Annotated in this window: 45 protein-coding genes, 1 tRNA gene and 2 pseudogenes (1 of these 48 running past the window's edge); 17 read left to right on the top strand and 31 right to left on the bottom strand. The window is 39.4% G+C overall.

The genetic code is table 11. The annotated features are described in order from the left end of the window. Positions 1-96 precede the first annotated feature (96 nt). The 3 genes from argB to IQ226_RS09920 all read left to right on the top strand — a co-directional run bounded on the left by argB (position 97) and on the right by IQ226_RS09920 (position 2,591). Positions 97-993 carry an acetylglutamate kinase gene (gene argB / locus IQ226_RS09910; protein ID WP_193894990.1) on the top strand — a complete coding sequence of 299 codons (897 nt, stop codon included), beginning with the start codon at positions 97-99 and terminating at the stop codon, positions 991-993. A 239-nt stretch (positions 994-1,232) separates the two neighbouring features. Continuing rightward, positions 1,233-1,754, top strand: coding sequence for a tetratricopeptide repeat protein (locus IQ226_RS09915; protein ID WP_193894992.1), 522 nt, complete (start codon positions 1,233-1,235; stop codon positions 1,752-1,754). Between the two features lie 21 nt (positions 1,755-1,775). Continuing rightward, positions 1,776-2,591, top strand: coding sequence for a DUF3153 domain-containing protein (locus IQ226_RS09920; protein ID WP_193894994.1), 816 nt, complete (start codon positions 1,776-1,778; stop codon positions 2,589-2,591). A 372-nt stretch (positions 2,592-2,963) separates the two neighbouring features. Here the strand turns inward: IQ226_RS09920 and IQ226_RS25075 are convergent, their stop codons facing one another. The 3 genes from IQ226_RS25075 to IQ226_RS09935 all read right to left on the bottom strand — a co-directional run bounded on the left by IQ226_RS25075 (position 2,964) and on the right by IQ226_RS09935 (position 4,044). Next, the gene (locus IQ226_RS25075) at positions 2,964-3,113 is read right to left on the bottom strand and encodes a type II toxin-antitoxin system RelE/ParE family toxin (RefSeq protein ID WP_228039354.1); all 150 of its coding nucleotides are present in this window, start codon (positions 3,111-3,113) and stop codon (positions 2,964-2,966) included. After that, positions 3,100-3,312, bottom strand: coding sequence for a hypothetical protein (locus IQ226_RS09930; RefSeq protein ID WP_193894996.1), 213 nt, complete (start codon positions 3,310-3,312; stop codon positions 3,100-3,102). Before IQ226_RS09930 ends, IQ226_RS25075 begins: the two co-directional genes overlap by 14 nt. Positions 3,313-3,735: 423 nt before the next feature. After that, on the bottom strand, positions 3,736-4,044 hold the full coding sequence (locus tag IQ226_RS09935) for a CRISPR-associated protein Csx3 (RefSeq protein ID WP_193894998.1): 309 nt from the start codon (positions 4,042-4,044) through the stop codon (positions 3,736-3,738). 223 nt (positions 4,045-4,267) lie between these two features. Between IQ226_RS09935 and IQ226_RS09940 the strand changes: the two genes are divergently transcribed. Next, positions 4,268-5,263 (top strand): protochlorophyllide reductase, encoded by a 996-nt coding sequence (locus IQ226_RS09940; RefSeq protein WP_193895000.1) that lies wholly within the window; start codon positions 4,268-4,270, stop codon positions 5,261-5,263. A 21-nt stretch (positions 5,264-5,284) separates the two neighbouring features. Here the strand turns inward: IQ226_RS09940 and IQ226_RS25915 are convergent, their stop codons facing one another. Together IQ226_RS25915 and IQ226_RS09945 are read right to left on the bottom strand one after the other, a co-directional pair. Then, entirely contained in the window at positions 5,285-5,527 is a 243-nt protein-coding gene (locus tag IQ226_RS25915) for a hypothetical protein (protein WP_370567116.1), read from the bottom strand. A 42-nt stretch (positions 5,528-5,569) separates the two neighbouring features. Beyond that, positions 5,570-6,586: a TOBE-like domain-containing protein gene (locus tag IQ226_RS09945; RefSeq protein WP_193895002.1), complete on the bottom strand. Its 1,017-nt coding sequence runs from the start codon at positions 6,584-6,586 to the stop codon at positions 5,570-5,572. Between the two features lie 423 nt (positions 6,587-7,009). On the opposite strand from IQ226_RS09945, the gene ilvA reads away from it, so the two are divergent. After that, the gene (gene ilvA / locus IQ226_RS09950) at positions 7,010-8,581 is read left to right on the top strand and encodes a threonine ammonia-lyase, biosynthetic (RefSeq protein ID WP_370567117.1); all 1,572 of its coding nucleotides are present in this window, start codon (positions 7,010-7,012) and stop codon (positions 8,579-8,581) included. A 64-nt stretch (positions 8,582-8,645) separates the two neighbouring features. Here the strand turns inward: ilvA and IQ226_RS09955 are convergent, their stop codons facing one another. Beyond that, positions 8,646-9,107: a pyridoxamine 5'-phosphate oxidase family protein gene (locus IQ226_RS09955; protein WP_193895004.1), complete on the bottom strand. Its 462-nt coding sequence runs from the start codon at positions 9,105-9,107 to the stop codon at positions 8,646-8,648. A gap of 833 nt (positions 9,108-9,940) precedes the next feature. Here IQ226_RS09955 and IQ226_RS09960 point away from each other — a divergent pair. Further along, positions 9,941-12,664 (top strand): cation-transporting P-type ATPase, encoded by a 2,724-nt coding sequence (locus IQ226_RS09960; RefSeq protein WP_193895006.1) that lies wholly within the window; start codon positions 9,941-9,943, stop codon positions 12,662-12,664. A gap of 126 nt (positions 12,665-12,790) precedes the next feature. Here IQ226_RS09960 and IQ226_RS09965 read toward each other — a convergent pair whose 3' ends face one another. Further along, complete coding sequence (locus tag IQ226_RS09965; RefSeq protein ID WP_193895008.1) at positions 12,791-13,693, bottom strand: alpha/beta fold hydrolase; 903 nt, start codon at positions 13,691-13,693, stop codon at positions 12,791-12,793. A 98-nt stretch (positions 13,694-13,791) separates the two neighbouring features. Between IQ226_RS09965 and IQ226_RS09970 the strand changes: the two genes are divergently transcribed. Next, a complete protein-coding gene (locus IQ226_RS09970; protein ID WP_193895010.1) occupies positions 13,792-14,658 on the top strand; it encodes a shikimate dehydrogenase in 867 nt (288 codons plus the stop codon). 185 nt (positions 14,659-14,843) lie between these two features. On the opposite strand, the gene ilvC is transcribed toward IQ226_RS09970, so the two are convergent. After that, positions 14,844-15,839, bottom strand: a complete 996-nt coding sequence (ilvC, locus tag IQ226_RS09975; protein ID WP_193895012.1) for a ketol-acid reductoisomerase — start codon at positions 15,837-15,839, stop codon at positions 14,844-14,846. 322 nt (positions 15,840-16,161) lie between these two features. On the opposite strand from ilvC, the gene IQ226_RS09980 reads away from it, so the two are divergent. Beyond that, the gene (locus IQ226_RS09980; protein ID WP_193895014.1) at positions 16,162-17,520 is read left to right on the top strand and encodes an NAD(P)/FAD-dependent oxidoreductase; all 1,359 of its coding nucleotides are present in this window, start codon (positions 16,162-16,164) and stop codon (positions 17,518-17,520) included. Positions 17,521-17,632: 112 nt separating this feature from the next. Here the strand turns inward: IQ226_RS09980 and IQ226_RS09985 are convergent. The 3 genes and pseudogenes from IQ226_RS09985 to IQ226_RS09995 form a co-directional block, all read right to left on the bottom strand. Further along, positions 17,633-17,755, bottom strand: a pseudogene (locus tag IQ226_RS09985) (hypothetical protein); the annotation flags it as partial. Positions 17,756-17,868: 113 nt separating this feature from the next. Next, positions 17,869-19,704 (bottom strand): glycosyltransferase family 39 protein, encoded by a 1,836-nt coding sequence (locus tag IQ226_RS09990; protein ID WP_193895016.1) that lies wholly within the window; start codon positions 19,702-19,704, stop codon positions 17,869-17,871. Between the two features lie 107 nt (positions 19,705-19,811). Then, complete coding sequence (locus IQ226_RS09995) at positions 19,812-20,405, bottom strand: hypothetical protein (RefSeq protein ID WP_193895018.1); 594 nt, start codon at positions 20,403-20,405, stop codon at positions 19,812-19,814. Between the two features lie 119 nt (positions 20,406-20,524). On the opposite strand from IQ226_RS09995, the gene IQ226_RS10000 reads away from it, so the two are divergent. Next, positions 20,525-20,857 (top strand): DUF565 domain-containing protein, encoded by a 333-nt coding sequence (locus tag IQ226_RS10000; RefSeq protein ID WP_193895020.1) that lies wholly within the window; start codon positions 20,525-20,527, stop codon positions 20,855-20,857. Positions 20,858-20,861: 4 nt separating this feature from the next. Next, positions 20,862-21,908 carry a glycerate kinase gene (locus IQ226_RS10005; protein WP_193895021.1) on the top strand — a complete coding sequence of 349 codons (1,047 nt, stop codon included), beginning with the start codon at positions 20,862-20,864 and terminating at the stop codon, positions 21,906-21,908. 159 nt (positions 21,909-22,067) lie between these two features. On the opposite strand, the gene IQ226_RS10010 is transcribed toward IQ226_RS10005, so the two are convergent. From IQ226_RS10010 to IQ226_RS10065, 12 genes and pseudogenes are all read right to left on the bottom strand, one after another. Further along, the gene (locus tag IQ226_RS10010) at positions 22,068-23,525 is read right to left on the bottom strand and encodes a YdiU family protein (RefSeq protein ID WP_193895023.1); all 1,458 of its coding nucleotides are present in this window, start codon (positions 23,523-23,525) and stop codon (positions 22,068-22,070) included. Positions 23,526-23,565: 40 nt separating this feature from the next. After that, positions 23,566-24,234, bottom strand: a complete 669-nt coding sequence (locus IQ226_RS10015) for a dienelactone hydrolase family protein (protein WP_193895025.1) — start codon at positions 24,232-24,234, stop codon at positions 23,566-23,568. Positions 24,235-24,249: 15 nt separating this feature from the next. Continuing rightward, positions 24,250-24,912, bottom strand: coding sequence for a phosphoribosyltransferase (locus IQ226_RS10020; RefSeq protein WP_193895026.1), 663 nt, complete (start codon positions 24,910-24,912; stop codon positions 24,250-24,252). Between the two features lie 45 nt (positions 24,913-24,957). Continuing rightward, positions 24,958-25,704 (bottom strand): photosystem reaction center subunit H, encoded by a 747-nt coding sequence (locus IQ226_RS10025; RefSeq protein ID WP_193895027.1) that lies wholly within the window; start codon positions 25,702-25,704, stop codon positions 24,958-24,960. 546 nt (positions 25,705-26,250) lie between these two features. Next, entirely contained in the window at positions 26,251-28,419 is a 2,169-nt protein-coding gene (locus tag IQ226_RS10030; RefSeq protein ID WP_193895028.1) for a tetratricopeptide repeat protein, read from the bottom strand. Next, a complete protein-coding gene (locus IQ226_RS10035) occupies positions 28,419-29,717 on the bottom strand; it encodes a P-loop NTPase fold protein (protein WP_193895029.1) in 1,299 nt (432 codons plus the stop codon). The genes IQ226_RS10030 and IQ226_RS10035 overlap by 1 nt, the downstream gene beginning before the upstream one ends. A gap of 231 nt (positions 29,718-29,948) precedes the next feature. Further along, positions 29,949-31,631 (bottom strand): NAD+ synthase, encoded by a 1,683-nt coding sequence (locus IQ226_RS10040; RefSeq protein ID WP_193895030.1) that lies wholly within the window; start codon positions 31,629-31,631, stop codon positions 29,949-29,951. Between the two features lie 47 nt (positions 31,632-31,678). Then, positions 31,679-32,425 (bottom strand): NUDIX domain-containing protein, encoded by a 747-nt coding sequence (locus IQ226_RS10045; protein WP_027404132.1) that lies wholly within the window; start codon positions 32,423-32,425, stop codon positions 31,679-31,681. Beyond that, positions 32,395-32,985, bottom strand: a complete 591-nt coding sequence (locus IQ226_RS10050; protein ID WP_027404133.1) for a nicotinate-nucleotide adenylyltransferase — start codon at positions 32,983-32,985, stop codon at positions 32,395-32,397. Before IQ226_RS10050 ends, IQ226_RS10045 begins: the two co-directional genes overlap by 31 nt. 126 nt (positions 32,986-33,111) lie before the next feature. Next, positions 33,112-34,182 (bottom strand): annotated as a pseudogene (locus IQ226_RS10055) (nicotinate phosphoribosyltransferase); the annotation flags it as partial. A gap of 282 nt (positions 34,183-34,464) precedes the next feature. Next, positions 34,465-34,902 (bottom strand): DUF29 domain-containing protein, encoded by a 438-nt coding sequence (locus IQ226_RS10060; RefSeq protein WP_193895031.1) that lies wholly within the window; start codon positions 34,900-34,902, stop codon positions 34,465-34,467. Positions 34,903-34,973: 71 nt separating this feature from the next. Further along, on the bottom strand, positions 34,974-36,383 hold the full coding sequence (locus IQ226_RS10065) for an aspartate ammonia-lyase (protein ID WP_193895033.1): 1,410 nt from the start codon (positions 36,381-36,383) through the stop codon (positions 34,974-34,976). 251 nt (positions 36,384-36,634) lie between these two features. On the opposite strand from IQ226_RS10065, the gene IQ226_RS10070 reads away from it, so the two are divergent. Together IQ226_RS10070 and IQ226_RS10075 are read left to right on the top strand one after the other, a co-directional pair. Further along, entirely contained in the window at positions 36,635-38,020 is a 1,386-nt protein-coding gene (locus IQ226_RS10070) for a HAMP domain-containing sensor histidine kinase (protein WP_193895035.1), read from the top strand. A gap of 62 nt (positions 38,021-38,082) precedes the next feature. Continuing rightward, positions 38,083-38,154 (top strand) — tRNA-Lys (locus tag IQ226_RS10075). Positions 38,155-38,269: 115 nt separating this feature from the next. Here the strand turns inward: IQ226_RS10075 and mfd are convergent. Continuing rightward, entirely contained in the window at positions 38,270-41,818 is a 3,549-nt protein-coding gene (mfd, locus tag IQ226_RS10080; RefSeq protein WP_193895037.1) for a transcription-repair coupling factor, read from the bottom strand. Positions 41,819-42,098: 280 nt separating this feature from the next. On the opposite strand from mfd, the gene IQ226_RS10085 reads away from it, so the two are divergent. Beyond that, entirely contained in the window at positions 42,099-43,409 is a 1,311-nt protein-coding gene (locus IQ226_RS10085; RefSeq protein WP_193895039.1) for a hemolysin family protein, read from the top strand. A gap of 505 nt (positions 43,410-43,914) precedes the next feature. Here the strand turns inward: IQ226_RS10085 and cruF are convergent. After that, entirely contained in the window at positions 43,915-44,823 is a 909-nt protein-coding gene (gene cruF / locus IQ226_RS10090; RefSeq protein WP_193895041.1) for a gamma-carotene 1'-hydroxylase CruF, read from the bottom strand. 344 nt (positions 44,824-45,167) lie between these two features. On the opposite strand from cruF, the gene IQ226_RS10095 reads away from it, so the two are divergent. Continuing rightward, positions 45,168-45,593, top strand: coding sequence for a hypothetical protein (locus IQ226_RS10095; protein ID WP_193895043.1), 426 nt, complete (start codon positions 45,168-45,170; stop codon positions 45,591-45,593). A gap of 145 nt (positions 45,594-45,738) precedes the next feature. On the opposite strand, the gene rpmA is transcribed toward IQ226_RS10095, so the two are convergent. Both rpmA and rplU read right to left on the bottom strand, forming a co-directional pair. After that, positions 45,739-46,023 carry a 50S ribosomal protein L27 gene (gene rpmA, locus IQ226_RS10100; RefSeq protein ID WP_193895045.1) on the bottom strand — a complete coding sequence of 95 codons (285 nt, stop codon included), beginning with the start codon at positions 46,021-46,023 and terminating at the stop codon, positions 45,739-45,741. A 137-nt stretch (positions 46,024-46,160) separates the two neighbouring features. Continuing rightward, positions 46,161-46,568: a 50S ribosomal protein L21 gene (gene rplU, locus IQ226_RS10105; RefSeq protein WP_193895047.1), complete on the bottom strand. Its 408-nt coding sequence runs from the start codon at positions 46,566-46,568 to the stop codon at positions 46,161-46,163. 598 nt (positions 46,569-47,166) lie between these two features. Here rplU and IQ226_RS10110 point away from each other — a divergent pair. Further along, positions 47,167-48,255: a DNA polymerase beta superfamily protein gene (locus IQ226_RS10110; RefSeq protein WP_193895048.1), complete on the top strand. Its 1,089-nt coding sequence runs from the start codon at positions 47,167-47,169 to the stop codon at positions 48,253-48,255. A gap of 690 nt (positions 48,256-48,945) precedes the next feature. On the opposite strand, the gene IQ226_RS10115 is transcribed toward IQ226_RS10110, so the two are convergent. After that, the gene (locus IQ226_RS10115; RefSeq protein ID WP_193895049.1) at positions 48,946-49,407 is read right to left on the bottom strand and encodes an anti-sigma factor; all 462 of its coding nucleotides are present in this window, start codon (positions 49,405-49,407) and stop codon (positions 48,946-48,948) included. A gap of 116 nt (positions 49,408-49,523) precedes the next feature. After that, the gene (locus tag IQ226_RS10120) at positions 49,524-50,180 is read right to left on the bottom strand and encodes a sigma-70 family RNA polymerase sigma factor (RefSeq protein WP_193895050.1); all 657 of its coding nucleotides are present in this window, start codon (positions 50,178-50,180) and stop codon (positions 49,524-49,526) included. Between the two features lie 311 nt (positions 50,181-50,491). On the opposite strand from IQ226_RS10120, the gene IQ226_RS10125 reads away from it, so the two are divergent. Both IQ226_RS10125 and polA read left to right on the top strand, forming a co-directional pair. Continuing rightward, positions 50,492-51,175 carry a L,D-transpeptidase gene (locus tag IQ226_RS10125; protein ID WP_193895051.1) on the top strand — a complete coding sequence of 228 codons (684 nt, stop codon included), beginning with the start codon at positions 50,492-50,494 and terminating at the stop codon, positions 51,173-51,175. Positions 51,176-51,375: 200 nt separating this feature from the next. Continuing rightward, positions 51,376-54,279 (top strand): DNA polymerase I, encoded by a 2,904-nt coding sequence (gene polA, locus IQ226_RS10130; RefSeq protein ID WP_193895052.1) that lies wholly within the window; start codon positions 51,376-51,378, stop codon positions 54,277-54,279. Positions 54,280-54,426: 147 nt separating this feature from the next. Here the strand turns inward: polA and psaB are convergent, their stop codons facing one another. Both psaB and psaA read right to left on the bottom strand, forming a co-directional pair. Further along, the gene (psaB, locus tag IQ226_RS10135; RefSeq protein ID WP_193895053.1) at positions 54,427-56,658 is read right to left on the bottom strand and encodes a photosystem I core protein PsaB; all 2,232 of its coding nucleotides are present in this window, start codon (positions 56,656-56,658) and stop codon (positions 54,427-54,429) included. A gap of 120 nt (positions 56,659-56,778) precedes the next feature. Beyond that, positions 56,779-57,671, bottom strand: the final stretch of a protein-coding gene (gene psaA / locus IQ226_RS10140) for a photosystem I core protein PsaA (protein WP_096671000.1). 1,366 nt of this gene lie beyond the right edge of the window; only the last 893 of its 2,259 coding nucleotides appear in the window; its start codon lies beyond the right edge, outside the window; it ends in the stop codon at positions 56,779-56,781.

The following is a 57,671-nucleotide window of genomic DNA, read 5'->3' on the forward strand; positions in this document are numbered from 1 at the left end:
GCCCCTGCCCCCTGCCCCTGCTATGATCACAACAGGTTATTAACTCTTGTTGCTAGTTATCCCATAAACTATATAACTAGCAACTTGGGTAATAACATGATTAATGATACAGAATATATCAGGCAAGCTGAAGCTAATCGCGTAGAAATTCTCAGCGAAGCCCTACCTTACATTCAACAATTCGCCGGTCGTACCGTTGTGGTTAAATACGGTGGCGCAGCGATGAAGGATAGCTCCCTCAAAGATAAAGTTATTCGTGATGTGGTGTTCTTATCTTGTGTGGGCTTACGACCGATTTTAGTGCATGGTGGTGGACCAGAAATTAATAGTTGGTTAGGTAAATTAGGAATTGAAGCGCAGTTTAAAAATGGTTTGCGCGTAACTGATGCACCAACAATGGATGTAGTGGAAATGGTGTTGGTTGGGCGGGTGAATAAGGAAATTGTGGCTTTGATTAATCAAGCTGGGGGAATGGCTGTAGGGCTTTGTGGTAAGGATGGTAACTTAATTAAGGCTCGTCCTCAAGGTGATGAAGGGATTGGTTTTGTGGGGGAAGTGAGTAATGTCAATATCAAGATTTTAGAAACACTTGCGAGTAATGGCTATATTCCGGTGGTTTCCAGCGTGGCGGCAGATGAAACTGGACAGGCTTATAATATTAATGCGGATACGGTAGCGGGGGAAATAGCCGCTGCTTTGGGGGCGGAAAAGTTAATTTTGCTGACTGATACGAGAGGAATTTTAAGAGATTATAAAGACCCTTCTACCTTAGTTCCCAAAGTGGATATTCGGGAGGCGCGACAATTAATTGCTGATGGTATAGTTAGTGGGGGGATGATTCCGAAAGTGAATTGTTGTGTGCGATCGCTTGCCCAAGGAGTTAAAGCTTCACATATAATTGATGGACGCATTCCTCATGCCTTATTGTTAGAAGTATTTACAGATGTGGGAATTGGAACAATGATTCTGGGTTCTCATCAGTCGAAACAATAATCGGAATGGGGGACAAATTACAGCAAAATTAATTCAGCCAGCCAGGGAATCAATTCCCTGTCTAATAGCTCAAGTCATCTAAAGATGACTAAATATAGCTCAAAAATTTTAAAATCGTTTAGTAAACTGCTGAACTCCTACAGAAATCATCAGTAAGACTTCATTTATCTACAATCTGCTGTAAGTTAAAATTCAAGCTATTTAAGAACAATTAACAACTGACAAATGACCAATGACCAATGACTACAGAAAATTTAGAACTCGCTAAATCGTATTTCCAAATTGGGACAACTGCTTTTGAAAATGGTCAATATCGGGAAGCTGTAGAAAATTTAGAAAAAGCCAGTACCCTATTAGGAAAAAATACCCAGTTTGCTGGTGAAATAGAAATTTGGTTGGTGAATGCTTATGAAGCTGCGGGACGTTCCGAAGAAGCGATCGCTCTTTGTCAACAACTCAGCCGTCATCCCCATTATGAAATTCGTCAGCAAGCAAAACGCCTAGTTTATATTTTAAAAGCACCCAAACTGAACAGACCAAAAGAATGGATGACAGAAATTCCTGATTTTGGTATAGTTTCTGATAATAAATCCAAAATAATTGTCACTTCCCAACCGCAAAAATCTACATCTAAACCAAAACCTGTAGAACGGGAATACATTGACTTGAGTACGGTCAATACTAAAGACAATAATTTCGTTTGGGTAGGTTTAATCTCTGTTGGTTTGATAATTTTCTATTTAGTTTGGTTAAGTTTTTAGCAAATAAGGAGAGATTTAGTTATGAATGTATTCTCTGTCATTAAGATGATATCAAATTTCAGAAAATCTGTATTTTTTTCTATTAGCAAAACCCGAAAGATTACTAAAATCAAACCAATTGTCTTGATGGTGATACTTTCTTCATTACTATTATCTGGTTGTGTCAAGTATGATTTAGGAGTGAACTTTAACAGCACAAATAATGGTGAATTAATACAGCATATTCAGTTATCGGAAAAAATCACTCTTTTTGGCAGTAATTATCTCTCTGAATGGTTAAAAAATTTAGAAAATCGAGCGCGAACATTAGCAGGTTCAATAGAGAGAGTTTCAGCATCAGAAATTATTGTTAAAATTCCCTTTACCAGTGCGCAGGAATTACAAGAAAAATTTACTGGTTTTTTCAATACTCGCACTGCTGAAGATAGTGATGGTTCGGAACTGGCAAATCTTAGCTCAACTTTAGTTGCAGAAGATAGGAATTTTTTCCTATTTTCTAGAAATCATTTAGTTTATGATTTAGACTTGCATTCTTTAGCTATGCTGACGACAAAAGGTGATAGTTCTCTTGTCAATTTAGACTTTAGCTTACAGACACCTTGGGGAATGAAGAATATTCAAAATGATGAAAATCCTATCCAACCAGAAAAGCATGGTAATCAACTAGTATGGAGACTTAAAGTAGGGGATATGAATCATGTAGAAGTAGTGTTTTGGTTGCCGAATTTTCTGGGAATTGGGACTTTGTTGATTATCGGTTTTGTGTGGTTGGGATTATATCTGAGATATAGGTTATTACCAAGTCCGAGTATTCAGTTAACGGTGAAAGAGTTGTAAAATATTGGAATCACCTGAGTTCGACATAAGATAATTTTTGGAAAACTGCCCCAAATATGAGTCTCAAACCCTTATGATCTCGTTGAAAAAATCATAACTCCTAACTCCTAACACCGAACTCAGGTGAACTCAGGTGGAATCAGGATGTAATTACTTCCTGAAAATGGAAAATGTTGGGTTTTATCAACCCAATTTCCAGAATTTAGTAGAATCAAAAGAGCGATCGCACTATTGCAAATCAAGGAAAAATTTTATAGATTTCGCTACGATGTGCAACTCTTTGACATAAAATAGTTTGAGTTTCTTGATTAAGAGTTAAACCAATTCTATAATCTCCTATTCTAATTTTATATTTATCTTTGTAACCTTTCATTAACCTTTCATTTTTCCAAGATAGCCTAACTCAAAAGGATTTTCTATTTCTAATTCAGTAAAAACAATTGCTTCTATCCGAGATTGAATCTCTTTAGGTAAGGATGCTAATTCTTTTAAAAATTTCTTTGTATATTCAACTTTCCACATTGTTATTTTTAAGTAATTCTAAATATTTTAAAGCTTCATTTTTAGATAAAATTTCATCAGTTTCTACTTCTTCCATCAGTTTTGCTAATCCATAATTTTCTAAAATTTCCTCTATTTGTTCAAATTCACTAATAGGAATTTGTACAGCAATTGGTTTTTGATTTTGATCCAAAACATAATTCTTATTGATTTGTAGCATTAATTTAACTCCTAAATCATTAGGTAGATTATAGCATATTGTCTTTCCTGTTCCCTGTTACCAGGTGAGTTCGACATAACGATAATTTGTGGAAAACTCACCCCACGTAGGAGTCTCAAGCCCTTATGATCTCGTTGAAAAAATCATAACTCCGTTCGGGTAGCGTCTCCGAAGGAGAAACTCCTAACTCACGTGTTACCAGTTAAGAGTTCCCTGATCACACAAGTAAATTCACAGAATCAAACCGGATTCCTATATAATGATTTATGGTTTATTGATCTCGTTTATTAATTGACTTGAGTACGGTCAAGAGTATTCAGTTAACATTTTAAACCTTCTCGCAGACAAGATTTACCCGACTGTGGCGGACTACATAAGACAACTTTCACCATTTCAGCCATTTTGATTTCCTCTCTCTAGGCTTCAATCAATCAAATCTCCCAGGTTATATGCTGGGTTGTGTGTGATGCAAATCACGTATTTACCTAGTTTCGGATCAAAACAACCAATTGCTCCGTAAATATGTGCTAACTTATGTGCCAACACAAAAGCCACAGGAATAGAAATCGGTCCATTAATCCTCAATAATTGACCTCCTGCTAACTTCCCCGACCGTGCCATTTCCTCCAACTGTGTAGCAGCATCTTTGACAATCTGGTCATTTTGAGCAATACTGTAACCAAAACCCACCTGCAAAATATCGTCTTTTAAATCAATCTTATAAGTAGTCATTACCTTTACTGATTCATTAATAATCACATCATACATGGCATTGGAAGTAGCCTATTCCAGATTAGTCTATGCTGAAATTACAAACTGAAATTAACCCAGGTGGGTTTTGCCGCCCCGCTTCCAAGAAAAAAGCCCAAGAAGTCAGGGATCTCGAAAAACATGAGATTATGAGATCATAGTAGACTGTTTTGTCATAAACCTATCATCAAAGGAGTCTGAACAAATGGAACAAAATCGTAAGTCAACAGCAATCATTACAGGCGCTTCTTCGGGAGTTGGTTTGCAAGCAGCGAAAGCTCTCGTAGACAAAGGAAACTGGCACGTTATTATGGCTTGTCGTGATTTAATCAAAGCCGAAAAAGCTGCTCAAAGTGTGGGAATCCCAGCAAATAGCTACACACTCATGCAAATTGATTTAGGCTCTTTAGAAAGCGTTCGACAATTTGTAAATAATTTCCGAGCTACTGGCAGAACCGTAGAAGCTTTGGTTTGCAACGCTGCCATTTATATGCCTTTAATTAAAGAACCTTTATTTTCTCCTGAAGGATATGAATTAACCGTTACCACAAATCACTTGGGACATTTTCTCCTCTGTAATTTGATGTTGGCAGATTTGCAAAAGTCACCTGCAACTGATAAACGATTGGTAATTTTGGGAACTGTTACCCACAACCCAGATGAATTGGGTGGAAAAATTCCTCCTCGTCCAGATTTGGGTAATTTTGAAGGTTTTGCCGCAGGTTTCCAAAATCCCATTTGCATGATTAACGGTAAGGAATTTGAACCGGTTAAAGCTTACAAAGATAGTAAGGTGTGTAATGTTCTGACTATGCGCGAACTACATAACCGTTTTCATGAATCTACTGGCATTACTTTCAGTTCTCTCTATCCTGGTTGTGTGGCAACTACGGCTTTATTCCGCAATCACTATCCTCTGTTCCAGAAAATTTTCCCTCTTTTCCAAAAGTATATCACTGGAGGATTTGTGACTGAAGAATTATCAGGAGAGCGGGTGGCAATGGTGGTTGCTGATTCTGAATACAAACAATCTGGTATTTATTGGAGTTGGGGAAATCGTCAAAAAGAAGGCAGAACATCTTTTGTGCAAAAAGTTTCCCCCCAAGCAAGAGATGACGAAAAAGGTAAACGGATGTGGGATCTTAGCTATCAGTTGGTAGGATTAGGGAAAGAATCTGAAAAGGCAAAATCTCTAATTTAGTCAGTTGTCAGTTGTCAGTTGTCAGTTGTCAGTTGTCATTGGTAAAACTCTTACCTGTAACCTGTAACCTGTAACCTGTAACCTGTAACCTGTAACCTGTAACCTGTAACCTGTAACCTGTAACCTGTAACCTGTAACCTGTTCCCTGTAACCTGTAACCTGTTCCCTGTAACCTGTAACCTGTTCCCTGTTCCCTGTAACCTGTTCCCTGTAACCTGTAACCTGTTCCCTGTTCCCTGTCACCTGTAACCTGTCACCTGTCACCTGTCACCTGTCACCTGTTCCCTATTCCCTGTTCCCTCTTGCCTAAATTGAATAATAAAGGGGAAAAGATTTTGCATCTTTTGGTTTAACATAAACCTTTGCTTGTGGTTCTAATTTTAATTCATCGAACCGTTCCCGTGTTAAGTGGGCTGTCATCATTTGTCCATCATCTAAGGTTAATTCAACTTGAATTTCCCAGCCTAAATGAATGATTCTGCTGACTGTGGCTTGTGCTGTTGTGCCATTACCAACTGTTTCAATGATGATATCTTGGGGACGCAAAAATGTTTCTGGGTTTGTTGATTCAAAACCACTACTTTGGAAGATTTTGGCAGAACTGGGTAATACGTTCACCGGACCAATAAAACTCATCACAAATGCAGATGCGGGATGATCATAAATTTGTGCGGGTGTTCCTACCTGTTCGACTTTGCCTTTATTCATGACGACAATTTCATCGGCAACTTCCATGGCTTCTTCTTGGTCATGGGTGACGAAAACTGTGGTAACATGAACCTCGTCATGGAGACGACGTAACCAGGCTCGTAAGTCTTTCCGAACTTTGGCATCCAGCGCTCCAAATGGTTCATCTAATAAGAGGACGTTGGGTTCTACAGCCAAAGCTCTAGCTAAGGCTACCCGTTGTCTTTGTCCGCCGGAAAGTTGGGAAGGATAGCGATCGCCTAATCCACCTAATTGTACCAGTTCTAGTAACTGTTCTACTTTTCCCGCAATTTTCTTTTTAGAAGCTTTGCGAATTTCTAAGCCAAAGGCGATATTTTTACGGACTGTTAAATGTTTAAATAGGGCATAGTGCTGAAACACAAAGCCAATATTTCTTTCTTGGACGCTTTGAAAAGTGGCATCTTTGCCTGTTAAAATGATTTTACCTGTATCTGGTATTTCTAAACCAGCGATTAACCGCAACAAGGTAGACTTACCAGATCCCGATGGACCAAGTAAAGCCACCAGCGAACCACTCTGAATTTCCAGGTTTACCTGTTCAACCGCTTGGAAACTACCAAATTGTTTAGAGACGTTTTCAACTACTATGCCCACTGGTGCTACACCTCTGCGAATAATCTACGGTTTTTAAGTAGGAATACCGTACTTTATATTTATATCACAAATATTGGCAGTTGTATAGCAGAAGTCAGGAGTTAGGAGAAAACCCCAGCAATTCTCATTTTGAAAAAAATAAAATGAGGTTAGAATCACGGATTAGACAGATTGCACTGATTTCACGGATTTTAGTAACTCTTATCATAGCAAACAACCTAACCCGCGCCATCTTTTAATCCGTATAATCCGTGATTCTGACTTTTGAGCGATGAAACCTTAAAATGAGAATTGCTGGAAAACCCTTTTGGTTGCAAGATTTTGACCGTCAATTGGTATTTTAACCGACTTGGCTCTTGTTGTATCATTAAAATTCATGAATTAAGTTCACATTTAACCAAACAGTATTTCATCCCGAAAACCATTACTCGAAAGACCCAACAAGCGGTAGAATTAACAACCAACCCCAATTCCCTCCTTGATATGTATTGCGACTACTTGGTACAAATCCTCACCGCCCGGGTCTATGATGTAGCCCAAGAAACGCCATTGGAATATGCCCCCAATCTTTCCAACCGCATTCATAACAAACTCCTCCTCAAACGGGAAGATATGCAATCGGTGTTCTCCTTCAAACTGCGGGGTGCATATAACAAAATGGTCAATCTCACACCAGACCTACTTAAACAGGGTGTCATTGCGGCTTCTGCGGGGAATCATGCCCAAGGTGTGGCTTTAGCTGCCAGTCGTTTAGGAACAAAGTCCATCATTGTTATGCCCGTAATTACGCCCCAGGTGAAAATCAATGCAGTCAAAGCCAGGGGTGGAGAGGTGGTTCTACATGGCAATAATTATGATGATGCTTATGCCCATGCGCGACAATTGGCAGCGGAAAAGGGGTTGACTTTTATACATCCCTTTGATGATCCTGATGTTATCGCTGGTCAGGGAACAATTGGCATGGAAATACTGCGCCAATATCAGCAACCTATTCACGCTATTTTTGTGGCTATTGGTGGTGGTGGCTTAATTTCCGGGATTGCAGCTTATGTTAAACGGTTACGTCCTGATATTAAAATTATTGGTGTTGAACCTGTAGATGCTAACGCTATGTATCAATCATTGCAAGCTGGCGAACGGGTACGATTGTCTCAGGTGGGTTTATTTGCGGACGGGGTAGCGGTGCGGGAAGTGGGAGAGGAAACCTTCCGGCTATGTCAACAATATGTGGATGAAATTATTTTAGTGGATACAGATGCTACCTGTGCGGCAATTAAAGATGTGTTTGAGGATACTCGCTCTATTTTAGAACCTGCGGGGGCGTTAGCGATCGCTGGTGCAAAACTTTATGCAGAACGAGAACAAATTCAAAATCAAACCCTCATCGCCGTTGCTTGTGGTGCTAACATGAATTTTGACCGTTTACGTTTTGTGGCAGAACGGGCAGAATTTGGCGAACGTCGAGAAGCTATTTTTGCAGTCAGAATTCCCGAAGAAAGGGGTAGTTTAAGAAAGTTTTGTGACTGTATTGGTAAACGCAACCTGACAGAATTTAACTATCGCATTGCCGATGAAAAAGAAGCGCATATTTTCGTAGGTGTGCAAATAGAAAATCGTGCTGACGCTGCGAAAATGGTCGAAAACTTTGAATCTCACGGTTTAAAAACCATAGATTTAACAGATGATGAATTAACCAAACTGCATTTACGTCACATGGTAGGAGGACATTCTCCTCTTGCAGAAAATGAACTCCTTTATCGGTTTGAATTTTCCGAACGTCCAGGGGCATTAATGCAGTTTGTAACTTCTATGTCTCCTGATTGGAACATTAGCTTATTTCATTATCGCAATAATGGCGCAGACTATGGACGAATTGTGGTAGGAATGCAAGTTCCCCCCCATGAAACAGCAGAATGGCAATCATTTTTAGATAATCTTGGTTATCACTATTGGCATGAAAGTGATAATCCGGCATATAAGTTATTTTTAGGATGATTTAGCAGATAGATCCCCGACTTCTGGAAGAAGTCGGGGATCTGGGTATTTTGGGTATTAGAATTTAACGGCGTGATAATTCCAAAAAACTAATAGTTTGCGGCATAAAACTAGATGAACTCTCCCAATAATCTACTTTATTAACTTTTATTTTTAATAAGGCAATATTGGGTTCATCTATGCCTTTAGGAAACCAAACTTCTAATCCTGGCTGCCATTTTGATTGAATTTCCTCACGATCTCTTATTAACTGGGCTGTTCCTAATATGGAAACAAATCGTTCTTGATTAGGTGCGGAAAAACTCACATTCACCTGTTGATGATTTTGAATTTCTAGGACTTTATGGGAATTAGCTAGGGTAAAAAACCAGAGTGTGGCATCATTATCAATTTCATTCCACATTGACATGGGACGACTATGTAAACTGCCATCATCATCAATTGTGGTTAACATCCCACATTCAAGACCTTCAAGCAATTTACGCAATTCTTGAACTCGTGGTTTAGTATCTAAAGATTGTGTCATTTTTTCTAAAATTTTAGTTTTATGAACATGAGTGATATTCTTAGTGTTAAGGTTTTTCGATTTATATACGTGAGTCTTAAGAGGTAATTATTAGAATCTGCTATAACAAATTTATAACTAAATAAATATATCTTCAAGAAGATGTTAATAAAATATAGATGCTATAACAAAGATAGGGGAATAAAAGTTCATGTCAAATATAAATAATGTATCTTATATAGTATAGGACTCCTATTCGATTTTTGATAGCTTGCGTGGCGTAGCCATACAAAACTCGGTACACCTTCATATTCTGAAATCCTCTTGCCTCTTGCATGATTGCCTCTTGCCTTCCTACGCAGGAAAATTCACAGAATCAAACCGGAGTCCTATATGTCTCATGCAAAAGGGATATATTTTGAATATTCAATAAGTAAATGGAGGTTAATTTTTATAATTAATGCAGATAGGATAACCACTCTAAAAGAGTTTAATTTTAAAGAAGATGCAAGTAAGATTTTTAATAGATGAAGACATCTGAAACAATAATAAACTAACTCAATACTGTTCGGTTAACGAAATTTTCTACTTAAATAAACTATTGTATAAAAACAAAAAATCATTGAAGATGTTGGGTTTTCTCAACGCAACCTACATATTTTCATTTTTTAACCTTAACCGAACAGTATTGTAAACTAACTGAACTATAAAATTATCCTATCAGGGTAAGTAGGTTGGGGTTAAAATTGTCGTTGGTGCAAGGGAACAGGAAGAGAGTTTTGGGCGATTTTACTTTTCTTCACATAACTTTAAATTTTTCAGTTCACCTACTTAAGATTTTGGAGCAAAAAATTATGACGGCATCATCTACAAATCAATTAACAGAATATAAATGGCATAACTTACCTGTACAGGAAGTAAGTCAATATTTAAACAGTAATATCGAAACAGGTTTAACTACTACTGAAGTAGCAAAACGCAAAGAAAGTTTTGGAACTAATGAACTGAAAGCAAAACGCGGAAAGAGTGCTTTACTAAGGTTTTTATTGCAATTCCATCAACCGCTACTTTATATTTTATTAATTGCTGGTGCGGTTAAAGCATTTTTGGGACAATGGGTAAATACCGGAGTAATTTGGGGTGTAACTTTAATTAATGCTATTATTGGTTTTGTGCAAGAATCAAAAGCAGAAAGTGCGATCGCTGCCTTAGCATCTTCAGTTAAAACTAACACCACTATTATCCGTAACAGAAATAAACTCCAAGTTCCTTCTACTGAATTAATCCCCGGTGATATCGTACTATTAACATCAGGTGATAAAGTACCAGCCGATTTACGACTTGTACAAACACGGAATTTACAAATCAACGAATCAGGATTAACAGGAGAATCTGTTGCTGTAGAAAAAAATACCCAACCAGTACAAGCAGATGCAGTTCTAGCAGAACGCACTAATATGGCTTATGCTGGCGGTTTTGTCACTTTTGGCACTGGTAAAGGTATTGTCGTTGCTATTGGCACAGCTACAGAAACCGGGCGTATTTCTCAATTAATGGAACAGGGAAACATCCTCAAAACCCCTTTAACCCGGAAGTTTGACAAATTTAGTCGCACCCTACTTTATATTATTTTAGGAATTGCATCTTTAACATTTGCCGTCGGCTTGGGATACGGTAACACTTGGGTAGAAATGTTTGAACCTGCGGTAGCTTTTGCTGTGAGTGCCATTCCTGAAGGATTACCTGCTGTAGTTACTGTCACCTTAGCCATTGGTGTTTCCCGCATGGCACGCCGTCACGCCATTGTACGCAAGTTACCCGCAGTGGAAACCCTGGGAGGTGCTACAGTAATTTGTTCTGATAAAACTGGGACTTTGACTGAAAACCAGATGACAGTACAAGGCATTTATGCAGGTAATCAATATTATACAGTTACGGGTACAGGCTATGCACCAAGCGGGGAAATTTTGCTAGACGAAAATCCTGTAGATATTCATGATATTCCTCCTCTAGCAGAATGTTTACAAGCTGGTTTGTTGTGCAATGATTCCCACTTAGAAGATAAAAATGGACAATGGATAGTAGTTGGTGATCCCACCGAGGGCGCATTAATAACTGCTGCGAATAAAGTCGGGTTAACCCATAATAATTTACAAGCAACTATATCTAGGCTTGATGTCATCCCCTTTGAATCAGAGTATCAGTACATGACAACTCTGCATGAAATTGAACAACAAGAACGAATTATTTATGTTAAGGGTTCAGTAGAGGCGATTCTCAAGCGTTGTCAACAGATGTTAAATTCCTCTGGGGAACTTTCTCCTGTGGATGCAGAAACTGTAAATCAGCAAGTTGATACAATGGCGCATCAGGGTTTACGGGTGTTAGCTTTTGCGAAAAAACCAGTTTCTGAGAATCAAGATTCATTGGATCATCCAGATATCGAGAATGATTTGATTTTCTTAGGTTTACAGGGGATGATAGATCCACCCCGTGCTGAGGCTATCAAGGCGGTGCAAGCCTGTCAACAAGCTGGTATTCGGGTGAAAATGATTACAGGTGATCATGCTGTGACGGCGGCAGCGATCGCCTCTCGCATGGGTTTTAATCATCATCGGCAAGTGAGGGCTTTTACAGGTGCGGAACTGGCGAAAATGGACAAACCAGAACTGGCTACAGCGATCGAAAATGGGGTAGTATTTGCCCGTGTAGCACCAGAACAGAAATTGCGAATTGTGGAAGCACTGCAATCTAAAGGTGAAATAGTCGCCATGACGGGGGATGGTGTCAATGATGCACCAGCGTTAAGAAAGGCGGATATTGGTATTGCAATGGGTGGGGCGGGTACGGAAGTAGCCAAGGAAGCCGCTGATATGATTTTGACAGACGATAACTTTGCCTCTATAGAAGCTGCGGTTGAGGAAGGAAGAACAGTTTACAGTAATTTGTTGAAAGCGATCGCCTTTATTCTCCCTGTGAATGGAGGTGAATCTATGACGATTTTAATTAGCGTTTTGTTAGCCAGAGATTTACCAATTCTCTCTTTACAAGTGCTGTGGTTAAATATGGTGAATTCCATTGCTATGACAGTTCCTTTGGCTTTTGAACCCAAGTCTGATCAAGTAATGCAACAACCCCCACGTAACCCCAATGAAAAATTACTTTGTCCTAATTTAGTTAAACGTATTGTCCTCATTTCTATCTTTAACTGGATTTTAATTTTTGGCGTATTTGAATGGATAAAACAAACAACTGGAGATGTTGCTGTTGCCAGGACAATGGCGATTCAAGCCTTAGTAGTAGGCAGAATTTTTTACCTGTTAAGTATTACCCAATTAGGTATTGCTATTGTTGATAAAATTCGCGGAATTAATCGAGAAATTGGCGATCAAAAGGCAATATATGTGGGAATTGCCAGCACTATTATTTTGCAGATAATTTTTAGCCAATGGGGTTTGATGAATAAATTATTTTATACAGCCCCATTGGCATGGAATCAATGGTTAATTTGTCTGGTTGTTGGCTTGCCGATGATTTTAGTAGCAATCTTTGCCAATCGCTTAGATTCTCAGTTTTAAGCCAATACAGTTTAGTTATGGCTAATGTCTCTTTAGTGTAATACCAATTTTATCTAGCAATCCTATTTGATTTATGAACATTGCAAGAGTCAGATCCCGGACTTCTCTAAGAAGTCGGGGATCTGATCAGCTTAAACTAATTACCCAATCACGTAAATGTGAATTTACTTGTTCAGGAATTTCGTCATGGGGACAATGACCGGCTGTGAGAAAATATTCGGTTAGTTGGGGATAATATTCATGGAATTTTTGGGAACGTTCTCTCGCTTTTATCCAAGGATCTGCTTCTCCCCATAATAACAATAAAGGACAAGTTAATTGTTTGAGTAAGATGTCAACTTTGGCTCCTTGAGGACTGCTAAAAACAGAAATGAATACATCTAAAGCCCCTGGATCATAAGCAGGACGTTGAATTTCTGCTACTAATTGATCTGTGATTGCACTTTTATCCAGATAAACTTTTTCTAATGTGCGGCGAATTACCCACTTCTGGCGGGTATATTGAAATAATAAAGACTGCGCTAAACGTTGTTTAAAAGCCCATTTAATAGGTTTACCCAAAAGTTTTTGCAGAGGATTTATAGAAGGTTGAATTTGATTTTCTGGTTGGGAAAATGGCCCAGCACTATTAAGTAATACTACACCTGCTGCACTATCAGGACGTTGGGAAGCAACGCATAAACAAGCGTAACCACCTAAAGAATTACCTGCTAAAATGGTCTTTTGACCGATAATTTCACTAATAAAATCATGGAGTTGGTCGCGCCACAAGTCACCGCTATACTGTAAATTAGGTTTTGCGGAACGCCCAAATCCTAACAGGTCAATGGCAAATACTTGGAAATCTGCACTCAATTCTGTGATATTCTTGCGCCAATGGTCTGTGGAAGCACCAAAACCATGTACCAATAGCAAGGGTGGACGTTGGGCTTGTGCTGCTCCTGCTTGAACATAGTATACATTGTGTCCGCGCCATTGCCAATATTGACCAGGAATCGGATTTGTGGAGGAAGCGATACTTGTTTGCATATTGCCAAGAAATATTAAGTTACTGTGAATAATTGTAAATTAAATTATTTAACAACGGACAACTGACCACTAACAACTGACAACTAATAAAAATAAAAATGATTACTGGAAAAACACAACTTTTGGGAGTCATTGGACATCCTGTGTCACATTCCCTTTCTCCATTGATGCACAATGCGGCTTTAACTAAACTGGGATTAGATTATGTGTATTTGCCTTTTCCCATTGCACCGGAGAATTTGGAGAGAGCGATCGCCGGGTTTGCTAGTATTGGTATGGTAGGGTTTAGCATTACAATTCCCCATAAACAAGCAATATTACCCTTATTATCCGAAATTTCTCCTGTCGCCCAAGCTATCGGTGCAGTGAACACTGTCACTCGTCAAGGTGATAAATGGGTGGGGACAAATACAGACGTGGAAGGATTTATTGCCCCATTACAAACAACATATCATCAAGATTGGAGTCAGAAAAAGGCGGTAATTTTAGGGAATGGTGGGGCTGCGAGGGCTGTGGTTGCTGGTTGTATTCAACTCGGTTTGGTAGAAATTCATGTTGTCGGGCGGAATTTACAGAAATTACAAGCATTTCATCAAAGTTGGCAAAATTCACCCTTTGCAGATAAATTTCAGGTGCATGAATGGCAAGAATTACCGAACCTACTCCACCAAGCTAACTTATTAGTAAATACAACCCCCATTGGGATGTATCCTTATATGGAAGAATCGCCATTAACTAGCCAAGAAATTGGTTATTTGCCTGGTGATGCCATTGTCTATGATTTAATTTATATTCCTAAACCCACCAAATTTTTGCATCTAGCCGAAAAACAAGGAGCAATTATTATTGATGGTTTAGAAATGCTTGTCCAACAAGGTGCAGCAGCCTTAAAAATCTGGTTACAACAAGAAACAGTCCCCGTCAGCGAAATGCGTCAAGCATTGCAAAATCACCTGGGGATATGACAGGGCGGGGGGAAAAGGAATTTGGTAAAAGGTAAAGAATTACCAATTACCAATTAAGTAGGTGAACACAATAAAACCAATCTGTGTAAAGAAAAGTAAAATCGCCCAAACCCTCTTCACTCTTGCATGATTGCCTCTTGCCTTGCCATAACGACGATTTTCAATGGTAACCTACTTACCCAAAATTACGCTTTCTTCAACCAGCTAAACATAGCGCGTAAATCTTTACCAACTGCTTCAATAGGATGTTCTGCTTCTTGACGGCGCATAGCAGTAAAACCAGGTTTACCAGCTTGGTTTTCCAAGACAAATTCCCGCGCGAATTGTCCAGATTGAATTTCGCTGAGGATTTTCTTCATTTCCGCTTTAGTTTCGGCGGTGACAACGCGAGGACCACGAGTATAATCACCATATTCGGCAGTATTAGAAATACTATCGCGCATGGTAGCTAAACCACCTTCTACGACTAAATCAACAATTAATTTGACTTCGTGCAGACATTCAAAATAGGCGAGTTCTGGTTGATAACCTGCTTCAACTAAGGTTTCAAAACCGGCTTTGATTAAAGCACTCAAACCACCACACAATACTGCTTGTTCCCCAAACAAATCGGTTTCGGTTTCTTCCCGGAAAGTAGTTTCCAAAATACCGGCGCGTGTACCACCAACACCTTTAGCATAAGCCATAGCGCGATCGCGTGCCTGACCAGTGGCATCTTGATAAACTGCAAATAACGCAGGTACACCTTGTCCTTGTTCATAAGTACGACGCACTAAATGTCCAGGACCTTTAGGTGCAACCATGACGACATCAACATCAGCAGGAGGTACAACCTGTGCAAAATGGATATTAAAACCATGTGCAAAAGCTAAAACGTTCCCCGCTTCTAAATTTGGTTCAATTTCGTTTTTGTAAATTGTTTTTTGGACTTCATCTGGTAATAAAATCATGATGAAATCAGCAGCAATGGCCGCATCAGCAACATTTTTTACAGTCAAGCCAGCAGCTTCAGCTTTGGCTGTGGACTTACTGCCGGGATATAATCCGACAATGACGTTTACACCGCTATCTTTGAGATTCAGCGCGTGAGCATGACCTTGTGAACCATAACCAATAATAGCAACTGTTTTACCTGCTAAAAGATCCAAGTTAGCATCTTCATCATAATACATACGCGCCATAGAAGCATCTCCTGTTTATAAAGGCTGTCATGAAATTGGCAGACTTATGATTGTATCGCAAATTGGGGAATAGGGAATAGGGAATAGGGAACAGGGAATAGGGAATAGGGAATAGGGAATAGGGAACAGGAAATAAAAATTACAATTACCCAACTTCCTCTTTTTCTTCCTTCTGACTCCTGACTTCTGACTCCCGACTCCTTTCAATCCGCTACTTTTATTTTTTTTTAAGAAGTTCAAAATAAACAGAAATAATTGTGACAATTTTGATACAAATTTGTTAAGAATAGTTACAGCCCTGTAATGGAAGGAAATATTTTTTATGGTTGATCTAGCTGACAAAAAACCGGTTCATCAAGTCGTGATTATTGGTGGTGGTTTCGGTGGATTGTACGCCGCTAAGTCTATGGCTAAGGCCAATGTGCAAATCACCCTGATTGATAAACGCAATTTTCATCTCTTTCAACCGCTGTTGTACCAGGTCGCTACAGGTGCTTTATCCCCGGCGGATATTTCTTCTCCCTTGCGGGCTGTCCTCAGCAAAAGCAAGAATACAAAGGTGCTGTTGGGTGAGGTGAATGATATTGACACTACCACCCAAAAGGTGATGGTAGGCGAGGAATCTGTCCCCTACGATACCTTAATTGTGGCTACAGGGGCAAAACATTCCTATTTTGGTAAGGATAACTGGGAAGAATTTGCACCGGGTTTAAAGACTGTAGAAGATGCCATTGAGATGCGTCGGCGGATATTTTTTGCATTTGAAGCCGCTGAAAAGGAAAGTGATCCGGTAAAACGCCAAGCTTTGTTAACTTTTGTAATTGTTGGTGGTGGTCCAACTGGGGTAGAATTGGCGGGAGCGATCGCTGAATTAGCAACTAAAACCCTGACAGAAGATTTCCGCAACATTGACACCTCAGAAACCAGAGTTTTATTGTTAGAAGGTTTAGATCGGATTCTTCCCCCTTTTGCCCCGGAATTATCCCAGACAGCGGAAGCATCATTAAAGGCTTTGGGCGTAGATGTGCAAACCAAAACTTTGGTAACACATATTGAAAATGATATTGTGACGATTAAGCAAGGTGATGAAGTTAAAGAAATTGCGGCAAAAACCGTGTTGTGGGCTGCGGGTGTAAAAGCCTCACCTATGGGGAAAGTTTTGACAGAGAAGACGGGAGTTGAGAGCGATCGCGCTGGTCGTGTTATGGTTGAACCAGACCTAAGTATTAAAGGATTTCCCAACATTTTCGTAGTTGGTGACTTAGCAAATTTTGCCCATCAAAATGATAAACCTTTACCGGGAGTTGCACCAGTCGCCATGCAAGAAGGCGAATATGTGGCTAAACTCATTCAAAAACGGTTGAAAGGTGAAACATTACCCCAATTCAAATATGTGGATAGAGGTAGTTTAGCAATGATTGGGCAACACGCCGCAGTTGTTGATTTAGGATTTATCAAACTCAGAGGTTTCTTGGCGTGGTTTGTCTGGTTATTTATTCATATCTACTTCTTGATTGAATTTGATAATAAGTTAGTTGTGATGATTCAATGGTTGTGGAGTTATTTTACCCGCAATCGTGGCGCAAGATTAATTACAGGTAAGGAAACCATTGCCCCTGTACCAATTGCAAATAGTGATAGTCACACGCCAGTTATCACAAAAAAGCCGTTGAATGTGTAGTTTTGTCGAGTGGGTTATTAACCCACCATTTTGATTGATAATAGATACAAACTCCCATTGGTTGGAAAGGAATGCGGGCTTATTGTAATACGCCCGTAAATTTTGCTAATAATTAGACTGTAGTATCTAAATTCTGATATAGATAATCTACCCCACTACGCTCGGATATTTTAATAAAATCCCGTTTCAAGTGCGCCCAACATAGTTGTCTTCGCTCTAAATCTACCCAGTTGTATGAAGCATAACGGTAATCACATCAATTAAAAAAATCATTTATTTGATTTATTTGATTGTGACGATAACAATAATCAATCATCACAGAAATCACATCAATTAAAAAATCATAGTTTAAGACAAGTTATCTGGTTTGGCTGTTCTTAAAGGAACACGAATCAGATGATAAGCGCCCTTGGTGGCTAAACTTTTGTAATTGTCTGGTGGTAGGTCCATTTCTTGGAATTTTCCCTGTTCAACTAAGAGTAATAATGATGGTGGTTTAGTTGGTTGGGATGCTTGCTTTTGAATATATTCAAGAGCTTGTTGAGCAAATTTGATGTAATTAACATTTTTGTGCGTGTAGAAAGTCACCGTAGGTTTTTTGAATCCAACCATAATTAATTCTTCATTGGGTTGTTTTGATTCAACAATGAGGGCGGATAATTCTCTGAGAGGGAGTTGACGCTGTTGATCCATAATGGCAACAGCAGGCATTAAAACGATCGCAATAAAGGCGATAAATCCTAATAAGTTAATGGTGATGATCTGTCGGTAACGGTGAGTTAAGATGAGAATGGCGGCGGTGATTGTAGATAGTAACCAAATTATGCCTCCAAATTTGAGGATGCCTGATTTCTCCATTTGTACATATAATTCAGGAGCAGCGGGATCAGGTCCAGCAATTCGGGTAAGATGAAAGAGAGCGATCGCCAGAATAGTCAAGAATCCTACGTTTATCCAAGCACTGAGGCGCAAAAATTTGGGAGGCGTGGGGGTAATAGTAGGTGAACTGGGGAAAAGATCACTCCAAAATAATGCCACAAGCATTGCCGCTGCTGGCATTAAGGGTAATACATAGCTGGGCAGTTTGGTGACGGAAATTGTGAAAAATCCAAACACACCCAGAAACCATATACAGGTAAATAAACCTAGTTGTTGAGAGCGTTCTTGGTTTAACCAGTGCGATCGCTGCAAAAGATTGACTCTAACTAGAGCCGCAGGGATGTACACTGAATAAGGTGCAAACCCCAACAAAACGACTAAAAAGTAAAAATACCAAGGGGCTGAATGACCATTAACGACTTCGGTGAAACGGTCTATATTGTGATAGATAAAAAAGGCATTAATAAAATTCCAGCCGTTGCGCCAAGTTACTAAAACATACCAGGGAAGTGAGATAACTAAAACGATCCCCATGCCCAAAATCGGCCGCATTTCCCGCCACAATTCCCAGAATTTCCCCACATATACGGCAAAAGCAATCATAATCAGTCCGGGTAAAACAATCCCTACCGGACCCTTCGTTAATATTGCCCCAGCAATTAACACATAACAAGCTAAATACCATTGATTGGGAAGTCGCCAATTAGCAATGACTATAGGAGCTTGATTTTGAGCATATCCCAGGAAGAAACATAACAAGCTTGAACCGATACAGCCAGTAAGTAACATATCGGAAACGCCAGTTCTGCCCCAAACAATCATTTCTGCGTTGAGTGCCATTAAGGCTGCGGCAATGGCGGCTGTAAAGTAACGTCGAGGCAAGTTGGTAACTTGTTCTAATTCGTCTTTTCTGGCAAAATACCACTGCACAGTATAAAACGCCAAAGCAATTACACCCATTGCTGCCAATGCTGAAGGGATACGAGCAGCCCATTCATTTACTCCCATAATAGAGTAGGCGATCGCCTGACACCAATAAATTAAAGCGGGTTTATCAAAGCGAGTTTCACCATTAAAAAACGGCGTAATCCAATCACCAGTTACCAGCATTTGCCGGGAAGCTTCAGCAAACAGCGGCTCAGTTTCATCAATCAAGCCCACATTCCCCAAATTCCAGCCAAAAGCTATCCAACCAATCACCAATAACCACAGAGACGACACAGCCACAAATAGGACTGGACGCTGTTCTAAATTATTCAACCACTTATCAACCACGTTACGATTAATACTAAATTTTATGTTCATGAATTAATACTTAAAGACACAGTAATCATGTCCTGCCAATATACAATAGGTGACAATTCAAAATTCCAAAAACTCCTGACTCCTGAATGGGCGCAAGCCCTGCGCCCCTACCTTAACACCAACTGCCATTCTTGAGTTTTAAGATTCCATTGTGGAGAAGAAGTTTCTCCCACAACATAGGGACCCCAATAGCGTCGAGAACCATCTTGAGCAAAAGCCACTAAAATATCACCTTTCTCTAGCTTTAAATTACCTTGAGGCAAGGATAAAATTAACCCGTTCTCATTTCCCTCTTGGGGAGCAAAATCCCAATGAGCCGGAATACCAGATTTAGATTTATTCGCAGTGGCGCTTTTTTGAGATGATTGTCTAGCTAATAATGCTAGACGTACGGGTTGGGTAGTTTTGTTGCTCACACGAAGTGATCCAGCAGTCTTGGTTTTACTATCTGAATCAAACCGATAAGCTACAACCGTAGACTGATTTTTTTGTGAACTTGATTCTACTGATTCACTTGGTGTACTATCTAGGTTGACTGCATCAGCACTATTGACCGTGTTTGTAACTATAGGTGAATTTTTTTCTGGATTTGTAGACTCAAAGGAGATTCTCATATCCAGGCATCCAGTGATGATCCCCATGAATCCTACTACAGAAAAACCGATAATGAAGTTACGATACCGATAGAGGCAGTTTTTCATAATGATTATAGATATAGAAATAAGATTTTTTGTCAGCTAAACCCAAGTAATTGGTAATTATTCTCGTTCCCTGTTCCCTGTTCCCTGTTTCCTGTTCCCTGTTCCCTGTTCCCTTCTTCATGCAAAATACTCGTCTGAACAACCTATTAGAAACAATTTATAGAAGCTTGAGTGAATGGTTTCTCAATCCTTGGCGACGGTTATCATTACTACTCATTAGTTTCCTGTTCGGCTTTTTTTTGGGATCGGCAGTATCAACAACCGCTGGACAGAAAGCAGAATTAGACATCGTAGTAGCTGGATTTTTAGTGCTATTAACTGAAATCACCAGTAGGATATTTTACAGTCGTAATTTTTTTGCTCGGCAAGCATTTTGGGTAGAAACACTCAACTATCTCAAGGTTGGTTTTATCTACAGTCTATTCCTAGAAGCCTTTAAGCTGGGTTCGTAATTTTATGAGTAGTGAATGGCTAAGTAAAATTTTGACAACGGACACATCCTGGCAAGTATTAGCACAAACCGCAGCATTGGCAGATCCTTTGCGAGCTAAAGTGTTTAATATTACTGCTGAGAATGTGGTCGAAGCTATCCAAAACAGAGGGGATTTACTGAAGTTAGTTTTCCCTGATTTTAGTCAATTTTGTCAAACTAGCCTAAAAACTGATCCTCAAGGAATGTTGCAGGTGTTGTGGGATGTGTGGCTACCTTTGGGAATGAAAATTGCAGCACAGCGTCAAGAGTTAGGGAAACCTTTCATCCAGGGAATTTTAGGCGCACAAGGCACGGGCAAAAGCACAATGTCGGGGGTACTGAAGTTGATTCTCCAGCAGTTGGGATACAGGACATTAAGCTTGTCTTTGGACGACTTGTACAAAACTTATAGCGATCGCTTGGCTTTAATGCAGGAAGATTCCCGTTTAGTTTGGCGCGGTCCGCCTGGAACCCACGATATTCACCTAGCCTTCAGTGTACTCGATCAGATTGCTCAAAGCAAGAGTCCTGTGATAGTTCCTAGATTTGATAAATCTGCTCATGGGGGTGCAGGCGATCGCACTACTTCTGAGATTATCACAAATCCCATAGATATTGTTCTGTTTGAAGGTTGGTTTGTGGGTGTAAAACCAATTCCTCCCCAAGCATTATTGACTCCACCACCACCTATTCTTACAGACGCAGATAGACAATTTGCCTCTGATATGAATCATCAACTGAAAAGTTATTTACCACTATGGAAAAAATTAGATAGTTTAATAGTTCTTTACCCCACAGATTACCGTTATTCATTAACATGGCGCAAGCAAGCCGAAAGACAAATGATTACTGCTGGCAAATCAGGAATGAGTGACGCACAAATAGAAGAATTTGTGAATTATTTTTGGCGTTCTTTACATCCTGAATTATTCATTAATCCTTTAGTCAAATCATCAGAAGTTGACTTAGTAATTGAAATTAATGCTGATCATAGTTTTGGAAAAATCAGATTCCCAGTAACCACTCAATAAGCCAGGGTAAATCCTTCCATGAAAAGCCTAAAATGGCGTAAAATAGTTCCCAAACAGGTAGTCTGTCCCTATTTATTGAGCGGGTTACGATACGATCCCCAATTAAATTTTAGCCCCCTCCTCGCTTGCGGGGAGGGGGTTAGGGGTGGGGTCTTTGTATTACTTTCCTGTTTGGAGTGTTTCCACTAAATCATAAAAAGGTTGCCAATTATCATCCTCAGTAATTCGTTCCCAAACGGACTCAATTACAGGTCTTAATAAAGCTGTTTTAGGATTAGATTCAGCTAGAGTTTTACCAATTTTATCCATTTGCTCAAGATCAAAATGATTGAGAATTTTATGATAAAGAAAACACCAATTATCAAAAGTCGCTGATGTTCCTAATGGGGGAATAATTTCTGAATCATTCATCACGAAAGCTGGATCATCTCGCCATTTACTAGAAAAGGTAGCAGCTATATCAGCAAAGAATTGATGATAACCAACTTGACTATCATGTAAAAAGGTAATAGTTAACCGCACAAATTCATCAGCTTCCTCTAACTGTAAATTTTCAAAACCCAATTTTCTCAACATTAAAGCCCGATATTCAGCTTGGTAATATTCAGCAAACTTAGATAAAGCCGCATCCAAATCACCTTGATCAATTATCGCCTTTAAAGGTGCTTGCAAAAGTTCTAAATTCAACTTGCAAATCCCTGGTTGCTGGCTGTAACAATAACGTTTATAATAGTCAAAATATGCCGCCGTAAATTGGAGATCGTAAGTAGGAATAAACGCATAAGGTCCATAGTCAAAACTTTCCCCGGTAATGGACATATTATCAGTATTCAAAACTGCATGACAAAAACCCGCAGCCATCCATTGGGCTACTAATTCAGCAACACGCTGCACTAATTCAGCATAAAATAAAGCATACTTATCATTTTCAGCCTGCAAATGGGGATAATACTGTTCAATAACATGATCTAACAGCTTTTGAGTTAAATCAGGTCTTTTAAAATAGTTTAATCGTTCAAAAGTACCAAAACGAATATGAGATTTACTCATGCGAATCATGACAGAAGAACGAGTTGGCGAAGGTTCATCACCGCGCCACAAACCTAAACCCGTTTCAATCATACTCAGACAGCGAGAAGTACGAACTCCTAAACGATGAAGTGCTTCAGCGGCGAGAACTTCCCGCACTCCCCCTTTAAGGGTTAACATTCCGTCACCACCACGGGAGTAGGGAGTTCTTCCCGAACCTTTTGTACCAAAATCGTATAATTCCCCATCAATCCCCCGCACTTGTCCATAGAGAAAGCCTCTACCGTCACCTAATTGGGAATTATATTGTCCAAATTGATAACCGTGATAACGTAGCGCTAACAGGGGTTCTCGTCCCTCAAATTTACCAAAAGCGTTAATAAAATCTTCGTCTTTAACTACTTGGGGAGCAACTCCTAAGCGTGGTAGTAGTGCGTCATTGCGCCAGCGTAACATAAGTTGGGGAAATTCTTCCGCGACAACCTGATCATAGTAATCATTACCTAAAGATTCTAGGGCTGGTTCATAATTGAGGTTAAGTAAAGGATTAGTAGAATGGGTGTGATTGGGAGTTTCATCCAGAGCCATAAAAATTACGCTTAATTGATATTTCTTTAATAATAGACTTTTACCCGAGGTAGTGCGTAAACCATTCACTCGCCAGTTGTGCTACTGCTGCTAATTTACCTGGTTCTTCAAATAAATGGGTGGCTCTAGGAATAATCTCCAGCCGTTTGACTGAGTGCAACTGTGCCAGTGCATCCTCATTCATTGCTATTACGGGCGTATCGTAACCGCCAACAATGAGCAGCGTTGGTGCTTTGACATGAGATAATGCTGAACCCGCTAAATCAGGTCGTCCACCACGGGAAACAATAGCTTGTACTGACCCTGGACGTTCTGCGGCGGCAACCAGGGCTGCACCTGCTCCTGTACTAGCACCAAAGTAACCTACTTTGAGGTTACAAGTATCTGGGTTATGTACTAGCCAATCTGTCGCCCCAACTAACCGGGATGCTAATAAACCAATATCAAAGCGTAAATGTCTGGTTCGCAAATCAATTTCTTCTTCTTCAGCAGTGAGCAAATCAATTAATAAAGTTGCTAGTCCCGCCTGTTGTAAGACTCCGGCAGCATAGCGATTACGAGGACTATGACGGCTGCTACCACTGCCATGAGCAAACAATACTACACCCATAGCACCATTAGGAATCATCAAATTCCCCTCTAAGTTAACCTTACCTGCTGTCACTGACACCAGATGTTCTTGGGGGTGCTGTGCTAATGTTCTATCCATAACCTCAACCTCCATTTACGAATTATTAGCTACCAGTAATTTTCGCCTTGTCAACAGTTCACATACCTCTGTGTCGGTTGTTTGCTGAAAATCTTCGTACCAAATACCGATGGCACACAAATCATTTGGCATCATTAAGCACACGACTTGATCTACTTCTGCTTGCAGTTCTTCACAGGTAGATGCTGCTGCAACTGGAACTGCAACCACCAGTTTACGGGGCTGTTGCTTTTTTAATGTCGCGATCGCTGCTCGGATAGTAGCACCCGTAGCAATGCCATCATCAACTAAAATAATAGTATGATTTTTAACTTTTGGTAGGGAAAGATTACCCCGATAGCTATGGCTACGGCGGTCTAATTCCCGCATTTCGATAGCTGCTACTTGATTAATAGTTTCTGGGGAAATCCGCAACCAATCAACGACATTCTCATTAATTACACGCACCCCTCCGGTGGCGATCGCACCCATGGCAAGTTCTGTGTGTCCAGGTACACCGAGTTTCCGCACCAAGCAGACATCTAATGGGGCATCAAGTTCCTTTGCCACCTCATAAGCTACAGGTACACCACCACGGGGAAGCCCCAATACTAAAACATCTGGACAATTGGCATACTCTGTTAACTGGCCAGCTAAGAGTTTACCCGCTTGCGTCCGATTACGAAATCTTTGCACCATATTTTATACCTCTTGTTATTGACAGGTGGGGCTGTGGACACGACGTTATTTAGTGATTTGTTGCCAAGCTGCATCTAAAGCCGATTTTGTGCGCTCAGTCCCACGGGAAATACTCTGTTGCAAACTCTGCCATTGTTCTTGCAAAAACTCCGTAGCCTCTTCTAAGGCGTGATGTGGATGATCAGTAGAAGCTGCCACTTCGTCGCTAACTTCTTTAATTTTGACCCGGACAACTTCGGGTTTATCGTTGGGGGAAATGAGATGATGTAGGCGATGCCTTCGGCAGGCTACGCCAACGCCTATAATATGTACAAGATGTTGTACTTGTTGAGATTTCTCACTGAGGAAACCCTGCAATCCTTCTGATTCTCCTTGAAGTTGGCCTTGAACATCTTCGCGGATAATTAGTTTATTGGTGCTAATTTCCTCGATATCTTCGGGATACAGAACTGCACGTCCACCAAAAGGAACTGCGATTTCTCCAGTTTGCCAATCAAATAAAAAATCTTCCACCCAACCCTGAGTTTCACCCAGCGCAGATTCAACCGTAATTCGATCCAAGCGGTGAAGATTGTCTGGAATGTCTGGCACTGGATGATCATAAATTGACACCGCACCCATACTTATTCCAGCAATTCCCTGTACTGGCAAATAAGCTTCCTCACCCGAAAAATAGGCAATACGCCCGGAATCATCCAGCCAGACTTCTTCTAACTCAGCAAAACGAGCAGATGTCGAGCTATCTATGGCTATTGAACCGATAATTTGACTATGACGCACAACATTGAGCATATTTCCCCTCCCATACTCCCTATTTCTGAGGAGTTTGATTAATACAACACGGCGGCTGATCTTTTACCACCTTGTTGTTTGGAACTGGAACTCTACTTTGAGGGTAGCAAGAAAATCGGAGAAATTGTTCCATCAAATTGTAGAAAAAATGTAGAAGAAATTAATCCCAGGAGAACGAACTTAGTTATTAAGCAATAAGTAGTGAGACAGAATTAATTACACAATGTCATTGCGTTAGCGTAGCGTGGCGTTAGCCATATGGAACGAAGTGAAATGAAGCAATCGCAACGGTTGTGATTGCTTCTCTTCGCTCGCAATGACTGTAAATATTTTTGTCCAATTACTGTAACCGTTCACAGGGGGTGAGAATTTATTAAAAAACCTAAAAGCTTTGTCTGTTGGGTTTTTCAGGCAACTTGACATATTAACGAATGGTTCTTAAATTGGCTAGAAAACGATTTGCAAACCGATATAGAGATTTTGCAAATTTTAAATGACCTAAAAAAATCAAATCTATAACGTTTTTCATGCTGTTTTCGTGGAATCTCATATAGAGCGTTTTTTGTACCCCCCGTGAACGGTTACCTTTTTTATTTCTAAAGCATCAAGGTAGAGAGGTTCTGCTTCACTGTATCTTCCTTGGCTATCGTAAAGACTTGCTAAATTGTTCAAGCTAGAAGCAATATTAGGATGGTCACCTGTAAATAGCCGCTTTGTCATTTCTAAAGCATCAAGGTAGAGAGGTTCTGCTTCACTGTATCTTCCTTGGCTATCGTAAAGACTTGCTAAATTGTTCAAGCTATTAGCAACAGCAGGATGGTCGCCTGTAAATAGCCGCTTTGTCATTTCTAAAGCATCAAGGTAGAGAGGTTCTGCTTCACTGTATCTTCCTTGGCTATCGTAAAGACTTGCTAAATTGTTCAAGCTAGAAGCAATATTAGGATGGTCACCTGTAAATAGCCGCTTTGTCATTTCTAAAGCATCAAGGTAGAGAGGTTCTGCTTCACTGTATCTTCCTTGGCTATCGTAAAGACTTGCTAAATTGTTCAAGCTATTAGCAACAGCAGGATGGTCGCCTGTAAATAGCCGCTTTGTCATTTCTAAAGCATCAAGGTAGAGAGGTTCTGCTTCACTGTATCTTCCTTGGCTATCGTAAAGACTTGCTAAATTGTTCAAGCTAGAAGCAATATTAGGATGGTCACCTGTAAATAGCCGCTTTGTCATTTCTAAAGCATCAAGGTAGAGAGGTTCTGCTTCACTGTATCTTCCTTGGCTATCGTAAAGAATTGCTAAATTGTTCAAGCTAGAAGCAATATTAGGATGGTCGCCTGTAAATAGCCGCTTTCTCATTTCTAAAGCATCAAGGTAGAGAGGTTCTGCTTCACTGTATCTTCCTTGGCTATCGTAAAGACTTGCTAAATTGTTTAAGCTAGTAGCAACATCAGGATGGTCGCCTGTAAATAGCCGCTTTATCATTTCTAAAGCATCAAGGTAGAGAGGTTCTGCTTCACTGTATCTTCCTTGGCTATCGTAAAGACTTGCTAAATTGTTCAAGCTAGAAGCAATATTAGGATGGTCGCCTGTAAATAGCCGCTTTCTCATTTCTAAAGCATCAAGGTAGAGAGGTTCTGCTTCACTGTATCTTCCTTGGCTATCGTAAAGACTTGCTAAATTGTTTAAGCTAGTAGCAACATCAGGATGGTCGCCTGTAAATAGCCGCTTTATCATTTCTAAAGCATCAAGGTAGAGAGGTTCTGCTTCACTGTATCTTCCTTGGCTATCGTAAAGACTTGCTAAATTGTTCAAGCTAGAAGCAATATTAGGATGGTCGCCTGTAAATAGCCGCTTTCTCATTTCTAAAGCATCAAGGTAGAGAGGTTCTGCTTCACTGTATCTTCCTTGGCTATCGTAAAGACTTGCTAAATTGTTTAAGCTAGTAGCAAGAGCTTCTAGTTTTTGAAATTTAGTTTGTAAAACTATTGATTGCTTAAGATATTCTTGAGCTAAAGTTAATTCTTTTTGTCTATCTGTAGATTTTGCTGATTCTACTCGTTCAGCATACAAAGTACCTAACTGACTGTAGAGAACTTCTGTCTTATTACTATTTGCTCCCCATTGCTGAATAGCTTCTGCTAAAGATGCTTCTAATTGTTCTGGTGAAAAAACAGAACTTGATTGATTATCTTGAATAATACCACGACTTTGATTAATTGATAAATCACCTTGAACCAAAGACGGTTCAGGTTGAAAATGAAATACCCCATTACGCCAACTCCAGAAATCAGGTGCTTGCTTAGGGATTTGATCATAAATGCGTGATGGTATCCATAGAATAATTGGCATTTTGAGTTCTCGCAATGCTTCTCGCGTCCATTGCAAATAACCAAAAAACTTTTTCAAAGATTCATTTTGATTAAATGATCCTAACTTTTCTGCACCTAATACTATAGCTATGGCATTTTCTGTTAATGTAACTTGTTTTGTGATGGCTTGCTTTAAACTCGGTTCTTGACTATCAAGATAAACCCGATAAATATTGTAATTCGGTGCTAATTCCTGCTCATAATTAGCTATAATATTTTCCCGCTGTCTATCTGCATCACACACAGCAATAAAAATCTGTAGCATTCCAATTCCAGCTTCAAGAGAAACTAACAAACTCAGGTAAGTTTGTTCATTTGCGTTGATAATAGATTGATTAGTTAAGTTATTCATTAAATTAAATTTTCTAACTTTAACTGTTGAATTATCAAAGGATGTAAATCATACCAACTTTCAGTATTTTTATATTCAATCACATAAACATTGTGAAGCAAATCAAGAAACTCTTGCTGTTTAGGATCATCAGGACGATAATCAGTATATGTTTGCTGTAAAATCTCCCGGTCAGTTTTGCTCAGAGTAATTGTCATATCATTTCGCAAAGAATCAAGAGCTTCCTGCAAAATCATCTCATCAATTTGCACATTATCAATTGATTCTCCTTTTCTTGCTTTTTGTCGTAACTGTACTAATACCAAACTACAACATTTTTGAGCAATGCGAACCAATTCTCGAATCACACCACCACTAGATAAAGTAATTTTCAGCAAAACATCATCTGCTAATAAAGTATCATCAATGCGTTTTTGCAAAATATTCTGTAATTTATCTATTGTTTCAGTAACAGGTTGAGCTTCATTTTTGTGACTTTCACCTTTAGGATAAACCTTTAAAACTGGCATTACAAAAATAGAATTATTCGTTTCAGTTTCGATATGTTTTTTCAACACACCATCACGAATCGTCGCAATAGGAAGGGTATAAACAACAAAGAAACTAGGTTGTAAAAGAACTTTGATATTATCTTGAAAAATACTTTTAATAGATGCTAAATCGAGTTTATCTAAATCATCAATAATAACCACAATCTCTTTTTTACAAGCTAAAGAAACTTCCAGAGCAATCAGATTGAGAGTATTAATTAAATCTCGAAAATCACGTTTAAATTTAGTTTCTATGACTTCGCGGATACTTGCTTCAGCCTTTAATTTACTTTTGAGGAGACTCCAAAAACCAAAACCTACTTCCAATTCAGCACCGATTTTACTTTCTTCAATCTGTGTTCTATCTTGAAACCAATTAAATAATTCTTGTTTTTTCTGGCTATCAATCTGAATATTTTCTTTCTCTGCTTTATCCATAATTTGCACAGCGATAGCAAAAAGAATATTAATGTGATTGATAGCAGTAGCTTCAATTAAATCAGAGATAGAAAAAAAGATAGTCAGATAATTATGATCAAATTCTCTGGCAAATTCTGCTAACAATGTAGATTTACCACAACCACGATGTCCAGCAAAAAATAATTGATTGGTATTATCATCACTATCTAAAATTAGATGCTCTAATTTATCAATTAAATCATGACCATAAGGAACTTGAAACCTTTCAATTTCTTCTTCTGTGATTAAAGGTTGTAATTGTAAATTACGAAATGCTTTTTGGAACGCCTCAATACGGTTGACTACCATTGTTAATACCCTCTATAAATCTACATTTCTATGTTATATCAATTTGATCTTTTAGCCATACCTAAACAAAAAAATTTCTTTTTTAGGCAAATAGTCGCTAAAATAAGGATTATCACCTCTCCTAAATCAAATGCAACCACCCTATAGATATATATTTATCCTCCTTTTTCTTCCTCTGTGAACTCTGTGCCTGGAGTGGTTTGTTAAAAAAACTCCAGTAAAAATAAAGTCCTATATATTCCGCAAAGCAGACCAACTACTAGCAATAGGCATTCTCCAACCAGTCCCAAAAGCGCGGTCAGTGATTTTTAATCCCGGTGCAGCTTGTCGGCGTTTAAATTCCGCACGGGATAATAATTGTAATACCCTATCCACAATTGCCGGGTCATGACCTGCGGTAACAATCGCTGCTGCTGATTGATGTTGATGAAGCAAACGGTCGAGAATATCATCTAAAATTTCATAAGGTGGTAGGGAATCTTGGTCAACTTGACCCGGTTTAAGTTCCGCGCTGGGTGCTTTGGTGAGAATATTTTCGGGAATAACTTCTTTTTGTTGATGGGAATTTAACCATTGACAGAGGGAATAAACGCGGGTTTTAGGAACATCAGCAATCACCGATAAACCGCCATTCATATCACCATAAAGGGTACAATAACCAACGGCCATTTCCGATTTATTACCAGTAGATAAAAGCAAATAACCGAACTTATTAGAAATTGCCATTAATAAATTACCACGAATGCGAGATTGGAGATTTTCTTCCGCAATCCCAAATTCTGTTCCAGCAAATAACTCACCAAGAGATTTATCAAAACTTTCCATTAATTCCCCAATGGGTAAAATCTGAGTTTGAATATCTAAATTGGCTGCTAATGCTAAAGCATCACTAATAGAATGTTCTGAACTATAGGGAGAAGGCATTAACACACCAATCACATTTTCTTTTCCTAATGCCGCAGTCGCAATGGCAGCCACTAAAGCAGAATCAACTCCCCCACTTAAACCTAACAATACTTTAGAAAAGCGACATTTACCCACATAATCTTTAACTCCTAAAACTAAAGCATTCCAAATTTCCTCATCTTCAGATTCATCAATGGGGGAAATATGACCTAATTGTAAATCCTGTTTATCGGCATTAAATTCAACGGTCAAAAAATCAGATACAAAACCTTTAGCACGACAAACAATTTCACCTTGTTTATTTAAAGCAAAACTCCGTCCATCAAAAATCAAATCATCATTTCCGCCAACTTGGTTTGTATAAATAATTGGTTGTTGAAAATTAACTGCACTATGTTTTAACATCGCTTCTCGCAGATGTTGTTTACCAACAGTGTAGGGTGAAGCAGATAAATTCACAATTAAATCAACTCCTAAATTTGCTAAATCAGCAATGGGATTAACTGCGTAACTCCGCTTACCCCAAAATTCTTCATCATTCCATAAATCTTCACAAATTGTCACACCAATATGAAGATTATCTAATTTAAAAGAACTGGCTTGTAGTCCTGGTTCAAAATAGCGTTTCTCATCAAAAACATCGTAAGTTGGTAATAGCCTTTTATGAAAAAATTGCTGGATTTTGCCATTTTCTAATAAAGCCATACTATTAAATAAATTTTTACCCCCAGTAATATGTGCTGGGGAATTTTTAACCACAATTCCCACCAATACAGCTAAATTTGCGGGTAAATCTTCAGCTAATTTTTGCAATGTTTTATCTATTGATTCCACAAAACTAGGATTTAATAATAAATCCCTTGGTGGATACCCACAAATAGATAATTCAGGTGTTAATAATAAACGAACATTTTCTGATGCTGCTTGTTGTGACATTTCCAGGATTTTTTGAGTATTTCCTAGTAAATCACCAATAATAGGATTAATTTGAGCGATAGCGATTTTCATAATTTATCTGCGTCTATTTGCGTTCATCTGCGTTCAACTATTATTCCTTAAATAAACACCAAAGGTTTATCTTTAAATGGTGCAAAAGCATCTTTATCAAACCTATACAAACTTGCAGGACGACCCGCACCTCGTGATACTTTAATGCCAGTATCCGATAAAAAGCCCAATTTGAGTAACCGCGCTCGAAAATTAGAATAATCGGCAAAACATTCTCCTAAAACTGTAGTGTATAGTTGATACAAATCGTTTAAAGTAAAAGTTTCTGGTAAGACTTCAAAAGCTATAGGACTATATTCTAATTTGTTTTTTAATCTTCTATGTCCATAGGTAATAATCTCATTATGGTCAAATGCTAATTGTGGTAATTGTTTGACGGGATACCAAGCAATACCCGCTACTTTATCGGCAATTAATTCTGCTTCTTCAAATCTGACTAAAGCAAAGTAACTAACTGATAAATAACGGACTCCATAGCTATCAATTTTTTCTCTGGGGTCACGGTTTGGACCACCAAAAGTATAAAGTTGTTCTAAATAGAGATTATTTACCTTTATTTTCTCAGCCATAATCCGATAAGCAGCATCTTCTAAAGATTCTCCTTGACGAACTAACGTACCAGGAAGACTCCAATCATTTAAAAATGGTTCTTGCTGTCGCATGACTAAGAGAACTAACAACCGATTTTGAGCAGTATCTACAGAAAAAATCACATTATCAACACCAACTTTAAAGTCAGCTAAAGGTTGTTGATTTATGGAGTTTAGAATCTTTTTTTGGTTACGTATTGGCATTCGTACAAATGCTGTTGATGAATATAGGCAATGACGGGAGGTGTGAGAGTATTAATATCTCCTTGTTCACGAAAAGCGGTAGAGGAAACATCTAAACCAATTAAATTTGCAATTTTAATTTTTCCTCCGATTTGTTTAACTTTTTCTAAACTAGAATCATCTATTATATATCCTGGTCTGGGAATTACCAGTAATTGCACTTGTTGTAATAGATCTTCAATATGATACCAGCGCGGCAATTGATTGACTAAATCAGCCCCAATTACTAAGGTATATTCAATATCTTCTCCCCATTTTAATTTTGCTTTACCTACAGTTTCTAGAGTTTTCCAACTACTCAAATCTTGTTCTAAGGCAATATTTTGGTTAGCAACATTGATATCTTTAATTAACAGTTCTAACATTGCTGCCCTGTGCGGTAAAGGGGTTTGTTGGGATTTTAGAGGATTATCCGCCGCCCATACAGCTACCCAATCATAACGTTCAGATAACCATTTGAGAATTATTAAATGTCCAGCAGTTGGCGGGTCAGCACTTGTACCAAATAAAGCAATTTTCATGATTTTTGATTCTGCTTTTTTGCAATTTTTAGAGTAATTTAAACGAACCACAGAGACGCAGAGGGCGCAGAGGTAAGAGAAATTATATTAATTTATCTCTTCTTTTCGTTTTATTTGTCAATTTCTGTTTGATTCTTTCATGACGGGAATTCCATCAATATCTACAAGTTTATAAACTCCATTCACAGGTTGACCTGTAACTAATTTTGTGCCTAATCCATAACTATCAATTTCTGCCCCTTCTTGCTTGAGTCGGCTAATTTCCCATTCATCTAAATCACCACTGGCGAATATTGATATATTCGGTAAGAGCGATCGCACTTGTTTTGATAAACTAACTAAATCCCCAGAATCTAACCTGACTCCAGATAATTCTAATTTTCCAGAATTGACTTTTTCTGCTAATTTCTCCGCCGCAGCAACGGTATCATAGGTATCAATTAGTAATGACGCACCGGGAAAATATTGATGAAATGCCGTAAAAGCCTGTTCTTCACTCCCTTCTAAAGCTGATAAAGCCATAACTAAAGCGTGTGCCATTGTCCCACTTGGTTTTTGTCCTAGCTGTAGCGCCGCTAACACATTGGAAGTACCATCTAAACCACCTGCCAAAGCCGCCCGTGCTGCCCATAAAGAGGCTTGAGGACTAAAAGCCCTGCGTGTACCAAATTCTAGAAGTGTGGCTTTTTCTCCCGCTATATCCCTTAATCTTGCGGCTTTGGTGGCAATTAGAGTTTGATAATTCAGAGTATTTAAAAGATATGTCTCTACTATTTGCGCTTGCCATAAGGGTGCTTCTATTCGCAGTATAGGTTCATTGGCAAATATCGCTGTTCCTTCCGCAACTGCCCACACATCTCCAGTGAAGCAACCTTCCCGCAAAAGCTGCCAAAAACGCTCATTTGCGTGGGTAAAAGTTCCCGTTGACTGCAAATCAGCAATTTGACTGTCATTAAACCGGAATTTAGTCAAATATTCCAAAGCTTGGGCTAAACCCATAGCTATTAAATAGCCAAAACCATCAGGTAAGCTTCTGACAAACAATTCAAAACTCGCTTGCTTCTGTTCTATACCTTCACCAACATAACAAGCTGTCATTGTTAGCTGATAAAGGTCTGTTAGTAAGCTGTAATCCTCACAACTGAGATTTAATTCGGAATTTTTCCTTTCATAGTCTATATCTAGGAAAGTTGTCATCTGAGATGCCTCTAGCAAGAATGTCTCTTCATTTATGGTAGTATTTACCATAAGTAATGTCAAGCCTTGGCTAATAAATAATAAAAAATTCCCTAAAAGCCTATGTTCACAAGGAAGTTAGGCTATTTTTTACAATTAATTTATATTTCTTAATAGTACAGATAAGTAGGTGAACACAATAAAACCAAACTGTGTAAAGAAACGTAAAATCGCCCAAACCCTCTTCACTCTTGCCTCTTGCCTTTTGCCTTGCCATAACGACAATTTTCAACGCCAACCTACTTAGTCAATATCAAGAAGTTGGTTGAGTGAGTAAGGACATCCTGATGGAAAATTTACGGAATTTTGAGTTTTGATTTTTACAAATCCTAACGCATCTTTGTAAATAGAATCCAATTCTGATTCTAAATAATTGCGAAGATTAGTCGTAATTCTGCGATTTAATTGAGTTCTAAAAGTATAAATTTCTCCTTGCCAGTGAACTGTATTATTTTCAGATTCACTTGTCCAATATTGAAGTAATAATAAATGACGGATAATCTGTTCTAGAAGGCTGGCTACGGCATTTTTATCTCTTTTTCCCAAATCTTCTAACTCCCAAATTAAATTCTCTAAGTCTAATTCTTGAAATTTGTGATTTTTCAGTAATTTGATTGTTTCTTCTAGCCATTGAGAATCATCAAGTTCGTAGAGTTGTTTTAAATCGGTGATGGTTTTCATAACTCTGACCTATTAGAGTAATCTTATTTTATCAGATCCCCGACTTCTTTAAGAAGTCGGGGATCTTGTGTTTACGTTAAAGGTACTATTGCACTCATTTGGTCTAAATCTAACACAGTTGCTAATTCTGATTCTGTCATTAAACCTTTTTCGAGAACTATTTGCCGTAAAGATTTACCTGTTTCTAGGGATTCCTTAGCTACAGCCGCAGCATTCAAATAACCAATATGGGTATTTAAAGCGGTGACTAATGCTAAACTGCCTTCAGCATAAGCTAAACAACGTTCTTTGTTGGCAGTAATTCCTTGAATACAGCTTGTGGTTAAAGCCGAAATTGTGTTACCTAAAATCTCAATGCTGTGAATTAAATTATAGGCAATGAGGGGCATCATTACGTTTAATTCTAATTGTCCAGCTTGGGCGGCAAGAGCGATCGCATTATCATATCCCATTACCTGAAAACATACCATTGATGTCATCTCTGCCATCACAGGATTATATTTTCCGGGCATAATGGAAGAACCTGGTTGCACAGGTGGAAGTTGAATTTCCTTAAATCCGGTTTTGGGTCCAGAATCCATTAACCGCAAATCGTGGGATATTTTCACCAAATCCTGGGCTAAATTCCGCAACGCCCCAGAAACATTCACAAAAGCCCCCATACTTTGCATAGCAGCCATTAAATGGGGTGCTGGTTCTAGGGGAAATTCCAATAATTGCGACAGGATATCCACAACTCTTTGCCGATATTCTGGGTGAGTATTCATACCTGTTCCCGCCGCACTACCACCTAAGCCCAACACCATTAAATCCCCAGCAGCAATGTAAAGCCGATTTTGGTGTTCTGAGAGAATTTGCGCCCAAGCCCGGAAATTATCCCCTAATCGCACGGGTACAGCGTCTTGAAGGTGAGTTCTCCCCGATTTGACGATATCTTGAAATTCTGTAGCTTTGGCTTCTAAAGCCGAAATTGCTTGTTCTAAAGCTGGTTGTAAAGTGCGAGAAAGTGCCAATAAGCCACCAATGCGAATAGCTGTAGGGATGACATCATTGGTAGACTGTCCGTAGTTTACATGATCATTGGGGCTAACGAGTTTGTAATTACCTTTTTGATCACCGAGAATTTCTAAAGCCCGATTTGCCAAAACTTCGTTAATATTCATGTGGTGAGAAGTTCCCGCACCAGCTTGATAAACATCAACGACAAATTGATCTCGCAATGCACCTGCTAAAATTTCATCAGTAGCTTGAATAATAGCCTTGCTGATATCTGCGGGAATACAATCTAATTCTCCGTTGACAATAGCGGCGGCCTTTTTAATATATAAACCAGCATCTATGTAAGTGGATAAAGGTTTAATACCGCTAATGGGGAAATTTTCAATCGCCCTTTGGGTTTGAATCCCATAATATACGTTATTGGCAATTTGGCGATCGCCCATCGAGTCTTTTTCAATCCGAAAATCTGAATTGTTAGTCATATAAGTGGAGAAGTTCATGCAGTAGAATAGGATCATGGAATTAGCTGTAACTTAACGTACCTGTTTACAAACCGTCACAAGGGTTGTTATCAGCAATACACAATATTTGGTATGCTCTCTCATACTCATGTCATTTATTCGTTGAGGAATAGGTAATAGGCAGATGGGAAAATCAGTCATGAGTAAGTATTCTTTCCACGTACCTCTTCCCCGATGATCAATTATCCATTATTTCTTTCCTAAACTATTGCATGAATCTAAATCAAGTTAAATCCATCCCCAAATGGACGCAATTACCATCTCCATCCATATTTTGTTCAGAAGTATCTATGCAATTGGGTGTAGATACATCCGTTGCCCAATTACAACAGCAGGTAGAATATTTACAAATTCAATTAGAGTTGGAAAGACAGGAAAATATTCAAAAAATACAGCAAATTCAGAAATTTCAAGGGTTGCTGCAACATATTACTGAACACATCCGCGATAGTCTAGATGAGCGCGAAATATTAACAATTATTACTCAAGAATTAGTTGATTTATTACAACTTAATCGCTGTCAAATTAAACTTTATAATCCCTGTTTGACTGCTGCTACAGTTACCTACGAATATAGTGTTAGTTTACCCCATTTTCAAGGTTTAACCACAAAAACTGCTGATTTTCCCCAAATTTATCAATCTCTCTTGCAAAAACAAATTTGGCAATCTATAGAAATTGTTCCCGGACATGATTCTGGCTTACAAATGATGAGTCAATTGGCTTGCCCAATTTTTGATCATCGAGGTGTTTTGGGCAATATTTGGCTAATTCGGCAGACAGAGGCAAAATTTGGAGAATTAGAAATATCTTTTTTACAGCAAATAGCTAATCAATGTGCGATCGCCATTCGTCAATCTCAACTCTACACCAAAACCACAGCCCAAGTTCAAGAAATTGAAAATCGACAACATCATCACCACGAATTTATCAGACATCTTGCCCAAGAATTACGTACACCCATTACTAATATTAATCTTGCCGTACAAACCTTAGAAAGTCTCATAACACCAGTCGGGATTGTAGATATAGAAATAGTATCCCAACTATTACAAATTCTCCATCATGAATGTGGACGCGAAGATAAATTACTTAACGATCTTCTTACCTTTGCATATCTGAAAACCCATCCCGAACCTCCTACTTTAATTACTATTGATTTTTCAACTTGGTTATTTCCTATTGTTGAATCTTTTCGAGATGTTACCAATTGTCAACAACAACAGTTACACCTAGATATCTCCACAGAAATACCCCATTTATCCACAGATATCACCGATTTAGAAAAAATTATTACCCTACTACTCAACCAAGCTTGTCAATGCGCTTCCGCAGGTGAATCAATTACACTTACCGCCGATTTGAATGCAGACACAGTAGAGTTAAAAATCAGTATTTCTGGTGTGGAGATTCCTCACAATGAACTGTCACAAGTTTTTCAGCCATTTTACCGCATTCCCAAACATTCCCCCTGGCAAGTACAGAACACTGGCTTAGAATTGGCATTAGTCAAAACAATAGTACAGCGTTTAAATGGGTCAATTCATGTTACAAGTATCAACAATCGCATCACTTTGATCATGCAATTTCCCCTGTAGCCAGTTTTTTAGCCGCAACACTAGCGCGAAAGTCAAAAGTCTGATATCATAACCTGATAAGCGGGTGAGTAGCTCAACGGTAGAGCAGTTGACTCTTAATCAATTGGTTGCGGGTTCGATTCCCTCCTCACCCATTGCAGTTACTTTTTCGATGATATTCTCCCAGATGCAGGTTGGGTTGAAGTCAGGAAACCCAACATGATTAATACTTTTGTTGAGTTGGGCTGTTGCTTCACCCAACCGACAAAATTAGACTCCAGCGGTCTCCGAAATTGCCCCTTGCATTTTCATAAAAGTATCAATTAAAGTTTGCAATTGTTGGTCTGCTTTAAAGACTCCTAAACCTCTTGCTGTTACCTTACCAGGAGAATAAACAAACCTGGCTTTCATGGTGGGAGTGAGATTTTCGGCTAAGAGATTCCAAGCGGGTTCTTCCATTGGGGTTTCTAAAACAATGTGCTGTTTATTCTCTGGTTTAATGCGGCTAAATCCCAGATTTTTAGCTAATTGCTTGAGTTCCATAACTCGCAATAGTTGATTTGCAGGTACGGGTATAGTTCCATATCTATCTGTCCATTCCGCAGCAATTTGTTTGAGTTCATATTTTGATTTTACTGTGGCTACAGCCCGATAAGCACTCATTTTTTGATCAAGATCGGGAATGTAGGTAGCAGGGATAAATGCGGTGAGATTCAGATCAATTTGAGTATCTTCAACTTTGGGTATTTCTTGACCTCTAATTTCTCGAATTGCTTCTTCTAACATTTCCATATACAAATCAAAGCCAATCACATCCATTTGACCAGATTGTTCTGCACCTAGCAAGTTTCCCACACCGCGAATTTCCATATCTCGCATGGCTAATTGATATCCAGAACCAAGTTGTGTAAATTCTTGAATTGCTCTTAATCTTTGTCTAGCGGCATCGGATAATTCTCTTTGTTTAGGATAAAATAACCATGCGTGCGCCTGTATTCCTGCCCGTCCTACCCGACCCCGTAATTGATATAATTGAGATAGACCAAAACGGTGCGCGTCTTCTATTAAGATTGTATTAACTCGCGGAATATCTAAACCAGATTCAATAATTGTCGTACAAACAAGGATATCAGCATCATTATTGCCGAAAGTCAGCATGGTTGATTCTAACTCGCTTTCGTCCATTTGACCATGTGCGATCGCAAATCTTCCTCCTGGTACCATTTCTCGCAATTTTGTAGTAGTTTCTTCAATTCCTTCAACTCTGGGAACTACATAAAATACCTGTCCACCTCGATCTAATTCTTGACGAATTGCACTTCTGACAATATCAGAATTTAAAGGTGCGAGATGGGTTTGAATTGGTCTTCTGGTGGGAGGTGGTGTGGTAATTAAACTCATTTCTCGAATTCCTGATAATGACATATATAAGGTTCTGGGAATAGGAGTTGCGGAAAGAGTGAGAACATCAACTTGCGTTTTGAGGCTTTTGATTTTTTCCTTCTGATTAACTCCAAATCTTTGTTCTTCGTCAATTACTAAAAGTCCCAAATCTTTAAATTGCACGCCTTTTCCTAATAATTGATGTGTCCCGACAACTATATCTAATTCTCCAGTCGCTAGACGTTTTTGAATATTGCGTTTTTCTTCTGCGCTGCGAAACCGATTTAGTAACCCCACGTTCACAGGATAGGGGGCAAAACGTTCTTTAATTGTATGATAATGTTGTTGAGTGAGAATTGTGGTTGGGGCTAAAAGTGCAACTTGCTTTCCGGCGGTGACAGCTTTAAAAATTGCCCGAATTGCCACTTCAGTTTTGCCAAAACCCACATCTCCACATACTAACCTATCCATCGGTCTTTCACTTTCCATATCCCGTTTTACATCTTGTACTGCTTTGAGTTGATCTGTGGTAGGTTGGTAAGGGAAAGAATCTTCCATTTCTTCTTGCCAAGGCATATCTTGGGGATAGGAAAAACCTTGTTGTTGAGAACGGGCAGCATACAATTTTAACAAATCTACTGCTAGTTTCTTAATGGCTTTACGGACTTTATTCTTAGTATTCTCCCAGGCTTTGCCGGTCATTTTGTGTAATTCTGGGGCTTTATCTCCACTGGTGCGAAAACGAGATAAAGAACTAACTTGATCAGCCGCAACTCTTAATAAACCATCTGCATATTGCACAACTAAATAATCACGGGTTTCATCATTAATTGTTAAACTTTCTAATTTAACAAATTTACCAATGCCATGACTACGATGAACCACATAATCTCCCTGACGTAATTTATTAGGATCAACTTGTTTAGATGTGGCTTGACGACGTTTGCGGACATAACCAAAGTTAGCTAAAGAATGTTGTCCATAAAATTCTCTATCGGTGACAATTACTAATCGAAAAGAAGGTAAAATAAAACCTTCTAATTCTGCCAAACCGGAATATTTAAGAGCAATCGGGATATGATTAATTTGCAGTTTATCAATGGCTTGATAATCACGGGGATTAGGAATAAACTGGGCAGGACAATCATGTTCTTGTAGCAAAGAAACCGAACGGGAAGGTTGAGCCGAAATTATCCAAACTGCAAAATTGCGTTCTCTCTCGTTTCTAATAGTTTCCCCTAACTTGGCAAATTGGTGAGGTGTAACAGGTAAAGGTCTACTTGCTAAATTTAAACCATTATTTTCTTCCGACAATTCTGATAAATATAACTTTCTAAAACTACTAATTTCCCCTATACACTCATCAAAATTTCGATGAATCTTAGGTAATCCAACCGACAACTGACCACTGACTCCTTCGGAGTTCGTCAGTCCCTCATGGGAGAAACCCCCAAGACCGCGCTGACTCACCACTGACCACTGACTATTAGCATTTTCCACCCAGCGATCGCTATGAGCATAACATTGTTCTGGTTCATCAATGGCCACAAGGGTATTTGCTGCTAAATAATCCAGCAATGAAGCCGGTTTTGCAAAAGCCAACCCCAAAAACCGCCGACTTCCTTCTAATGTTCCTAACTCTTGTAGAGACGTTTCATGAAACATCCCTACATTTTCTGTAAGTGCTGTGTTGATAATCGGTGCAAAACTTGTAGGGGTAAGGGTAACTTTTTCCACCTTATCCAAGGCAGAACGCTGGGTAGCGGGGTCAAATTCCCGAATTTGTTCAATTTCGTCACCAAACCATTCCAAACGCACAGGCAACTCGGAGGACACCGGAAATACATCCACAATATCTCCCCGTCTACTCCATTGTCCTTCAGTTTCCACTAGGGGAACTCGTTCATATCCCAAAATCGTGATTTTTTCCCCAAACCCGTCTAAATCAAATTCCATCCCTTTTTCTAAGGTGACACAAAATGATTTAAACGCATCCGGTGGTGGTAAATGCGGCTGCAACGCCCCCACAGTTGCAATTATCGCCGTTTTTTGCTTTTGCTGTACGGGCGGGGTCTCCCCGCCCCTTGTTTCATCACCCCTCGCCACCAAATCAGCTAATACCTGCATTTGCCCCCAACTTAACTCATTTTCAGGGTCGAAGGGTTCATAGGGAGAAGCTTCGGAAGTGGGATAAAAGTGGACAGTTTTCCAACCCATTGCTTCCATTTGGGCAAAAACCCGCCCAGCTTCCTCTAGAGTGGCACAGACCACACATAAATCCTGATCTTCATAATTTGCTAATGCTGAAGCTACCAGTCCCTTGGGTAGCCGAGAAATCCCATTTAACCGCAATTCCTGTTGTTTGTTGAGTTTAGTAATGAGTTCTGCGGTAAGAGGCGATCGCGCCAAAGCACGCACAATAGAAGAAAAGGCCATAAGTTTTACGCTAAAAAAAGGAAGTCGCTGCTAACGTGAAAATCTCGAAGTATTTCCTATTAACCATTTTAAAAGTGTTAACCCCTCTCTTGACGATAAAGAGGAAAGAATCAAACCGAACTACTCATAGACAGAAGCAATATAGCTACTACTTTGTGTATAGTCAAAGTATTTAGAGAATTACCTAAAATACTGGATACTAAGATCAGTCTGATTGAATGAACACTGGGCAACTTCTGATCACCGTATACTTCTATTCTTTATACCAGCAATTTTAAAAATGTCTTCCTTCACGTTTGAAATTTTAACGATTTTAGTGCTAATTTTCGCCAACGGGTTATTTTCCATGTCGGAAATGGCCGTAGTTTCAGCCCGGAAAGTCAGACTACAGCAGTTAGCTAACCAAGGAGATGTCAACGCCAAAGCTGCATTAAAACTCGCCGAATCTCCCAATCATTTTCTTTCCATCGTCCAGGTAGGGATTACACTGATTAATATTCTCAATGGTGTCTTTGGTGGTGCGACCATTGCCAAAAGATTAGAAGATTATATCAAGCTAATTCCAATTTTAGCTAATTATAGTAATGCGATCGCCTTTGGCATCGTAGTCTTACTCATCACCTATTTTTCCCTGATTGTTGGTGAACTCGTCCCCAAACGTCTGGCTTTAAATAACCCCGAAAAAATCGCTGCTTCAGTAGCCATACCCATGCGGGCTTTAGCAAAAATAGCCTCACCCATAGTTTATCTTTTGAGTGCATCTACAGATTTAGTCTTGCGAATATTAGGAATCACCCCCTCTGCTGAACCCCAAGTCACAGAAGAAGAAATCAAAATTCTTATAGAACAAGGGACAGAAGCGGGAACATTTGAAGAAGCAGAACAGGACATGGTAGAGAGAGTTTTCCGGTTAGGCGATCGCCCCGTCACCTCCTTTATGACACCCCGACCTGATATAGTTTGGTTAGACTTGGAAGATCCCCCCGAAGAAAACCGCCAAAAAATGGCAGAAAGCAGCTATTCTCGCTATCCCATTTGTCAAGAAGGACTAGATAACGTTCTGGGGATTATTCCCGTCACCGACCTATTAGCCAGAAGTTTACGCAACGAACCCTTAGACTTAACTCTAGGGTTACGTCAACCCGTATTTGTCCCCGAAAGCACACGCGGTTTAAAAGTTTTAGAATTATTCAAACAAACCGTCACACACATGGCTTTAGTCGTAGATGAATATGGCGTAATTCAAGGCTTAGTCACCCTCAATGACATCATGAGTGAAATCGTCGGTGATGTTCCCACAGAACCAGGACAAGAAGAACCTGAAGCCGTACAACGGGAAGATGGTTCTTGGTTAGTAGATGGAATGTTAGGCATAGAAGAATTTTTAGAACTATTTGATCTTGAAGAATTAGAACATGAAGAAAGAGGAAATTATCAAACATTAGGCGGTTTTGTCATCACCCATTTAGGCCGGATTCCCGCAGCCGCAGATCATTTTGAATGGGATGGTATGCGGTTTGAAGTTATGGATATGGACGGAAATCGGGTTGATAAAGTCCTAGTAGTACCCAAGGTTATGAGGAGTAATTGAAGTCAGGATGTAGGGGCGCAGGGTCTGCGCCCAGTCAGGAGAAAGAAGAAAGAAGCGTTACAGAAATCTGGTTTGGAGAAAATTCATGTAAAATTAACTCTTCCTTATTTAAAGCTTAACTTCTCTACTGTTCACTAGAGTTAAATTCACTTTTTGCTGCAACATAAAAATTCCCCCCATTACCTTCCAGTGAAAAGGTTTGGGGGATTATTTTAGGGCTGACGCATTGACAACCCACATTCTGCAAATAAATTATTGATATTTTTGAAATGGTTCTTCAGTACCTAATCTGCTAATTTATGAGCCCACATTCAGCATGTAATATTAAACAACGCCGCACCTAAATTTTCTCACTAAACTCTGAAACCCTAGATAATAATTGTAGGCACTTTTTCATGTTGTAGATAATTCTTCCTTTCCTCCTTCGTTCTAACTTCTGACTCCTGACGCAATTTGGAAAGAGGAAATTACAAAAATTGCTTTTCTTATTCCCTCTTTCCTATTCTTATTTAAAAGCAACCTTCACATTAGCAACAGCAACTTCCTTAGTAGCTGCTTCAATATTTACCGTTGCAGGTGCGTTAGAACCCTTAAACCACAGTAGGACAGCAGGAGCTACACCTAACGCCACACCTAGCAATACCGGGATAGGAAACCCAGCCGCCAAACTCATCACTGTCGCAAAACCAAAATTACCCAAATAAACTAATAAAGGGACATTCAATTGGTACTTATCCAATTTAATCGGGCTTTTGCTCCATAACAAAGCCGCAACAGTCATAAATAACGACCCAGTACCCATCCAACCTGCAAAGTTTTGGTAAGGCATTCCAAAGAAAGCCCCAGGTTGTTGCCAATACCAGAAGGGAAGAGAAGTTTGACTCATAGCTGGGTCAAGCACAAAATCCCAAGAAGTGAGCAGTAAAGCCCCCAAAACAATTGCTCCCACGTGACGGAACAAACTGGGTTTTTTATCTACCTCTAAACCCGCCCGCGCCAATACATAAGAAACTAATCCCACGTAAAACCATGAAAGGGGAATTGTAAAAGGTACTAACCCGGAAATCTTATAACCCAAACCACTTAAATAGCTGTAGTGGCCAAAAGGAAAGCCAGTGCTAGTTCCTAATAATTCACTAGTCAACGAAATTAATACAGATGGTATTAAAAATCCTAAAGCGCGTCCCAAACCTAAAGTTCGGTAAGCATAGAGGAACACTCCTAGCGCTCCTAAAATCATATATACCACACCGCCGCCCGCCATGCTCCACTGCATGACACTTTGTCCAACTTCTGATAAGCTGACAATCATCTCAGCATTGGGAATAACAATCAGTATTCCCACCAGTCCAAATACCATAGAAACGATATGACCAATTAGGCATACGCGCTCGACGATAACAAGTTGTCTCATGATCAATCCTTTATGATATGCCAGATGGCTACTCAACTGCTAACAGTTTACAAATATTTATGAACAATTTAACTAAATGTTGATATTTATTCTCCCGAAATGGGAATCAGGAGTGAAATTCAACCTTTAGAAACCTTATAGGTTCAGTAAATCTGTGAAATAATGAATGCAACTGATATTGAAAATACTAGTATATAACGATTCGTAACTGAGTGGGGTACAGAACTTTTCCAGTTATAGCAACCGCCAAGTTTATAAGAACTAGGGAAGAAATTTCCTTTTTCCGTCGTCCTGACTTCTGACTGAGCGCAGGCCCTGCGCCCCTACCTCCTGACTTTTGCTATATGTCAATTTTGAAAAAAATTCCTTGGTTTTCTCTAACACTGGTATTTCTGAGTTACAGTACATTAGGCTGGGTGATATTTGAAGAAAAAGCCCCTTTGTATGTACGGCTGATAACTGTGCTAACTATCCTGCTGTCTCTAATTTCCCTCACCAACCCTTGGTTAAAACTTGATGATTATTCTCATATTTTCTTCAAGTCAAACGCGAGGACTTTTTTGGTGGCTATCTTAGCAGCTTTCCTATTTTTTCTAATGATTGCCTGGTTTCGAGTATTTCTTGATACGTTACTTATTATCTGCGCCACTATTTTAGCTAAAATAGACTTTCAATCAGTCGGTTTAAAACCAGCACTAGCTTTTGGCTATATATCCTCTTGCTCACTGCTAGGTTTAGGATTGGGCGCACTTATCAATTACTACATTTAGAATTAGTCATTAGTCATTAGTCATTAACTAATGGCTAGTGACTAATAAATAACTAGTACACTGCGGCGTAAGTGAACCAACCATTCTAAATCGTTACAAAGCCTATACTGTCTTCCTTTTGACTTTTGACTTCCGCTCTGTGGTACTAGCCAGCTACCGCTTCTACAGCTTCTACCGCTACTGGATAAACGCTAACTTTCTTCTGGCTTTTACCTCTTCTTTCAAAGGTAACAACACCATCAACTAAAGCAAACAAAGTATCATCACTACCGATACCAACATTATTACCAGGGTGAACCTTAGTACCACGTTGACGGACGAGAATATTACCTGCGCGTACAGTTTGTCCACCGTAACGCTTTACACCTAGTCGTTGAGCGTTAGAGTCACGACCGTTTCGTGTACTACCCGTTCCCTTCTTATGAGCCATGATTTCCTCTTTTCTATTTACTTTATTTATCCCAGCTAGTCATCTAGTTTAGGCTAGGAAAAAGATGATTAATCATTGGTAATTAAATTACTCTTGCTCACCTCTTACCTATTCCTTAACTAGCAACTTAACCTTATTTATGATTCTTCTGCGGTTTCTGCCACGAAATCAGCATTAATAACGGGACTTTCAGCCATTCTTGGGGCTTCTTCGTAAGCTAAAACTTCGCCGTTAAGATTGATGGAATTAATCAAAAATCTGGTAATTTCCTGGCGATGTCCCCGTTTTTTGCGGGTTTTCTTTTTAGGTTTCATCTTATACACCAGGACTTTGCGACCTCTGAAATGTCGCATAATTGTCCCTTCCACCGTCGCACCTTCTACTAAAGGTTGTCCAATGGAAACTGCGCCTTCGTGATGTACAAGTAATACTGCGTTGATAGTAACTTTTTCATCTGGTTCAGCGGTTAGTAGTTCAATGTCGTAAAAGCGACCTGCTTCTACTTTCATTTGTTTACCACCAGTTTCGATAATCGCGTAGGTCATTAAAATTGTCCTTGAGTTGCCGTACAGGTAGCTGGCTATTATCTCCTGTAGAGACGCTATATTTATAGCTTCTGCCAGCCTTTGAAGTATGTCTACCTGATCCGAGCAGGAATTAGACAGACAATCTAATATGTTACCCGATTGGTAGCTAATCAGTCAACCTTTTAGAAAAAATAATTTTATTCTCCACTAATTTCCGAAAAGATTATTCTTGAATTTGTAGTTGATTCTGACACAGATGGAAGATTTTTTAACTAATCTGAGCGACTTAATAGGGTTGCTCGGATTTTTTTACTACATATTCAGGTTCAGATTTTTCATCAATGACTTAAAATTCCCGGTCTTGAGGAAATTGTAGGTTGGGTAGACCGAAGTGAAACTCAAGAAAATCGGGAGAATATTGAAAAATTTGATAATTGCACTAATTACCAGTTACAATTTAGGTTCATGCTGAGAATAAAAGTTTACTTTTTATTAAGTAGATGAACACAAGAAAACCAATCTGTGTAAAGAACAGTAAAATCGCCCAAACCCTCTTCACTCTTGCCTCTTACCTTGCCATAACGACGATTTTCAATGCTAACCTACTTAGATAAAGATGAAAAGAATTGAAGTTGAACAAAGAACTATTTTTGTGGGTTTAGCTGGTAGTCATGGTTATGGTTTAAATCGTCCTGAATCAGATTATGATTATCGTGGTGTATTTATTGCTCCTAAACGCTATTATTTAGGCTTTGATAGTATTGAACAAAAGGATTCGGGTTGGGATGAACCAGGGATATTTCCGTTTATAGATGGTAATGAAGATACGGTGATTTATGAATTAAGAAAGGTTATTCATTTATTGGCTGGGGCAAATCCCAATGTTTTGGAATTGCTGTGGTTAACGAATTATCCTTTTTTAACAAATGTCGGACAATATTTAATTAATCACCGTAATTTATTTTTGAGTAAAAAGGTAAAACATACTTATGCTGGTTATGCTTTTGCTCAAATCAAGAAGATGGAAACTCATCGTAAATGGTTATTAAATCCACCTACGAATAAACCTATTCCCGCTGATTTTGATATTATGGATGAAATTCCGTTAAGCAAGGATGAGTTAAATGCCTTTTTGGAATATCTTTATCTTTTAATTAGGGGAAAAATTGAATTTTTGGAAGAATCAGAACAGTTATATAAATTGCTAACTGCGGATATTGATTTTAAAGGTGTTTTGAAACAATACACTTTAGCTGATGAAACTTTGGCATATACCCAAAATTTAACTTATGGGCGTAAAGATTTTATTCGGCTGTTGCAAAAAAGTCAAAGCTATCAAATTGCGTTGCGAGAATGGAAGGCTTATATATCTTGGCAGGAAAATAGAAATCCGGCTAGAGCAGAAATGGAAAAGAAATCAGGTTATGATTTAAAACATGGAATGCACTGTATTCGATTACTACGCAGTGGTTTAGAAATTTTGCGGACAGGAGAATTAATTGTAGATAGAAATTTAGCTGGTGATATTGATGATTTAAAGGCTATTTTACGAGGTGATTATAGTTATGATGAGTTGATAAAAATGGCGGAAGATTTGGTTGCCCAAATGGATATTTTTTATGAGCAATCTAGTTTACCACATCGTCCTGATTTGGAGCAAATTAATGATTTGTGTATGGAATTAGTGGAAATGCAAGGTTGGTAAGAAAATTGGGAGATTGGAAACATGTCCCCGGTAGGTTTCGTGAACGTGGCTAAATAGACAAAATTCAACTGCGTGGGTTATTTCATGAGTCCACGCAGGTTCGTTAATATTGTACTAACATCTTTACGTAATTTTATGTAAAAAAATTAAAATATTTAGGTAAAAGTGGGAAATTGAGTCATATATAGGGCTTACGCATTGACAAAGTTTTTTAAATATGTAATGTGGATTTTATCTCTTGTAGGGTGCGTCAGACCCAATAATTTGGTAAAAAACAGATTTCTGTATCTGACGCACCCTACTCAATAAGTTATTCCCAAAGCCGAAAACGACGCAATTTCGTTCATTCATACGATGGTAAGTTAGTGAGCGTGCGTAAGTCCTAGGATCAATTATACTTGATCCAGATATTAGGGAGTATTTTCCTAATGCTGAAGCTGTGAATCATGCTTTACAAACTTTGATCAATTTAGTTCCTAGAACAATACCTTCACCAAAATCCTGAAACCTTATTGATATCATGACAACTTTATGGACTTTCAAGCATTTAGCGAATTAGCGAACAAATCAATCAACATCAAAAAACCCCTATAATCGCCAGTACATAGAGGTTTACAAGCTAAACCACTTATTTTCAGATTAGGCTTGGGTGTGTTTTATGATATTACAAAAAGTCTACCCGCCAGGTAATTAATTGAGGTTGTTAACTGGCTTCTCGCTAGGTGCTACTGCTGTTTTGGGAATTTCAATCACTGGGTTATTTACAGCCACCATTAAGGGCGAATCTGAGGCTGTTGGTGTTAATTCTGTGGGTTGTGTTGTGGCCATTTCTAGCATTCTGGAATTACTGGGTAATAAGCCAGATATTGCTGCCAAAATACAAGCTACTGCGGCGGCACTACCTAACATCCAGTTCAAACGGTAACGGCGATTAACACGGGCGAAAACTTGGTTAATCGTTGCTTCTGATGACTGAGAATTGGCGGGAACAGGGATGCTATGCAAGCCTTTTCTAAGATTTAATAGTCTTTTGTACAGGCATTTGATTGAAGCATCAGTTAATAACCACTCTTCAACTTGCCTACGTTCAGTAGCTGTAACTTCGCCGTCCAGGTAAGCACTTAATAACTCGAAACAATCGCGCTTCTCCATATTTATAGTACCCGTTGATTCATTTTGGCTTCTCAATGGCAGAAAATATATATTTTCGTTGACAGTCCTTAATATTTCTTAAAATCTGCCATAGAATTGAGGAAACATGGTGTAGATTATGTATCTAGATAGCTTTGTAACTGAGTTTGTAATCTTGATCTGGCTCTGGCTATTCTAGATTTCACCGTTCCCAGGGAAACTCCGGTAATTTCGGCAATTTCTTCATAGGCCATGCCTTCAATTTCTCTCAAAACAATTGTAGTCCGAAAAACTTCTGGTAAGTCGGCGATCGCTTCTCGCAACTGTTCATAAAATTCTCTAGTAGTTAGTTGCTCATCTGGACTTGGGACATCACCAGCAATTTCCCAATCCATTTCTCCATCATCTAAGGTGCGGGGAGCATCTAATGATAGGGGACTAGCGACCCGTTTGCGTTTACGTAATTCATCATAAAACAAATTTGTGGCAATGCGACTTAACCAACCTCGGAACTTGGCAGGTTCTTGTAGTCGGTTAATATTCCTATAGACACGAATCCAAACTTCCTGGGCTAAATCGGCTCTATCATACCAATCGGGGGCTAAATGATATAAAACTCGATCAACTTGAGTCTGGTAGCGACGTAACAGTTCTGAAAAGGCAGCGCGTTCTGGACGCAATCCGACTTGACAGCGCAAAATGAGATCGTGGTTCGAGAGTTTGTCAACTTGCACCGATGCTGTTGGATAGGTGGCATCAACTGTTGACCAAGATACACTAATGGATTGACTCATGGATCAGACTGGCGTTAAATCACTCCTGTCTATTAGACTGGATCATAGATCAAAAGTTCCTCGGTAAGGTGACGGATTTATAATCGAAACACGGAAATATATATAGAAAGGAGTTTTCAGCATTTTATTCTATCGTCAAGTAAGTACGAAAGAATCAGCTAAAGAAGACTATGAATTAACTTTTTGTTAGAGTTAGGAGTGGTGATCAGATTGAGAACTGTCCACTAAATGCTTGAGTGGTAATGGGTAATGGGTAAAATTCCCGCGCTCACTCACCTTTAGCCAAATATGTCAGGGATAAATAATAGGCGATGGCAATGGCAAGAAATGAATCTGTAGTGAGTATGGTCATGTTTCTGTGTTTTGGTACGGCAATTTTATCTCTGGCTGTCCATTGGCACACTATGAGAACAACAGGACAATTAAATCAGTTTGCATCCACAGATGTTTATCCACAGGGTTCATCAGTGGAAATTGGCAACAGTGCAATTGCGGCTTCTGTGCCTAACTCTCCCCAAAAAACTGCTGTTTGGAAAACACAAAAGTCAAGCCAGGAGCAAGTTACAGATCTAGTCAATAATTCTCAGGGATCAACACCAGTATCAAATACAACTCGAGTCGTAGTAGATTTGAGCGATCGCCGTGTTTATGTTTCTCGATATGATGAAGTAATAGCTAGTTACCCAATCGCTATCGGTAAAAAGGGTTGGGAAACACCAACTGGCAATTTTAAAGTTATCCACAAAGAACACGATCCCATCTGGCGACACCCTATTACAGGGGCTGTTTTTGAGGGCGGTACTGATAGTCCTTTGGGAGATAGATGGATTGGTTTCTGGTCAGATGGCCGTAATGAAATTGGCTTTCATGGTACGCCGAATGTTGACCTGGTAGGGGCAGCCGTTTCTCACGGCTGTCTGAGAATGCGTAATTCTGATGTGCGAATGTTGTATAGCCAAGTGAGTATAGGTACATCAGTAACAGTTCAGAATTAACAGGTAAAAGGCAAAAATAAATATCTCCTCTAAATAGGTTAGCATCATTGGTCACAAGTCAAGATAGAAGCAATTCTGTCAATAAGTATAAATACTAAAATCACCTGTCATTTTCGGGTTGATAGACTACTTACTATGTTGCATATTAAATCTGGAGAAAAAAAATTAGAATGTAATAAGTTTCTAATTTGGTTAAGCAGTTGACTTTTAATTCTTCCGTTATCAACAAACCCATATTCATCCTTGTAGATGGACATTCTCTAGCTTTTCGTTCCTACTTTGCTTTTGCTAAAGGTAGAGACGGAGGACTTCGCACAAAAGCTGGTATCCCCACTAGTGTTTGTTTCGGTTTTATTAAATGTTTGCTAGAGGTAATAGCCACACAACAGCCGCAAGCTATAGCTGTAGCTTTTGATTTGGCTTTACCTACTTTCCGTCATGAAGCTGATGATACTTACAAGGCTGGACGTGCGGAAACTCCAGAAGACTTTATTCCCGACTTAGAAAACCTCTATGAGTTATTACAAAGCTTGAATTTACCCATAGTCACTGCACCTGGTTATGAAGCAGATGACGTACTGGGAACATTAGCACAAAAAGCCGCAGCTTCTGGGTATCGAGTTAAAATACTTTCCGGGGATAGGGATTTATTTCAACTAATTGATGCTGATAAAGAAATTACAGTTTTAAACTTCTCTCCGGAAGCATTAAAACGTTCTACAAATAGTATTGCTGAATTTAGAGCCGAAGAAGTAAAAGAGAAATTAGGAGTATTACCTAAACAAATTGTTGATTTTAAGGCCTTATGTGGTGACAAATCAGATAATATTCCCGGAGTTAAAGGAATTGGGGAAAAAACAGCAGTTCAATTATTAAATACTTATAATTCTTTGGCAGAAATTTATGCAGCTATAGATGATATTAAAGGTGCAACTCGGAAAAAACTAATTACTGGTAAAGAAGACGCAGAAAAATCTCGTTATTTAGCTAAGATAGTTTGTGATGTTCCTCTAGAAGTTGACTTAGAAGATTGTCAATTAACAGGTTTTGATAATAACTTGCTGATTCCGATTTTAGAGAAATTAGAGTTTAAAAGATTTTTAGAGACAATTAATGAAATACAACAAAAATTTGGCGGAGAAGTTGTAGAAAATAAGGTAGGGGAAATCACAGCAGAAACAGATGATGATTTATGGTTTTTTAGTGCAGATGATACAGCACAAGAAATAAAACAAAATGCTTCACCAATTCAACCACGCATTATTAATACAGAAGCTAAATTAACAGAATTGGTAAAACTTTTAAGAAAACTCACAAATCCAGAGAACCCCGTTGCTTGGGATACAGAAACTACTGCTTTAGAACCACGAGATGCGGATTTGGTGGGAATTGGTTGCTGTTGGGGAACAGAATCAGATGAACTTGCTTATATTCCCATTGGTCATAAAATCGGCGATAATTTAAGTCGAGATTTAGTATTAGAAGCACTGCGTCCGATTTTGGAAAGTGCTGATTATCCCAAAGCTTTACAAAATGCTAAATTTGATCGCCTAATTCTGCGGTGTCAAGGAATTAATTTAGCTGGAGTGGTATTTGATACGATGTTAGCTAGTTATTTGATTAATCCCGATAGTAGTCATAATTTAAGTGATTTATCTTTGCGATATTTGGGATTGAGTGCGAAAAGCTATGGAGATTTAGTTCCTAAAGGAAAGACTATCGCTGATATTAGTATTGCTGCGGTTGCTGATTATTGCGGAATGGATGTTTATTCTACATTTGCATTAGTCCCGAAATTACAGGAAAAGTTAGTAGAAACTCCAACTTTATATAAACTATTAAATGAAGTTGAACAACCCTTAGAAGCAGTCTTGGCGGAAGTTGAATATACAGGAGTTCGGATTAATTCAGATTATCTAAAAGAACTTTCACAGCAATTAGAAACAGAATTAGCCAAGTTAGAAATAATAGCTACCGAAATTGCTGGAGAAAAATTTAACTTAGGTTCTCCTAAACAATTGAGTCATATTCTTTTTGAGAAATTAGGCTTAAGTACCAAATATTCCCGCAAAATTCAAACTGGTTATTCTACAGACGCAGCAACTTTAGAAAAACTTCAAGAAGTTGATCATACTGGTTTTGTAGAAGCAATTATCGAAAATCGGACTTTATCAAAATTAAAATCTACCTATGTAGATGCTTTACCAGCTTTGGTACATCCCAAAAGTCAAAGATTACATACTGATTTTAACCAAACTGCAACTTCTACAGGTAGGTTATCTTCTTCTCATCCCAATTTACAAAATATCCCGATTCGCACTGCTTTTAGCCGCCAAATTAGAAAAGCTTTTTTACCGGAATCAGGTTGGTTAATGGTAGCTGCTGATTACTCACAAATTGAGTTAAGGATTTTGGCGCATTTGAGTCAAGAACCTGTGTTAATTCAAGCTTACCAGCAAAATGAAGATATTCATACCGTGACGGCGAAATTAGTCTTTGAGAAAGAAGATATTTCTTCAGATGAACGGCGTTTTGCGAAGACGATTAATTTCGGAGTAATTTATGGGATGGGAGTGCAAAAATTCGCTAGAGAAACGGGAATAAATCCGACAGATGCGAAGGTATTTATTGAGCGATTTAATGAAAGATATGCCAATGTTTTTACATATTTGGAGAAAGTGAAAAAAGAAGCGATCGCCTATGGTTATGTCGAAACTATTTTGGGTAGACGACGTTATTTTGAGTTTACTAGTAATAGTTTACGGCAGTTAAAAGGTAGTAAGTTAGAAGATATTAATTTACAGAAATTAAAGAATTTAGGTCAATATGATGCTGGGTTACTCCGTTCTGCTGCTAATGCACCAATTCAAGGTTCTAGTGCAGATATTATCAAAATAGCAATGGTGCAATTGCATGAGGTTCTGAAGAAATATCAAGCGCGGTTGTTGTTGCAAGTTCATGATGAATTAGTGTTTGAAGTTCCTCCCCCAGAGTGGGAAGAATTGCAACCACAAGTTAAGTCAGTGATGGAAAATGCAGTTTCTTTATCTGTGCCTTTAGTTGTTGATATTCATGCAGGGGATAATTGGATGGAAACTAAGTAATATCTTTGTAGGGTTTGCTGATAGCCTAGGGTGGCGTAAGCCATAGGAGTAGTTATATGGATGTAAATAGTGGTTAATGGCATCAAAAAATCCCCCACCTCATGGCGGGGGATTTTTAATTACCTACAACCAGTAGTTAGTATCCTATCAACCGAACTTACCAGCAGTGGAAGCAATGAGGAACGCTGCGTAGGTGACGATGTAACCAACAGTGAAGTGAGCTAAACCAACCACACGAGCTTGAACAATGGAGAGAGCAACGGGCTTGTCCTTCCAACGAACCAAGTTAGCTAGAGGAGTGCGTTCATGCGCCCAAACCAAGGTTTCAATTAACTCTTGCCAGTAACCTCTCCAAGAGATGAGGAACATGAAACCAGTTGCCCAGATTAGGTGTCCAAAGAGGAACATCCAAGCCCAAACAGACAAGTTATTCATGCCGTAGGGGTTGTAACCGTTAATCAACTGAGCAGAGTTAGCCCAGAGGTAGTCACGGAACCAGCCCATCAGGTAGGTAGAGTTTTCGTTAAACTGAGCAACGTTACCTTGCCAAATACCGAGGTGTTTCCAGTGCCAGTAGAAGGTTACCCAACCAATGGTGTTCAACATCCAGAACATGGACAGGTAGAAAGAGTCCCATGCGGAGATATCGCAAGTACCGCCACGGCCTGGACCGTCGCAAGGAAACGCATAACCGAAGTCCTTTTTATCGGGCATCAGTTTAGAACCACGAGCATCCAAAGCACCCTTAACGAGTACCAAGGTGGTGGTGTGGATAGCTAAAGCGAAAGCGTGGTGAACCAAGAAATCCCCAGGTCCAATGGTCAAGAACAAGGAATTTGTGCCGGAGTTGATGGCATCTAACCAGCCGGACAACCAAACGTTACCAGCATTGGGGTAAGCGGTGTAAGCAATACTGTCGGGGTTAGATAACAGTACATTCAAGCCATACAGAGCTTTACCTTGGGCTGCTTGGATGAATTGAGCAAATACTGGCTCAATTAGGATTTGTTTTTCAGGAGTACCGAACGCAACAACTACGTCGTTGTGAACATATAAACCTAGGGTGTGGAAACCCAAGAAGAGAGATACCCAGCTAAGGTGGGAGATGATCGCTTCTTTGTGTTGTAACATCCGGTCAAGGACGTTACCTTTGTTTTGTTCGGGGTCGTAGTCACGAACCCAGAAGATTGCTGCGTGAGCAAAAGCACCAACCATCAAGAAACCAGCGATGTACTGGTGGTGGGTGTACAGTGCTGCCTGTGTGGTGTAGTCCTTAGCGATAAACGCATAAGGAGGCAGAGCGTACATATGCTGCGCTACCAAGGAACAGATAGTTCCCAAAGATGCCAAAGCTAATGACAACTGGAAGTGCAGGGAGTTGTTGATGGTGTCGTAAAGACCTTGGTGAGGCAGGTTGAACTGACCTTCGCTCTTGCTACCGGGAACTAAACCAGATTTGGAGTTGAGCATTTCTTTGATGCTGTGACCAATTCCGAAGTTAGTCCGGTACATATGACCAGCGATGATGAACAAAACTGCGATCGCCAAGTGGTGGTGAGCCATGTCAGTCAACCACAAGGATTCTGTTTGGGGGTGGAAACCGCCCAAGAAGGTGAGAATCGCAGTCCCCGCACCGGTGGAAGTACCAAACAAATGGCCGGCGGTGTCAGGGTTTTGAGCGTAAACGCCCCAGTTACCTGTGAAGAAAGGAGTTAAACCTGCTGGATGGGGAGCTACACTTAAGAAGTTATCCCAACCCACGTGAATACCACGGGATTCAGGAATAGCAACGTGAACCAAGTGACCAGTCCAAGCTAAGGAGCTAACACCGAACAAACCAGCCAGGTGGTGATTTAGACGGGGTTCAGCGCTCTTGAACCAAGAGAGGCTAGGACGGAACTTGGGTTGTAAATGTAACCAGCCAGCAAACAATAACAATGCTGACAACAGAAGCAAACCAACGGAACCAGTATATAGTTCGCTGTTTGTCCGCATCCCGATGGTGTACCACCAGTGATAAACACCAGAGTAAGCAATGTTTACAGGATTGCTTGCACCAGCTTGAGTGAAAGCGTCAATTGCAGCTTCACCGAAGTGAGGGTCCCAAATTGCATGGGCAATGGGACGGACGTGCAGGGGATCTTTAATCCACTGTTCAAAGTTACCTTGCCAGGCTACGTGGAACAGGAGGCTGGATGCCCACAGGAAGATGATTGCCAAGTGACCGAAGTGCGTAGCGAAAATCTTTTGGTAAAGATTCTCTTCCGTCATGCCATCGTGGCTTTCAAAGTCGTTGCCTGTAGCGATCGCATACCAAATCCGACGAGTAGTCGGGTCCTGTGCGAGATCCTGGCTAAATTTTGGAAATTTTGTTGCCATAGGTGTGATCTGTCCTCTGACCTTTAGCCATTATTTGTCAGCAAAATTTTAGATTCTAGATTTTGGATTTTGGATTAAATCTCAAATCTTAGAATCCAAAACCCAAAATTCTACTGATTTTTATCCTACTGAAAGGATGTGTGCGTGGAAGAATGCCCAAGTGGTGGCAATTCCTCCTAATAGGTAGTGAGCCACACCTACAGCCCGACCTTGAGTAATGCTCAGTGCGCGAGGCTGAATTGTTGGGGCTACTTTCAGTTTATTGTGCGCCCATACAATGGACTCAATTAATTCTTGCCAGTAGCCACGACCACTGAACAGGAACATTAAGCTGAACGCCCAAACGAAGTGAGCGCCTAAGAACATGAGTCCGTAAGCGGACAATTCAGTTCCGTAGGAATTAATTACTTGTGTAGCTTGCGCCCACAAGAAGTCACGTAACCAACCGTTGATGGTGATAGCACTTTCTGCAAAGTTGCCACCAGTAATGTGATTTACTGTTCCATCTGCATCTACTGTTCCCCAGACATCAGACTGCATCTTCCAGCTAAAGTGGAAAATTACAATTGACAAGGAGTTATACATCCAGAAGAGTCCGAGGAAGATGTGATCCCAACCAGAAACTTGGCAAGTACCGCCACGACCTGGACCATCGCAAGGGAATCGGAAGCCTAAGTTAGCTTTGTCTGGAATCAGACGAGAACTGCGGGCGTACAATACACCTTTGAGCAAGATGAGGACGGTAACGTGAATGGTGAAAGCGTGGATGTGGTGAACCATGAAGTCTGCTGTACCCAATGTGATGGGCATCATCGCGATCTTATCGCCGATAGCCACAATTCCACCACCAAAAGCATGACTAACGACTTGAAGAGCGTTAGGTGCTGTGTTGCCGGGAGCTAATGTGTGCAGGTTTTGCACCCATTGAGCAAACACTGGCTGTAATTGAATTGCACTGTCGGAGAACATATCTTGGGGACGACCCAAGGCACGCATGGTGTCATTGTGGATGT

Source organism: Dolichospermum sp. LEGE 00240, from assembly GCF_015207875.1.
In the GTDB taxonomy this organism is placed as follows: domain Bacteria; phylum Cyanobacteriota; class Cyanobacteriia; order Cyanobacteriales; family Nostocaceae; genus Dolichospermum; species Dolichospermum gracile.

What these genes read in the sequence shown, in the direction of transcription:
- argB (WP_193894990.1), top strand. Translation starts at nt 97, where the DNA reads ATGATTAATGATACAGAATATATCAGGCAAGCTGAAGCTAATCGCGTA.
- IQ226_RS09915 (WP_193894992.1), top strand. Translation starts at nt 1,233, where the DNA reads ATGACTACAGAAAATTTAGAACTCGCTAAATCGTATTTCCAAATTGGG.
- IQ226_RS09920 (WP_193894994.1), top strand. Translation starts at nt 1,776, where the DNA reads ATGAATGTATTCTCTGTCATTAAGATGATATCAAATTTCAGAAAATCT.
- IQ226_RS25075 (WP_228039354.1), bottom strand. Translation starts at nt 3,113, where the DNA reads ATGTGGAAAGTTGAATATACAAAGAAATTTTTAAAAGAATTAGCATCC.
- IQ226_RS09930 (WP_193894996.1), bottom strand. Translation starts at nt 3,312, where the DNA reads ATGCTACAAATCAATAAGAATTATGTTTTGGATCAAAATCAAAAACCA.
- IQ226_RS09935 (WP_193894998.1), bottom strand. Translation starts at nt 4,044, where the DNA reads ATGACTACTTATAAGATTGATTTAAAAGACGATATTTTGCAGGTGGGT.
- IQ226_RS09940 (WP_193895000.1), top strand. Translation starts at nt 4,268, where the DNA reads ATGGAACAAAATCGTAAGTCAACAGCAATCATTACAGGCGCTTCTTCG.
- IQ226_RS09955 (WP_193895004.1), bottom strand. Translation starts at nt 9,107, where the DNA reads ATGACACAATCTTTAGATACTAAACCACGAGTTCAAGAATTGCGTAAA.
- IQ226_RS09960 (WP_193895006.1), top strand. Translation starts at nt 9,941, where the DNA reads ATGACGGCATCATCTACAAATCAATTAACAGAATATAAATGGCATAAC.
- IQ226_RS09965 (WP_193895008.1), bottom strand. Translation starts at nt 13,693, where the DNA reads ATGCAAACAAGTATCGCTTCCTCCACAAATCCGATTCCTGGTCAATAT.
- IQ226_RS09970 (WP_193895010.1), top strand. Translation starts at nt 13,792, where the DNA reads ATGATTACTGGAAAAACACAACTTTTGGGAGTCATTGGACATCCTGTG.
- ilvC (WP_193895012.1), bottom strand. Translation starts at nt 15,839, where the DNA reads ATGGCGCGTATGTATTATGATGAAGATGCTAACTTGGATCTTTTAGCA.
- IQ226_RS09980 (WP_193895014.1), top strand. Translation starts at nt 16,162, where the DNA reads ATGGTTGATCTAGCTGACAAAAAACCGGTTCATCAAGTCGTGATTATT.
- IQ226_RS09990 (WP_193895016.1), bottom strand. Translation starts at nt 19,704, where the DNA reads ATGAACATAAAATTTAGTATTAATCGTAACGTGGTTGATAAGTGGTTG.
- IQ226_RS09995 (WP_193895018.1), bottom strand. Translation starts at nt 20,405, where the DNA reads ATGAAAAACTGCCTCTATCGGTATCGTAACTTCATTATCGGTTTTTCT.
- IQ226_RS10000 (WP_193895020.1), top strand. Translation starts at nt 20,525, where the DNA reads ATGCAAAATACTCGTCTGAACAACCTATTAGAAACAATTTATAGAAGC.
- IQ226_RS10005 (WP_193895021.1), top strand. Translation starts at nt 20,862, where the DNA reads ATGAGTAGTGAATGGCTAAGTAAAATTTTGACAACGGACACATCCTGG.
- IQ226_RS10010 (WP_193895023.1), bottom strand. Translation starts at nt 23,525, where the DNA reads ATGGCTCTGGATGAAACTCCCAATCACACCCATTCTACTAATCCTTTA.
- IQ226_RS10015 (WP_193895025.1), bottom strand. Translation starts at nt 24,234, where the DNA reads ATGGATAGAACATTAGCACAGCACCCCCAAGAACATCTGGTGTCAGTG.
- IQ226_RS10020 (WP_193895026.1), bottom strand. Translation starts at nt 24,912, where the DNA reads ATGGTGCAAAGATTTCGTAATCGGACGCAAGCGGGTAAACTCTTAGCT.
- IQ226_RS10025 (WP_193895027.1), bottom strand. Translation starts at nt 25,704, where the DNA reads ATGCTCAATGTTGTGCGTCATAGTCAAATTATCGGTTCAATAGCCATA.
- IQ226_RS10030 (WP_193895028.1), bottom strand. Translation starts at nt 28,419, where the DNA reads ATGAATAACTTAACTAATCAATCTATTATCAACGCAAATGAACAAACT.
- IQ226_RS10035 (WP_193895029.1), bottom strand. Translation starts at nt 29,717, where the DNA reads ATGGTAGTCAACCGTATTGAGGCGTTCCAAAAAGCATTTCGTAATTTA.
- IQ226_RS10040 (WP_193895030.1), bottom strand. Translation starts at nt 31,631, where the DNA reads ATGAAAATCGCTATCGCTCAAATTAATCCTATTATTGGTGATTTACTA.
- IQ226_RS10045 (WP_027404132.1), bottom strand. Translation starts at nt 32,425, where the DNA reads ATGCCAATACGTAACCAAAAAAAGATTCTAAACTCCATAAATCAACAA.
- IQ226_RS10050 (WP_027404133.1), bottom strand. Translation starts at nt 32,985, where the DNA reads ATGAAAATTGCTTTATTTGGTACAAGTGCTGACCCGCCAACTGCTGGA.
- IQ226_RS10060 (WP_193895031.1), bottom strand. Translation starts at nt 34,902, where the DNA reads ATGAAAACCATCACCGATTTAAAACAACTCTACGAACTTGATGATTCT.
- IQ226_RS10065 (WP_193895033.1), bottom strand. Translation starts at nt 36,383, where the DNA reads ATGACTAACAATTCAGATTTTCGGATTGAAAAAGACTCGATGGGCGAT.
- IQ226_RS10070 (WP_193895035.1), top strand. Translation starts at nt 36,635, where the DNA reads ATGAATCTAAATCAAGTTAAATCCATCCCCAAATGGACGCAATTACCA.
- mfd (WP_193895037.1), bottom strand. Translation starts at nt 41,818, where the DNA reads ATGGCCTTTTCTTCTATTGTGCGTGCTTTGGCGCGATCGCCTCTTACC.
- IQ226_RS10085 (WP_193895039.1), top strand. Translation starts at nt 42,099, where the DNA reads ATGTCTTCCTTCACGTTTGAAATTTTAACGATTTTAGTGCTAATTTTC.
- cruF (WP_193895041.1), bottom strand. Translation starts at nt 44,823, where the DNA reads ATGAGACAACTTGTTATCGTCGAGCGCGTATGCCTAATTGGTCATATC.
- IQ226_RS10095 (WP_193895043.1), top strand. Translation starts at nt 45,168, where the DNA reads ATGTCAATTTTGAAAAAAATTCCTTGGTTTTCTCTAACACTGGTATTT.
- rpmA (WP_193895045.1), bottom strand. Translation starts at nt 46,023, where the DNA reads ATGGCTCATAAGAAGGGAACGGGTAGTACACGAAACGGTCGTGACTCT.
- rplU (WP_193895047.1), bottom strand. Translation starts at nt 46,568, where the DNA reads ATGACCTACGCGATTATCGAAACTGGTGGTAAACAAATGAAAGTAGAA.
- IQ226_RS10110 (WP_193895048.1), top strand. Translation starts at nt 47,167, where the DNA reads ATGAAAAGAATTGAAGTTGAACAAAGAACTATTTTTGTGGGTTTAGCT.
- IQ226_RS10115 (WP_193895049.1), bottom strand. Translation starts at nt 49,407, where the DNA reads ATGGAGAAGCGCGATTGTTTCGAGTTATTAAGTGCTTACCTGGACGGC.
- IQ226_RS10120 (WP_193895050.1), bottom strand. Translation starts at nt 50,180, where the DNA reads ATGAGTCAATCCATTAGTGTATCTTGGTCAACAGTTGATGCCACCTAT.
- IQ226_RS10125 (WP_193895051.1), top strand. Translation starts at nt 50,492, where the DNA reads ATGGCAATGGCAAGAAATGAATCTGTAGTGAGTATGGTCATGTTTCTG.
- psaB (WP_193895053.1), bottom strand. Translation starts at nt 56,658, where the DNA reads ATGGCAACAAAATTTCCAAAATTTAGCCAGGATCTCGCACAGGACCCG.